General features: G+C 46.5%; 62 protein-coding genes and 1 pseudogene (2 of these 63 cut by a window edge). 40 read left to right on the forward strand and 23 right to left on the reverse strand.

Annotation, left to right across the window (positions count from 1 at the left end; all coding sequences use genetic code 11):
* Together QUA00_RS03435 and QUA00_RS03440 are read right to left on the reverse strand one after the other, a co-directional pair.
* On the reverse strand, positions 1 to 62 hold the 5' end (the start) of the coding sequence (locus QUA00_RS03435) for an NAD(P)H-quinone oxidoreductase subunit F (RefSeq protein WP_333408696.1). The gene continues 1,813 nt to the left of window position 1, outside the view; the window shows 62 of its 1,875 coding nt (coding positions 1-62); it begins with the start codon at positions 60 to 62; the stop codon falls past the left edge of the window.
* A gap of 58 nt (positions 63 to 120) precedes the next feature.
* On the reverse strand, positions 121 to 1,389 hold the full coding sequence (locus tag QUA00_RS03440) for a transposase (RefSeq protein ID WP_333408697.1): 1,269 nt from the start codon (positions 1,387 to 1,389) through the stop codon (positions 121 to 123).
* Positions 1,390 to 2,079: 690 nt separating this feature from the next.
* On the opposite strand from QUA00_RS03440, the gene QUA00_RS03445 reads away from it, so the two are divergent.
* From QUA00_RS03445 to QUA00_RS03470, 6 genes are all read left to right on the forward strand, one after another.
* Positions 2,080 to 2,391 (forward strand): carbon dioxide-concentrating mechanism protein CcmK, encoded by a 312-nt coding sequence (locus QUA00_RS03445; protein ID WP_006635059.1) that lies wholly within the window; start codon positions 2,080 to 2,082, stop codon positions 2,389 to 2,391.
* 96 nt (positions 2,392 to 2,487) lie between these two features.
* Positions 2,488 to 2,829 carry a carbon dioxide-concentrating mechanism protein CcmK gene (locus QUA00_RS03450; protein WP_006635058.1) on the forward strand — a complete coding sequence of 114 codons (342 nt, stop codon included), beginning with the start codon at positions 2,488 to 2,490 and terminating at the stop codon, positions 2,827 to 2,829.
* Between the two features lie 277 nt (positions 2,830 to 3,106).
* Positions 3,107 to 3,412 carry a EutN/CcmL family microcompartment protein gene (locus tag QUA00_RS03455; RefSeq protein WP_006635057.1) on the forward strand — a complete coding sequence of 102 codons (306 nt, stop codon included), beginning with the start codon at positions 3,107 to 3,109 and terminating at the stop codon, positions 3,410 to 3,412.
* A 156-nt stretch (positions 3,413 to 3,568) separates the two neighbouring features.
* Entirely contained in the window at positions 3,569 to 5,224 is a 1,656-nt protein-coding gene (locus QUA00_RS03460) for a ribulose bisphosphate carboxylase small subunit (RefSeq protein WP_333408698.1), read from the forward strand.
* 289 nt (positions 5,225 to 5,513) lie between these two features.
* Positions 5,514 to 6,206, forward strand: a complete 693-nt coding sequence (locus QUA00_RS03465; RefSeq protein WP_333408699.1) for a carbon dioxide concentrating mechanism protein — start codon at positions 5,514 to 5,516, stop codon at positions 6,204 to 6,206.
* Between the two features lie 205 nt (positions 6,207 to 6,411).
* Positions 6,412 to 7,185, forward strand: coding sequence for a BMC domain-containing protein (locus QUA00_RS03470; RefSeq protein ID WP_333101844.1), 774 nt, complete (start codon positions 6,412 to 6,414; stop codon positions 7,183 to 7,185).
* Positions 7,186 to 7,315: 130 nt separating this feature from the next.
* Here the strand turns inward: QUA00_RS03470 and QUA00_RS03475 are convergent, their stop codons facing one another.
* A complete protein-coding gene (locus tag QUA00_RS03475) occupies positions 7,316 to 7,441 on the reverse strand; it encodes a hypothetical protein (protein ID WP_333408700.1) in 126 nt (41 codons plus the stop codon).
* Positions 7,442 to 7,760: 319 nt separating this feature from the next.
* On the opposite strand from QUA00_RS03475, the gene QUA00_RS03480 reads away from it, so the two are divergent.
* Positions 7,761 to 8,801 (forward strand): tetratricopeptide repeat protein, encoded by a 1,041-nt coding sequence (locus QUA00_RS03480; protein ID WP_333408701.1) that lies wholly within the window; start codon positions 7,761 to 7,763, stop codon positions 8,799 to 8,801.
* Between the two features lie 395 nt (positions 8,802 to 9,196).
* On the opposite strand, the gene hemL is transcribed toward QUA00_RS03480, so the two are convergent.
* On the reverse strand, positions 9,197 to 10,495 hold the full coding sequence (hemL, locus tag QUA00_RS03485) for a glutamate-1-semialdehyde 2,1-aminomutase (RefSeq protein WP_333408702.1): 1,299 nt from the start codon (positions 10,493 to 10,495) through the stop codon (positions 9,197 to 9,199).
* A gap of 352 nt (positions 10,496 to 10,847) precedes the next feature.
* Between hemL and hisIE the strand changes: the two genes are divergently transcribed.
* A complete protein-coding gene (hisIE, locus tag QUA00_RS03490; protein WP_333142854.1) occupies positions 10,848 to 11,498 on the forward strand; it encodes a bifunctional phosphoribosyl-AMP cyclohydrolase/phosphoribosyl-ATP diphosphatase HisIE in 651 nt (216 codons plus the stop codon).
* 126 nt (positions 11,499 to 11,624) lie between these two features.
* On the opposite strand, the gene QUA00_RS03495 is transcribed toward hisIE, so the two are convergent.
* The 3 genes from QUA00_RS03495 to QUA00_RS03505 all read right to left on the reverse strand — a co-directional run bounded on the left by QUA00_RS03495 (position 11,625) and on the right by QUA00_RS03505 (position 13,848).
* Positions 11,625 to 12,887: an MFS transporter gene (locus tag QUA00_RS03495; protein ID WP_333408704.1), complete on the reverse strand. Its 1,263-nt coding sequence runs from the start codon at positions 12,885 to 12,887 to the stop codon at positions 11,625 to 11,627.
* A 135-nt stretch (positions 12,888 to 13,022) separates the two neighbouring features.
* A complete protein-coding gene (locus QUA00_RS03500; protein WP_333142852.1) occupies positions 13,023 to 13,352 on the reverse strand; it encodes a HEPN domain-containing protein in 330 nt (109 codons plus the stop codon).
* A gap of 175 nt (positions 13,353 to 13,527) precedes the next feature.
* Positions 13,528 to 13,848: a nucleotidyltransferase domain-containing protein gene (locus QUA00_RS03505; protein WP_333408705.1), complete on the reverse strand. Its 321-nt coding sequence runs from the start codon at positions 13,846 to 13,848 to the stop codon at positions 13,528 to 13,530.
* 320 nt (positions 13,849 to 14,168) lie between these two features.
* Between QUA00_RS03505 and QUA00_RS03510 the strand changes: the two genes are divergently transcribed.
* The gene (locus QUA00_RS03510; protein ID WP_333176087.1) at positions 14,169 to 14,675 is read left to right on the forward strand and encodes a hypothetical protein; all 507 of its coding nucleotides are present in this window, start codon (positions 14,169 to 14,171) and stop codon (positions 14,673 to 14,675) included.
* A gap of 433 nt (positions 14,676 to 15,108) precedes the next feature.
* On the opposite strand, the gene QUA00_RS03515 is transcribed toward QUA00_RS03510, so the two are convergent.
* The 3 genes from QUA00_RS03515 to upp form a co-directional block, all read right to left on the reverse strand.
* Positions 15,109 to 15,402, reverse strand: coding sequence for a TMEM165/GDT1 family protein (locus tag QUA00_RS03515; RefSeq protein ID WP_333142850.1), 294 nt, complete (start codon positions 15,400 to 15,402; stop codon positions 15,109 to 15,111).
* Positions 15,403 to 15,462: 60 nt separating this feature from the next.
* Positions 15,463 to 15,930, reverse strand: coding sequence for a TMEM165/GDT1 family protein (locus QUA00_RS03520; RefSeq protein ID WP_333142849.1), 468 nt, complete (start codon positions 15,928 to 15,930; stop codon positions 15,463 to 15,465).
* A 390-nt stretch (positions 15,931 to 16,320) separates the two neighbouring features.
* Positions 16,321 to 16,971, reverse strand: coding sequence for a uracil phosphoribosyltransferase (gene upp, locus QUA00_RS03525; protein WP_333408706.1), 651 nt, complete (start codon positions 16,969 to 16,971; stop codon positions 16,321 to 16,323).
* Positions 16,972 to 16,978: 7 nt separating this feature from the next.
* Here upp and QUA00_RS03530 point away from each other — a divergent pair, with 7 nt between their 5' ends.
* Complete coding sequence (locus QUA00_RS03530; RefSeq protein ID WP_333142847.1) at positions 16,979 to 17,206, forward strand: hypothetical protein; 228 nt, start codon at positions 16,979 to 16,981, stop codon at positions 17,204 to 17,206.
* A 488-nt stretch (positions 17,207 to 17,694) separates the two neighbouring features.
* Positions 17,695 to 19,239 (forward strand): carotenoid isomerase, encoded by a 1,545-nt coding sequence (crtH, locus tag QUA00_RS03535; RefSeq protein WP_333408707.1) that lies wholly within the window; start codon positions 17,695 to 17,697, stop codon positions 19,237 to 19,239.
* A 162-nt stretch (positions 19,240 to 19,401) separates the two neighbouring features.
* Here crtH and QUA00_RS03540 read toward each other — a convergent pair whose 3' ends face one another.
* Together QUA00_RS03540 and QUA00_RS03545 are read right to left on the reverse strand one after the other, a co-directional pair.
* On the reverse strand, positions 19,402 to 19,842 hold the full coding sequence (locus QUA00_RS03540; protein WP_333142844.1) for a pentapeptide repeat-containing protein: 441 nt from the start codon (positions 19,840 to 19,842) through the stop codon (positions 19,402 to 19,404).
* 191 nt (positions 19,843 to 20,033) lie between these two features.
* Entirely contained in the window at positions 20,034 to 20,333 is a 300-nt protein-coding gene (locus QUA00_RS03545; RefSeq protein WP_333142843.1) for a hypothetical protein, read from the reverse strand.
* A gap of 208 nt (positions 20,334 to 20,541) precedes the next feature.
* Between QUA00_RS03545 and QUA00_RS03550 the strand changes: the two genes are divergently transcribed.
* A complete protein-coding gene (locus tag QUA00_RS03550) occupies positions 20,542 to 23,907 on the forward strand; it encodes an EAL domain-containing protein (protein WP_333306565.1) in 3,366 nt (1,121 codons plus the stop codon).
* Between the two features lie 120 nt (positions 23,908 to 24,027).
* On the opposite strand, the gene sipA is transcribed toward QUA00_RS03550, so the two are convergent.
* Together sipA and QUA00_RS03560 are read right to left on the reverse strand one after the other, a co-directional pair.
* The gene (gene sipA / locus QUA00_RS03555; protein WP_333101820.1) at positions 24,028 to 24,267 is read right to left on the reverse strand and encodes a regulatory protein SipA; all 240 of its coding nucleotides are present in this window, start codon (positions 24,265 to 24,267) and stop codon (positions 24,028 to 24,030) included.
* Between the two features lie 129 nt (positions 24,268 to 24,396).
* Positions 24,397 to 24,600, reverse strand: a complete 204-nt coding sequence (locus tag QUA00_RS03560; protein WP_333142841.1) for a hypothetical protein — start codon at positions 24,598 to 24,600, stop codon at positions 24,397 to 24,399.
* Positions 24,601 to 24,796: 196 nt separating this feature from the next.
* Between QUA00_RS03560 and rbfA the strand changes: the two genes are divergently transcribed.
* Both rbfA and QUA00_RS03570 read left to right on the forward strand, forming a co-directional pair.
* A complete protein-coding gene (gene rbfA / locus QUA00_RS03565; protein WP_333142840.1) occupies positions 24,797 to 25,207 on the forward strand; it encodes a 30S ribosome-binding factor RbfA in 411 nt (136 codons plus the stop codon).
* Positions 25,208 to 25,360: 153 nt separating this feature from the next.
* A complete protein-coding gene (locus tag QUA00_RS03570; RefSeq protein WP_333306562.1) occupies positions 25,361 to 27,160 on the forward strand; it encodes a glycoside hydrolase family 3 N-terminal domain-containing protein in 1,800 nt (599 codons plus the stop codon).
* Between the two features lie 56 nt (positions 27,161 to 27,216).
* Here QUA00_RS03570 and QUA00_RS03575 read toward each other — a convergent pair whose 3' ends face one another.
* Complete coding sequence (locus QUA00_RS03575) at positions 27,217 to 27,378, reverse strand: hypothetical protein (RefSeq protein WP_333408708.1); 162 nt, start codon at positions 27,376 to 27,378, stop codon at positions 27,217 to 27,219.
* A gap of 147 nt (positions 27,379 to 27,525) precedes the next feature.
* On the opposite strand from QUA00_RS03575, the gene QUA00_RS03580 reads away from it, so the two are divergent.
* Positions 27,526 to 27,759, forward strand: a complete 234-nt coding sequence (locus tag QUA00_RS03580; protein WP_333255834.1) for a DUF4327 family protein — start codon at positions 27,526 to 27,528, stop codon at positions 27,757 to 27,759.
* A 69-nt stretch (positions 27,760 to 27,828) separates the two neighbouring features.
* On the opposite strand, the gene QUA00_RS03585 is transcribed toward QUA00_RS03580, so the two are convergent.
* The 5 genes and pseudogenes from QUA00_RS03585 to QUA00_RS03605 form a co-directional block, all read right to left on the reverse strand.
* Positions 27,829 to 28,227, reverse strand: coding sequence for a hypothetical protein (locus QUA00_RS03585; protein WP_333142837.1), 399 nt, complete (start codon positions 28,225 to 28,227; stop codon positions 27,829 to 27,831).
* A gap of 361 nt (positions 28,228 to 28,588) precedes the next feature.
* Positions 28,589 to 29,722, reverse strand: a complete 1,134-nt coding sequence (locus QUA00_RS03590; protein ID WP_333408709.1) for an ABC transporter ATP-binding protein — start codon at positions 29,720 to 29,722, stop codon at positions 28,589 to 28,591.
* 175 nt (positions 29,723 to 29,897) lie between these two features.
* Positions 29,898 to 31,169, reverse strand: a complete 1,272-nt coding sequence (locus tag QUA00_RS03595; protein WP_333408710.1) for a transposase — start codon at positions 31,167 to 31,169, stop codon at positions 29,898 to 29,900.
* Positions 31,170 to 31,248: 79 nt separating this feature from the next.
* A complete protein-coding gene (locus QUA00_RS03600) occupies positions 31,249 to 31,512 on the reverse strand; it encodes a hypothetical protein (protein WP_333408711.1) in 264 nt (87 codons plus the stop codon).
* Positions 31,513 to 31,645: 133 nt separating this feature from the next.
* Positions 31,646 to 31,886: pseudogene (locus tag QUA00_RS03605) on the reverse strand (HD domain-containing protein); the annotation flags it as partial.
* Between the two features lie 145 nt (positions 31,887 to 32,031).
* Between QUA00_RS03605 and QUA00_RS03610 the strand changes: the two are divergent.
* From QUA00_RS03610 to QUA00_RS03635, 6 genes are all read left to right on the forward strand, one after another.
* Positions 32,032 to 32,655 (forward strand): Uma2 family endonuclease, encoded by a 624-nt coding sequence (locus QUA00_RS03610; protein ID WP_333408713.1) that lies wholly within the window; start codon positions 32,032 to 32,034, stop codon positions 32,653 to 32,655.
* A 629-nt stretch (positions 32,656 to 33,284) separates the two neighbouring features.
* Entirely contained in the window at positions 33,285 to 36,062 is a 2,778-nt protein-coding gene (locus tag QUA00_RS03615) for an ATP-binding protein (RefSeq protein WP_333408714.1), read from the forward strand.
* A complete protein-coding gene (locus QUA00_RS03620; protein ID WP_333408715.1) occupies positions 36,055 to 37,386 on the forward strand; it encodes a response regulator in 1,332 nt (443 codons plus the stop codon). Before QUA00_RS03615 ends, QUA00_RS03620 begins: the two co-directional genes overlap by 8 nt.
* A 782-nt stretch (positions 37,387 to 38,168) precedes the next feature.
* The gene (gene ltrA, locus QUA00_RS03625) at positions 38,169 to 39,884 is read left to right on the forward strand and encodes a group II intron reverse transcriptase/maturase (protein ID WP_445252009.1); all 1,716 of its coding nucleotides are present in this window, start codon (positions 38,169 to 38,171) and stop codon (positions 39,882 to 39,884) included.
* A gap of 264 nt (positions 39,885 to 40,148) precedes the next feature.
* A complete protein-coding gene (locus QUA00_RS03630; RefSeq protein WP_333408716.1) occupies positions 40,149 to 41,474 on the forward strand; it encodes a thymidylate synthase in 1,326 nt (441 codons plus the stop codon).
* Entirely contained in the window at positions 41,471 to 42,010 is a 540-nt protein-coding gene (locus QUA00_RS03635) for a dCMP deaminase family protein (protein ID WP_333101809.1), read from the forward strand. The genes QUA00_RS03630 and QUA00_RS03635 overlap by 4 nt, the downstream gene beginning before the upstream one ends.
* A gap of 351 nt (positions 42,011 to 42,361) precedes the next feature.
* Here QUA00_RS03635 and QUA00_RS03640 read toward each other — a convergent pair whose 3' ends face one another.
* The 3 genes from QUA00_RS03640 to QUA00_RS03650 form a co-directional block, all read right to left on the reverse strand.
* Positions 42,362 to 42,865, reverse strand: a complete 504-nt coding sequence (locus tag QUA00_RS03640; RefSeq protein ID WP_333101808.1) for a salt stress protein, Slr1339 family — start codon at positions 42,863 to 42,865, stop codon at positions 42,362 to 42,364.
* A gap of 68 nt (positions 42,866 to 42,933) precedes the next feature.
* Positions 42,934 to 43,539, reverse strand: coding sequence for a VWA domain-containing protein (locus tag QUA00_RS03645; RefSeq protein ID WP_333408717.1), 606 nt, complete (start codon positions 43,537 to 43,539; stop codon positions 42,934 to 42,936).
* 118 nt (positions 43,540 to 43,657) lie between these two features.
* Positions 43,658 to 44,134, reverse strand: coding sequence for an NAD(P)H-quinone oxidoreductase subunit N (locus QUA00_RS03650; protein WP_333142829.1), 477 nt, complete (start codon positions 44,132 to 44,134; stop codon positions 43,658 to 43,660).
* A gap of 431 nt (positions 44,135 to 44,565) precedes the next feature.
* Here QUA00_RS03650 and rplC point away from each other — a divergent pair, with 431 nt between their 5' ends.
* From rplC to secY, 19 genes are all read left to right on the forward strand, one after another.
* On the forward strand, positions 44,566 to 45,201 hold the full coding sequence (gene rplC, locus QUA00_RS03655; RefSeq protein ID WP_333039608.1) for a 50S ribosomal protein L3: 636 nt from the start codon (positions 44,566 to 44,568) through the stop codon (positions 45,199 to 45,201).
* 190 nt (positions 45,202 to 45,391) lie between these two features.
* A complete protein-coding gene (rplD, locus tag QUA00_RS03660; RefSeq protein ID WP_190657994.1) occupies positions 45,392 to 46,024 on the forward strand; it encodes a 50S ribosomal protein L4 in 633 nt (210 codons plus the stop codon).
* A complete protein-coding gene (locus QUA00_RS03665; protein WP_006634999.1) occupies positions 46,017 to 46,325 on the forward strand; it encodes a 50S ribosomal protein L23 in 309 nt (102 codons plus the stop codon). Before rplD ends, QUA00_RS03665 begins: the two co-directional genes overlap by 8 nt.
* A gap of 175 nt (positions 46,326 to 46,500) precedes the next feature.
* Positions 46,501 to 47,364 carry a 50S ribosomal protein L2 gene (gene rplB / locus QUA00_RS03670; protein WP_333057787.1) on the forward strand — a complete coding sequence of 288 codons (864 nt, stop codon included), beginning with the start codon at positions 46,501 to 46,503 and terminating at the stop codon, positions 47,362 to 47,364.
* 113 nt (positions 47,365 to 47,477) lie between these two features.
* A complete protein-coding gene (gene rpsS / locus QUA00_RS03675) occupies positions 47,478 to 47,759 on the forward strand; it encodes a 30S ribosomal protein S19 (protein ID WP_006634997.1) in 282 nt (93 codons plus the stop codon).
* A 98-nt stretch (positions 47,760 to 47,857) separates the two neighbouring features.
* Positions 47,858 to 48,217, forward strand: coding sequence for a 50S ribosomal protein L22 (gene rplV / locus QUA00_RS03680; protein ID WP_015178707.1), 360 nt, complete (start codon positions 47,858 to 47,860; stop codon positions 48,215 to 48,217).
* Between the two features lie 114 nt (positions 48,218 to 48,331).
* Positions 48,332 to 49,060 carry a 30S ribosomal protein S3 gene (rpsC, locus tag QUA00_RS03685; protein WP_006634995.1) on the forward strand — a complete coding sequence of 243 codons (729 nt, stop codon included), beginning with the start codon at positions 48,332 to 48,334 and terminating at the stop codon, positions 49,058 to 49,060.
* Positions 49,061 to 49,175: 115 nt separating this feature from the next.
* On the forward strand, positions 49,176 to 49,595 hold the full coding sequence (gene rplP, locus QUA00_RS03690) for a 50S ribosomal protein L16 (protein WP_333408718.1): 420 nt from the start codon (positions 49,176 to 49,178) through the stop codon (positions 49,593 to 49,595).
* A gap of 160 nt (positions 49,596 to 49,755) precedes the next feature.
* Positions 49,756 to 50,067 (forward strand): 50S ribosomal protein L29, encoded by a 312-nt coding sequence (gene rpmC / locus QUA00_RS03695; protein WP_333101806.1) that lies wholly within the window; start codon positions 49,756 to 49,758, stop codon positions 50,065 to 50,067.
* A gap of 38 nt (positions 50,068 to 50,105) precedes the next feature.
* On the forward strand, positions 50,106 to 50,354 hold the full coding sequence (gene rpsQ, locus QUA00_RS03700) for a 30S ribosomal protein S17 (protein ID WP_006634992.1): 249 nt from the start codon (positions 50,106 to 50,108) through the stop codon (positions 50,352 to 50,354).
* A gap of 88 nt (positions 50,355 to 50,442) precedes the next feature.
* Positions 50,443 to 50,811, forward strand: coding sequence for a 50S ribosomal protein L14 (gene rplN / locus QUA00_RS03705; RefSeq protein WP_333101805.1), 369 nt, complete (start codon positions 50,443 to 50,445; stop codon positions 50,809 to 50,811).
* 1 nt (position 50,812) lies between these two features.
* A complete protein-coding gene (rplX, locus tag QUA00_RS03710; protein WP_333057790.1) occupies positions 50,813 to 51,175 on the forward strand; it encodes a 50S ribosomal protein L24 in 363 nt (120 codons plus the stop codon).
* Positions 51,176 to 51,349: 174 nt separating this feature from the next.
* Positions 51,350 to 51,895 (forward strand): 50S ribosomal protein L5, encoded by a 546-nt coding sequence (gene rplE / locus QUA00_RS03715; RefSeq protein ID WP_006634989.1) that lies wholly within the window; start codon positions 51,350 to 51,352, stop codon positions 51,893 to 51,895.
* 22 nt (positions 51,896 to 51,917) lie between these two features.
* Positions 51,918 to 52,322 (forward strand): 30S ribosomal protein S8, encoded by a 405-nt coding sequence (gene rpsH / locus QUA00_RS03720; protein ID WP_190657976.1) that lies wholly within the window; start codon positions 51,918 to 51,920, stop codon positions 52,320 to 52,322.
* A gap of 122 nt (positions 52,323 to 52,444) precedes the next feature.
* The gene (rplF, locus tag QUA00_RS03725; protein ID WP_333039622.1) at positions 52,445 to 52,993 is read left to right on the forward strand and encodes a 50S ribosomal protein L6; all 549 of its coding nucleotides are present in this window, start codon (positions 52,445 to 52,447) and stop codon (positions 52,991 to 52,993) included.
* Between the two features lie 316 nt (positions 52,994 to 53,309).
* Entirely contained in the window at positions 53,310 to 53,672 is a 363-nt protein-coding gene (gene rplR / locus QUA00_RS03730) for a 50S ribosomal protein L18 (RefSeq protein ID WP_333142828.1), read from the forward strand.
* Positions 53,673 to 53,834: 162 nt separating this feature from the next.
* Positions 53,835 to 54,383 carry a 30S ribosomal protein S5 gene (gene rpsE, locus QUA00_RS03735; protein ID WP_190745441.1) on the forward strand — a complete coding sequence of 183 codons (549 nt, stop codon included), beginning with the start codon at positions 53,835 to 53,837 and terminating at the stop codon, positions 54,381 to 54,383.
* Between the two features lie 146 nt (positions 54,384 to 54,529).
* On the forward strand, positions 54,530 to 54,976 hold the full coding sequence (gene rplO / locus QUA00_RS03740; protein WP_006634984.1) for a 50S ribosomal protein L15: 447 nt from the start codon (positions 54,530 to 54,532) through the stop codon (positions 54,974 to 54,976).
* Positions 54,977 to 55,079: 103 nt separating this feature from the next.
* Positions 55,080 to 55,883, forward strand: partial view of a preprotein translocase subunit SecY gene (gene secY, locus QUA00_RS03745; protein WP_333142827.1) — the 5' portion only. Its footprint extends 501 nt past the window's final position; the window shows 804 of its 1,305 coding nt (coding positions 1-804); the start codon lies at positions 55,080 to 55,082; its stop codon lies beyond the right edge, outside the window.

Here is a 55,883-nt window from a genome sequence, read left to right on the forward strand (position 1 = left end):
ATTGCGCCTATTAAGCCATATAAAGGTACCCACCAACAGGCTTGGAGGAGAAATTGAGTCATTTAATTTATCCCTTAAACTTCAAATTACTGGCTGCCTTTATAGCTGGTAAAAGTATAGTCATTTATAGGCATGGGAGGCTTCAAGCCCCTCCCCCTTCACTTTTACTTTGAGCGGATTAACCCGCATTGGCCCAACTACGCAGCTCCCTATCCCATCGCTGAACGCATTTGGGATTGCTTTTCTGAGGATGTTGTACGAAGCGTTGATATCAGAATTAATTAACTGACCAGTCGATGTTTTGTACAAACCTCGCTTAATACGCTTACCAGTAAACATTGGCTCTTTTTCTGTTTTCCCGTAGACAGGGATTGGGTCTAGACCCACGAAGTTGGCCCGCGATGTGTAGGATTCTTCCTGCACAATTACATTGATTCCCGCCAACCGAGCTTTGTACTCCAACATTTCAATTAATCGAGAGTGAGGAATACTAACAAAGTTTTGGTTGGTTTGCTTCCCTAGATCAATTTCAGTTTTCCACTGTGCATTCTTGCCAATTACTAGCGTCCCAATTTGTTTGGTATTTAAAATCGCAACAATCACACGACTAACATGATGCAAGTAATTATCAACTTTTTGATGGCGACAACGAGTTAAGCGCTGAATCCGGGGTGAAGTTTTGCGGTTCCCTTTTAACTGGGATTGTAATCGGGATTTGCGTTTGTTATAGAACTGGTTAATCGATTTTAATGGTCGCCCGTTAATCAACAAAGGGATAAATCCCGGTTGATTTGAAGTTAACGCCACTAAATTATCTAGTCCTAAATCAATACTAGCTACAGAGTTGGCATTGCTGATGGTGGACTCCGGTTCATCATAAATTATCTCAATTACATAGGAATCACATTTCGGAACCAGTCTAACTTGACAAATCTGGTTGGGATTGAGTAGGGTTTTAATTAAAAGTTCAGTCCCCGAAAGTTTAATGATTCCTTTCTTCAACTGTTTACTACTAATCGCTTGAATCGTGTAGACGAGAAGGTTTCGCCCTTTAGTCTTATCTTTGTACTTTGGCAATTTTGGGCGACCCGTGAATTTTGAAGAGTCAGCTTTGTAAGCTTTAACGGCTTCAAAAAACGATTTCCAATTCTTGTCTAACACCATTAAGATTTGCTGGCTTACTTTGGCAGGCAAAGCCTTGTAAACTTCATGAGACTTCATCAATCGGTTCATTTCGTTATAACTGACATAACCCCACCCATAAATAAAACTCTGACGAATGACGTAATGGGCGGCATTGTAGAGGTTTTTGGACTTGAAAGCTAGTTCGTCTATTTGGGCGAAACGGTGTGACGTTGATTTAATGATGTGCCTCTGTGTTAGTTGCATTTGAGAGTTGGGTTTTTTGGGCTATGCGTATTCCTTGTTCAACACTCACAACAATAGAATACCATTATTGTTTATAATTGCTTATAAACTCCATGAAGTTTTACAATACAAAAACTGTCGCGGGCGATCGCGCGATACCCTAAAACTTTCACTAAACCCGATCGTATAGCTGTGGCAAAATAATTTGCACCCAAGATTCACTATACATTAAATCATCAAAACTGAGAATTCTCTCAAGATAAAATTACCTCCTGAGCAGGCGAGGCACTCAAAGAAACAAATGCCTGCCGATGGGCAAAGACTGCCTTTTTTGCCGATTTCCCTGCGATCCCCCTTTGGGAATCCCCAAGTTTCCCGGCAGTGACTCAGCTCCGGCTTCACATACCGAACTCTACTTTATGAGTATTATTACTTACTTTAATCCCCCTTCGCCGTCGGCTTCTACCCCTCTCTATATTAAGATTATTAAATAAATATTAAATTAGTTTAAGTAACATAAAAAATTTTAATTTTTGTTATTAAACATTATGATGTTAGTTTATATTGTCAAGGTGGACAGCTTCCCCTATTCTTATAGGATAGGAAGCTTTACACTGCCTTACTAATAAATGTGGGCCTCCCCGTCCAAATTTTTAGATTTCTCAAAGATTTGTAACGGTAATTTCGCTCATCCTCAAAGGAGATTCAAAAATGTCAATTGCCGTGGGAATGATTGAGACAAAAGGTTTTCCCGCTGTTGTGGAAGCTGCCGATGCTATGGTCAAAGCTGCCCGCGTTACCCTCGTGGGCTATGAAAAAATCGGCAGCGCCCGCGTCACCGTAATTGTGCGCGGCAACGTGTCGGAAGTCCAAGCCTCAGTCGCAGCAGGAGTGGAATCCGTCAAGCGGGTGAACGGCGGAGAAGTCGTCTCTACCCACATCATCGCTCGCCCCCACGAAAACCTAGAATACGTTCTGCCGATTCGATATACAGAAGCAGTAGAACAGTTCCGAGGCTACTAAGTTCTTAGCGCACAAAAATTTCGTTAAAGGAAAATTTGTGCGATCGTCAAAAATTAACTGTTTAGTTCCCCAAATATTCAATCAGGAGTAAAACCAATGGCAATTGCAGTTGGCATGATCGAAACCCTAGGCTTCCCCGCAGTGGTAGAAGCCGCTGACGCGATGGTCAAAGCAGCCCGCGTCACCTTGGTAGGCTACGAAAAAATCGGTAGCGCTCGGGTTACGGTCATTGTAAGAGGAGATGTCTCGGAAGTGCAAGCTTCTGTCGCCGCCGGAGTAGAGTCAGTGAAGCGCGTTAACGGCGGACAAGTGATGTCCACCCACATTATCGCCCGCCCTCACGAAAACTTGGAGTACGTACTGCCGATTCGCTACACCGAAGCTGTAGAACAGTTCCGTGAAGGCGTGAGCGGCATTCGCCCCCTCAACAGATCATAAGATAGGCTCACGGCTGTTAGGGGCGTTTGGTAATTAAAAATTAAAAATCGCGCTGTTTTTGATTTAGCATTTTTAATTTTTAATTGAGGTGGGTATGGGATATTGGTTATTAGTCATGAGTCATTAGTCATGAGTCATTAGTCATTAGTCATGAGTCATTAGTTACTAGACGAATAACTCTAAACGGCGGACAGCGGACTGAGCAAAGCTAATAAAAAAAAGACAAGTGACCCTGTAAAAATGACAGTTACCAATTACCTATTACCTATTACCTAAAATGCAAATGGCCAAAGTTCTCGGCACAGTTGTCAGTACCCAAAAAGAGCCGACGCTGAGAGGATCGAAATTTCTACTGCTGCAATTCATCGATGAGGAAGGTTCGCCAGTTCCCGGCTATGAGGTAGCCGCTGACTGTGTGGGCGCAGGTATAGATGAATGGGTTTTAGTAACCCGAGGCAGCGCAGCCCGGATCGCGCCCGGAAGTGAAAACCGTCCGATCGATGCTCTAGTAGTAGGCATTATAGATACTGTCAATGTAGAAAACCGCCTCATTTACAGTAAAAAAGACGACCCGTACGGCTAGTTGGCAGTTGGCAGTTGACAGTTGGCAGTTGGCAGTTGGCAGTTGATAGTTGGCAGTTGACAGTGAACAGCTAACAGTGAACAGTTGACAGTGAACAGTGAACAGTTGACAACTAACAACTAACAAAAAATTTTTCAGATTAGGAGAACTTAATTTATGGCAGTCCGCAACGTTGCGGCTCCCCCGACGCCTTGGTCGAAAAACTTGGCTGAGCCCAAAATTCACGACACCGCCTTCGTACATTCCTTTTCTAACATTATTGGGGATGTGCATATCGGTTCTAATGTGATGATTGCCCCCGGGACATCTATCCGCGCCGATGAAGGCACTCCTTTTTATATCGGAGAAGGAAGCAACATTCAAGACGGAGTAGTGATTCACGGCCTAGAACAAGGCCGAGTCACAGGAGACGACGACAAATCCTATTCTGTGTGGGTGGGGAAAAATACTTCCCTCACCCACATGAGTTTAATTCACGGCCCTGCCTACGTGGGCGAGAACTGCTTTATCGGCTTTCGCTCTACGGTGTTCAATGCCAGAGTGGGCAACGGCTGCATTGTCATGATGCACGTACTAATTAAAGATGTGGAGATTCCCCCCGGTAAGTACGTACCTTCGGGAGCCATCATCACTAATCAGAAGCAAGCCGATCGCTTGCCTGACGTTCAAGATTCTGACATTCAATTTGCGACCCATGTCATCGGCATCAATGACGCTCTGAGAACGGGTTATCGCTGCGCTGAGAACATCGCCTGTCTAGCACCAATTCGCAACGAGCAAACTAAAAACCCAAATATGACTCAAACCAAATATTCTACCAATGCCGGCACCCAATTGAGTTCAACTCTTGCCGATAGCATCCGCAATTTACTAGCTCAAGGATACAGCGTGGGAGCCGAACACGCCGACGCACGCCGCTTCCGTACAGGTTCTTGGCGTACTTGCGGCCCGATTTCCTCAAAGCGCGACTCAGAAGTAATCGCGGCTTTGTCAGCTTGCATGGCCGAGCACCAAGGAGAATACGTCCGCTTGATCGGGATTGACACCAAAGCCAAGCGCCGCGTACTAGAAGAAATCGTCCAAAGACCGGGAGACAACGGCTCTAACGGTTCTAACGGTGCGAAAACTCACCAATCTAACGGTAAAGTTGCACAACAAGCTTCAAACCACAATAGCGGTTCCGTGTCAAGCGGAAAATTGAGTGCCGAAACAGTGGCTCAGGTTCGCGGCTTGCTAGCTCAAGGCTACAAGGTGGGGACGGAACACGCCGACGCGCGCCGCTTCCGCACCGGTTCTTGGCAAAGCGGGGCTTCGCTGCAAGTGAAAAACGAATCTGAGGCGATCGCCGCTTTGGAAGCTGTGATGAACGAGTACCAGGGCGAGTACGTGCGCTTGATCGGGATTGACCCGAAAGCTAAGCGACGCATAGTTGAAGAAATTATTCAGCGTCCTGACGGCCCGGTTGGTCAATCGGCTAAGCCGGCAGGAACATCTAAGTCGGCAGCAACATCGGGATACAAAGCAGCTTCGACTGGTTCGGCGAGCAGCGGAAGTTTGACCGGCAAGACGATCGACCAAATCCGCAACCTGCTTTCCCAAGGCTACAAAATTGGCACGGAACACGCCGACGCGCGCCGTTTCCGCACCGGTTCTTGGAGCAGTTGCGCCCCGATCTCATCCAACCGCGAATCGGAAGTGATTTCTGCCCTCGAAAGCTGTCTCAAAGAACACAGCGGCGAGTACGTCCGCTTGCTGGGCATCGACTCCAAGGCCAAGCGCCGGGTACTGGAAGAAATTATCCAGCGTCCTTAATTTGCTAGGTAATTAGCTTGTTTCTCCCGTTAAGCCCTCGCGCTGGGGCAAACGGGAGAAACCCCAGCGGATTGAAGTTGGATTTGAGATAGTTAAAAAGCTCGATTGACAAATGTTGGTCAAAATCTAGAATCTTCTGAAAGTTTCTATAAAACGTTAAAGCATCAAGCTTCTCAGTATTAGTAAATTATCGTTTCTTAGATTGACATGGTTAAATTTATCAGTCGAGAAAACCCATAATTTAAAGTCGTTTTATCGAAAAAAATAGCTCCTTTCATGGTGAAGTCGAATGTATTTATCGCCACTGCAATTAAGTAGCAACTCTCAGATTTTGATGAGTGGCGATGTAGTTGTGAATGAGGGTGCGGCGATCGCCCCTGGAGCAATCCTGCAAGCAGAGCCCGGAAGCCGGATCTCGATCGCCGCCGGTGCCTGTATCGGTATGGGAGTTATCCTTCACGCCCGTGAAGGTACTCTGGAAATCGCGGCGGGCGTTATTCTGGGTGCAGGAGTGCTGGTGGTAGGTGCGGGAACGATCGGGGAAAATGCCTGTATTGGCGCCGCGACGACGCTAATCAATCCTTGTATCGACAAAATGCAAATTATGCCAGCAGGTTCTCTAATGGGAGATACCAGCCGCCAAGTCGCCGCAGAAGCAACCGCAACAGAAGCAACCGCAGCAGCGCCAACAGCAGCGCCAACATCACCAGAAACCCCCGAAGCCACTACGCCACCAGTCGATCGACCGATCGAGCCGATCGAGCCGCCACAACCCGCCCAAACACCGCCTCAAACTGCGCCGGAGACTGCCCCAGACCCGCCGGAATCCACCGCCGCAGAGCCGCCCCAACCAGGGGAAACGCCAACTATTCTGTACGGTCAAGCTCACATCAATCGGCTGTTGGGGACGCTGTTTCCGCACCGGCAAGCTTTTAATCGATCGGAGGAAAACGGCCAAACTCTATCGGGCGGTACCGGGTAGCCGTCATTTCGGCAAAAGCCAGCTATGCTAAAGGCAGAAAGATCAAATATCAATAGGTAATCTCATATTATTGGTAGCTCAGCAATTTGTCAGGCCTTGCAGCAGCAATCAGTGTTTTGTAGCTCGTGCAGTCTGTCTTCTCATCTGAGAAACTATAAACTATCAACAAATTTTTATTTTGGGAAGTTTCTAAGGGTAATAGAAGATGGACGGACAAACAGATCGTAACAGTCACGAAGAGCGATCGCAGCGCCAGGAATACTTCAAAGACACTGCTTTGGGTTTGGTATCCACCAAGAGTTTTCCGGCAATTGTGGGGACTGCTGACATGATGCTCAAGTCGGCAGGAGTGATTTTAGTAGGATACGAAAAAATTGGTTCCGGTCACTGTACCGCGATCGTCCGGGGCAGAATTTCGGATGTGCGTTTGGCTGTGGAAGCGGGAGCTCAAACTGCCGAACAGTTCGGGCAGTTTGTTTCTAAGTTGGTGATTGCTAGACCTTTGGCTAATTTGGAAGTGGTTTTGCCGATCGGCTTTCGGCTGACTGAACTTTCGGAAAAAGGCAGTTATTCTCGGCTTAGCAATCAGGCGATCGGTTTGCTCGAAACCCGGGGATTCCCGGCAATGGTCGGCGCTTGCGATGCTATGCTCAAATCCGCAGACGTACACTTGGCAGCTTACGAGAAAATTGGCGCCGGTTTGTGCACGGCAATTATTCGCGGTGCCGTTGCAGATGTAGCAGTGGCCGTAGAGGCAGGGATGTACGAAGCTGAGAGAATTGGCGAGTTGAACGCGGTGATGGTAATTCCGAGACCTTTGGAAGATTTGGAACAAACTTTACCTCTGGCGAGTTGCTGGATCGAGCAGCGTAAACCTGTGATGATGCCCGTGTCGGTTAAGGAAAAGGAACAAGAATTGATCGAACTTCCAGATTTGGAGAAATTGAGAGTTTATGTGGAAGAGGAAATCAATCGGTAATTGGTAATTAGGCAACAAAAGTTTGTAGAGACGTACTGCCGCAAATACTGAGACGAAGTTTGTCAAAAAAATATAGAGTTTACTCGGTAGGACTGCTGGCAACAATTTATACTGAGTAGCGGCCTCAAACTTAATTGGGCGATCGAGCCGATCGCCGCCGCATCAAGAAACCCAGAGCACCAAGTAAAACTAGACTTTTGAGATTAAGTCGATCGGGTAAACAATCGAACTGACTAATAAGTAAGCTGTTGTGCATTTAAATTGTATATTTCGAGTCCCGATCAAAAATCGCCAAATCCTCTCCCCCTCTCCCCCTCTCCCCTTCTCCCTCTCTAATACCATAGGCAATCTAGATGCAACACAGCTTAACTCCAGCCGAGGCGCAGAGCCTTTCAACAGGATTTAACTACTGTTAAAATAAACCCAAAATCCTGTATACGGTAGATTGCCGGGAATCATTCAAGAGTTACTCTGACCCCAGGTGGATGCTCTTCCAACAGATGAACGGCCCTCTAACTCAAAACTGACTGCACAGGAATCAACCCCCAGAATCAAGCAATCCTGAAAGTTGACCTATGAACCTCAAACAATTTTACAAGCGCGGTTTGCACAGCGCCAAGAAAGGAAACTATGAAGCGGCACTTGAGGACTTCGATCAGATACTGCAAGTCAATCCCGCCGATGCCAAAGCCTATAACAATCGCGGCTTGGTTTACTATTACATGAAAGACTACCAAAAAGCGATCGCAGACCTCAGCCAAGCCCTAGATATCAATCCTAACTTCTTCGAGGCTTACTTGAATCGAGGCAATGCTTGGCGTCATCTCGGAGAACACGACAAAGCCATTGAAGATTTAAACTGTGCTTTAGCAAATAAGCCTAACAGCCACGCTATCTACAACAACCGGGGACTTGTACTTGCTAATTTAGGAAATTACGAAGAAGCAATAGAAGACTACAATCGAGCTCTATCTATCAATTCCAACAATTATAAAACCTATTACAACCGGGGGCGCGCTTACTACCTTTTGGGAGAAAAAGAGGCAGCAACGGAAAACTTTAACGAAACGCTGCGGTTGAATCCTAGATATATCAAAGCTTACATAAATCGAGGTCTCTGTTACCACCAACTAGGAGACAATACGCAGGCGATGGCCGATTACAACATTGCACTCGCCATCGATCCACAAAATATTTATGCCTATTATAACAGAGGTTGCGTTCGCTATAAATTAAAACAAATGCAGTTGGCAATTGAAGACTTTGACAAAGCAGTGGAACTCGATCCGAACTATGTTAAAGCTTATCTCAACCGGGGTTTAGCGCTGTATAAACTTGGAGATGTGGCGGCAGCAAATAAGGATTTTTACCACGTAATGTGCATTAATGCTGAAGCTTATGTATACTACCAAGCCCAGCGGTGCACGCCGGATATTAATTCGTACTTCAAAGAAGCGCCGCAGGTGGAACTTAATAATGCTGTAGAATACTACAACACAACCTTAAATACGATGTCAACTTCCTTAAGTTCCGCAGCATTAAACGCGGTTTGGAATCAAGAAGATTTAGAGAACAGAGACTCGATTATCTGTGAAAGTGAATTTATTAATGATTGATTTAGTCAGTAGTCATTAGTCCTTAGTTATTAGACTTATTGCATAAATCTTTGAGCGACTGGGAAACTGCTGATGCAACGCAGAGGCATTTAAATATACTTTGTGAATGTATGCAATTCCAGTCTAATGAGTCAGCAGTCATTACTCATTCGTCATTAAGTAGGTCATCCCAAAAAAACAATACCTCAGAAACCCGGTTTCTGCGTATATTTATCGTGAGTCGTCGCAAAATCTTCTAGAAACCGGGTTTCTCGCCCCCTGCGTAAGCCCTGATCAAGAGGTTTTTAACGCAGATTGGGTAGGAGTTAAAAATTAAAGTCCTTACTGCCAACAAACAGTAAGGACTTTAATGATTTATTCCTGAGTGTTAAGGACGAACATCCTTACTAAACAGGTTAAATACTTGCCATCACTTCACGCGCTGCCGCCAAAGTTCGATCGATATCTTCGTCAGTATGAGCCAAAGAAGTAAATCCCGCCTCAAACTGCGAAGGAGCAAGATAAATTCCGTGCTCCAACATTCCCCGGTGAAAGCGGCTGAACTTCGTCAAATCCGACTTCTTCGCATCCTCGTAATTGTGAACCGGGCCAGCCGCAAAAAACAAGCCAAACATCCCGCTAATTTGCCCGCCCCAAACCGCGTGTCCCGCTTCCTTAGCAATTTTTAGCAATCCGTCAGACAGTTTTTTAGTAATCTTATCCAACTGTTCGTAAGTGCCGGGTTTTTGCAGCAATTCCAAAGTCTTAATCCCAGCAGTCATCGCCAAAGGATTTCCCGAAAGCGTACCCGCTTGATACATCGGCCCAGCAGGAGCCACCATCCCCATAATATCCCGCCTTCCCCCGTAAGCTCCCACCGGCAAACCGCCGCCGATAACTTTACCCAAAGTAGTCAAATCCGGCGTGACACCGAATCTTTCCTGAGCTCCGCCGTAGGCGATGCGGAAACCGGTCATTACTTCATCAAAAACTAACAAAGCACCGTTATCTTTAGTAATTTCCCGCAAACCTTCGAGAAAACCTGCATCCGGGGTAATAAAACCGGCATTCCCCACCACTGGTTCCAGAATTACGCCTGCTATCTCGCCGGGATTTTCGGCAAATAAAGCTTTGACTGCTTCTAAGTCATTGTAGGGAGCGTTGAGGGTATTGGCAGTAACGGATTTCGGGACGCCTGGAGAGTCGGGAAGGCCCAGAGTTGCCACGCCGGAACCGGCTTTTACCAAGAACATATCGGCGTGCCCGTGATAGCAGCCTTCAAATTTAATCAGTTTATCGCGTCCGGTGAAAGCTCGCATCAGCCGCAAAACGGCCATACAGGCTTCGGTGCCGGAGTTGACAAATCGCACCATTTCAATGCTGGGAACCGCATCAATGACCATTTCGGCGAGTACGTTTTCCAACACCGATGGTGCGCCGAAACTCGTACCTTTTTCTAAAGATTCGTGCAAGGCTTTGATGACTTCCGGGTGGGCGTGGCCACAGATGGCTGGGCCCCAAGTGCCTACATAGTCAATGTATTGGTTTTCGTCAACATCCCAAATGTAGGCTCCTTTTACCCTGTCAAAGACGATGGGCTGTCCGCCTACGGATTTGAAAGCGCGGACGGGGGAACTGACGCCACCTGGCATCAACTTCTGGGCTGCGGCGAAAATTTCTTCTGATTTGGTCGTTTTCAAGGTTGTGGAAACCAATGTTTTCTCCTTAGTGAACGTCTGTTGTTGGTAGAATAATTTTATAGCCAGTTCAACATAAAGGTTAGGTCGATTCAAGGAAACTATTCTAGTAGATTTTAGGGTACAAACCAATGAGTAGCAATACTAGGTGGGGTTTTTTAGGCTTTGTCGCACTAGCACCGTGAAGCGAAGCTATCCCGTAGGGAATCGCCCTAAAATGTAATTTTTTGTAAAATAGTTCTTGACAATTTAGCCATCACTTGCTCAATCTTCTCTCTTCCTCTGCGTCCTCTGCGTTCTCTGCGGTTAATAAAAAAAACAATCTCCGACAGGAAAGCGTTAATCTATATTACCAAGTTGAAATAAAATTATGTCTACTACTGATTTATCGAGTTTGAGCCGATCGATCCCAATTGAAAAGATCCGTTACGACGATCGCGGTTTAGTGCCTGCGATCGTCCAAGATTATTTGGACGGTACGGTGTTAATGATGGCCTGGATGAATCGGGAGTCGCTGCAAAAAACGCTCTCTACCGGGCAAACTTGGTTCTGGAGTCGTTCTCGCGCTGAATTGTGGCCCAAAGGCGCGACTTCGGGACACGTTCAAAATGTCAAAGGGCTGCGTTACGACTGCGATAGCGATGCTTTGCTGGTGACAGTCGAACAAGTCGGAGATATTGCTTGTCACACCGGAGAAAGAAGTTGTTTTCACCAAGTTGATGGGGAAATTTCACCGCCGCCAGGGGATATGTTATCTCAATTATTTGCGGTAATTTGCGATCGGCGCGACAATCCTAACGAAAGTTCTTATACTTGCAAGTTGTTCGAGGGCGGCGACAACAAGATTCTCAAAAAGATTGGCGAAGAGTCGGCGGAAGTTGTGATGGCTTGCAAAGATGACGACAAAGAGGGGATTGCTGGGGAAGTTGCGGATTTATTTTATCACGCTTTGGTTGCTTTGGCTCACCATCAAGTTGATTTAAGAGCAGTTTACCGCAAATTGGGCGATCGACGAAAATAAATTAGTTATTGGTTATTGGGCATTGGGCATGGGGCATTGGGCATGGGGCATTGGGCATTGGTAGCAGCAACAAATGACTAATGACTAATAACTAATGACTAATAACTAATGACTAATGACTAATAACTAATGACTGCTATTTTTCAACATTCGATCGAGCTTTTGCAAAATAAAAATAGCCGCGCCCACACTCAAAGCCAAACCCAACCAAAAATTATCTGCCGCCCATTTACCTCTATCCAAAGCCAAACCCCCCAGCGGCGGCCCGATTAAATAGCCGATCGCCCAACACTGAGAACTAACCGCCAGATACACGCCCCGCAAAGACTCTGGCGCTAAATCCACCACCAAAGCAGAAGCAAAAGGCGTATAAGCAACAGTCGCAACCGACAAAAAGCTCAAGCCTAAAACAGCTAACAATAGATTGCCAGTTGCAGCCATTCCCGTCAAGCCGATCGCGATAAATCCCATTCCCCATAGCAGCGCAGAAATCATCAAAGCTTTTGGATGGGAAAACCGCTTCAAAGCTTTAACAACCGGCAGTTGCAAAGCCACAGTTAAAAACGTGCTAAAAGCAAACAAAACCGTAATTGTACCTGTTGAAAAGCCTTTTCCCGATGTCCCCACCGCGACAAACTTGCTAAAGTACAGCGGCATGGTGGTTTGGATTTGGGAAATATATAATGTGAACAGGGTATTTACTAAAGCATAAACTAGAAGACTGCGATCGCTCAGCGCCACCATCCAGCCATTTTCCCGATTGTTTTTGCCTCTATCCGCTGAATTAGCTGGTTTGTAGGTTTCGGCGATCGCGATCGCAACTACCGCAAACAGCACTAAAAACGAGATACCATCAATAATAAAGAGCGATCGATAATTACCAGTTACCTCAATCAACAAACCGCCCAAAATAATCCCAACTTGCAAACCCAAATTATCAGCAAGCCGCGTCAAAGCAAAAGCTTCCTGTCGCTGTTCGCCCTCGGTTAAATCGGCCACCATCGTCTCCGTTGGAGGCCAATACAAACCCACGCCAAAACCCATCAGTAAATTGCCCGCAATTAAGCCTGGGAAATCATTAGTCCCCGCCAGTATAAAAGAAGCGGCCGCCGAAATAATTGTCGCCAGCAATAAAGTTCGCCGCCTTCCCCAAAATTTGGAATCGCAAAAAGAACCGCCCAAAATTCTGCCGAATATTCCTGAAACTGAACCGCTACCCAAACCAATCCCAACAGCAGTAGCAGATAAACCGACGCGATCGACAAAAAATATCGGCGCGTAAAATAAAGTAAAACCCGTGCCGCTTTGGGAGAGGAATCTGCCGGCGGCAAGAATCCAGACTTGAGGGGGGAGACGGGGCAACCAAGAGGATAATTGAAATTTAGGCATATATTATTTATAATAGTCGGCGGTTGAAACCGCGTCTAAACTAATGAACAGTCGGCGGTTGAAACCGCCTCTACACAAACGAAGTCCGCCTTCGCGGACTCAAGAATTAAGCAGGTATTAAAGCAGGATTTGGTATTATGGAGTCAAACCCAAACTTAACCTTACTTGTTCGCGAACTTCGCGACAAAAATTTAATGCTTCGCGCGCTGTATCTTTATCAGCCGAAGCCCCCGGATAGCGATAGGCAACGGAGAAAGCAGTTAACGCTAAAAGTTTTGTGCGAAGCTTATCCCACCCAGGCTCAACGGGCAACAGCAAATCTAACAAAACAGTCAAATTATGCGTTCTGCTGAAAGAAATTACTGCTTCCTGCAAACGCGCTTTTAGATATTTCTCGGCACACTGTTGAGCGTGAAAACACGCCGCATCATAATTTGGAGATTTTCGCGCTCGCAATTCCCGCAAAGCTGTATAGCAATCCTAAATCATTTGTAAAAATATGTAGGGGTAGTGCTACCCCTACTCCCCGTGCCTACCCCAGCCAAGGCGGGGCAACCGGGCGTGGGTTTTGCCCCTACAAGAATTACACGAATCATTTAGGATTGCTGTAGTAAAATCGCCCTCAGCTTTATCAACCCATTCAAGTGTGAGCGGATTCATAAATCACCTTTCCTTTCTCGATGATTTCCCGCAAAAATAAATCATTCCAAGCTAGACGTTGTTCAATTTCCGAAGGAGTTCGCACTAACAAATCTACAGCAAAGTTTGGCTGAGTTTGATTTAATATTTCCCAAGTTTTACGAAGATTATTACCATCCGAAGATAAAACTACCAACATATCAACGTCCGAATCTTCTGTGGGATTTCCATAGGCGTAAGAGCCGAACAAAATTATTTTTTGCGGTTTGAATTTATTGGCTATTGCCCGACTCAATTCCATGATTGTGTTCATTTCAATCATTTGCTAACATTTTTAATATTTTTCAAATCCACTGTAATAATAACACATGAAATTTCTGGAGTCTCTCCCTCCAATGAGTAATTATCAAGAGATTTTTGACGATCGCCATAAATTTTAAACTGTTGCTGTTGGCTCGCCCGTTGGCGTTAGCGAAGCGATCCGAAAAAAAGCCATCGAAGACGAACACCCGCCAGCTTAACAATTCTTCTCAGTTAGTTACACAAAAGTTACCATTAATTTAAAAATACTTAACACGATTTTAGAAAAAAGTTAGTTAAACTCTAGAAAAGGCAGAAGAAAATTTTAGAGGGTCTAATTATATGACAGCTATTACAACATCAAGAGTAGAATCAATCAAACCGCGCTGGCAAGCAATTGTCATGGTGGCTCTAATTTTCTGGCTCAGCGTTAGCCTGATTTTGGATCTAGTAATTATGCCGAGTCTCTACGTATCGGGCATGACGACATCACCGGAGTTTGCAACAGCCGGGAATTTAATGTTCTGGGGATTCAACCGCGTTGAGTTAATCTGTTCGGGCCTGGTGGCAACGGGTTTGATGGTTTTGAGCAATTTAGTCGGTGACTTCGGCAAGCGCAGCCGCACAGCAATCTTATTATCATTGGTACTTCTGGCGATCGCCCTGATTGACACCTACGCCCTGACACCCCAAATGAGCGCCTTGGGAATGCAGCTAAATCTGTTCGATTCCGCAGCAGAAGTGCCCGCCGGCATGAATCTACTGCACCAAGGCTATTTTGCCTTGGAAGCGCTGAAGTTGGCTGTCGCCGGTACGCTGCTGGGCTGGTGCTACCAAAACCAAGTTTAATCGACAGAAGGCTAAGAGGTTGAGTTGAGAAAAAAAACTCAACCTGCAGCGGGGGGCGTGAATTCACGCCCCCCGCTAATTTTTTAAATTTTAACGATCGTAAACACCGGATTTGATATTCATCGGCGTTAATCTGTGTTTATCTGCCCTCATCTGCGGTTAAAAAAAGAGAATTTCTTGGGCCGCAGATGACAAGGGATTGACGCTGATTCACGCAGATGAAGAGAAGAGTGATAGGAATAATCTCCGATGCTAACAGATTTGATATAACAATACTGTCAAGTTTCCTGAACCCGCGCAAAAACGGATACTTGCGAACGACTCCTCCCGTGGAGAAAGAAAAATTTTAGACTCTTGTTCAAACTCCCAGATTCATCTGTAGAGTAAATCTAAAATCTAAAATCTAAAATCTAAAATCGACTAACGGCACGCCCTACTCGGAGGTTTCCGGTAAATCTGCTTTTGGCCACAGCAAGCGCAAGCCCATCACCGCAAATCCGATCGCTGCGAGCCCCTTTACCAGTCGTTCCGGCAACACCTCTGCCGTGCTGAAGCCAATGCCCACGCCGATTAAACTCGCCAGAAGCAGCGCCGACGCCGTACCAAAAAATACAGCCCGCGGCGAGTTACAACTACTGCCCAGGGCGATCGCAGCTAATTGACTTTTGTCTCCCAATTCTGACAAAAACACTGTAATAAAACTGATTCCCAAAAGTTGCCAGTCCATATTTTTTTCAGTTCTTAATTAGCTCTTGTAGAAATCTACGACTTACCGACAGGCAGACAATTAACCCAGCACTTCCCACAGCAGAACCGCCGAAATCCCCAGTAAAATCACTCCGGCTGCTCTCTCCAAAGTTCTCGGAGCAATCCGACTAGCCAGCCACCTTCCTAGCAACACCCCCAGCAAACTGGTTGCTATCAAAGCCGAACCCGCACCCGCAAAAACGATCCAAGGATTTCGAGATTCAGCCGTCATCAGCAAAATCGCGAGCTGAGTTTTGTCTCCAATTTCAGCTAAAAAAATAGTTGCAAAAGTCGAAGCAAAAATTGCCCAGTGCTTGGGCTTCAGTTTCTTTTGTTCCTGACAAATATCGGGATTTACAGTCACTGAGAGTTCAGCGGGCTCCGGGGTTAAAGCAGCACAAATCTCAGTAACCTCTTTTATTTGTAGTTGTACCTGTTGTGGCAAATCATAATTGAGGTTTACTGAGTCAGAAGCAGACAAGCTTGGCGGAACAGAATCAAGTTTCACGGGCAATGAGTGCTAAACGCTATTTATTTTTGACTTGTACTTTTGATTCTAACTCTCTCGGTGCCTGCTTTTACCAAACCAGGGTCAATCGATTTTAGATTTTAGATTTTAGATTTGAGATTTTAGAATTGAAGCATTAACCCCACGGATAAATTCGGGGGGCAAGTTTTATCGGATACAGGTTTTTTATTCCTCCAGGGATGAATCACGTGGCGGGTATCCTAGATGCTTTCGGTCATCTTTTTCGCCGAAGATTTCAGCAACTCATTCCTGGAACCACTCACCGCGCCCAAAAAGGGAGACAACCCCCCAGATTTATCTGTCGAGTCAATCTAAAATCTAAAATCTAAAATCTAAAATCTAAAATCTAAAATTGACTGACTGGCTGGTTCATGTGCCGTAAGTTCGATCGCCCGCATCTCCCAAACCAGGTACAATAAAGCCCTGTTCGTTGACTATTTCGTCGATCGTTGCCGTGTAAATCATCAAACTCGGGTACTCTGCACTCAGCCTCTTCAAAGCCGGAGGAGCAGCCACCACAGAGATAATCCGAATCAAGCTCGGATCAATTCCCCGTGCAGTCAATTCCTGCATAGTCGCTATAATCGTCCCGCCAGTCGCCAGCATCGGCTCGCTAATTATCACCCGCGTTTGCGGGATAAACTGCGCCGGCAATTTGTTCAAATAACAAGTCGGTTGTAGCGTCTCCTCATTTCTTGCCATGCCGAGGTGGTAAACCGACGCCAGCGGCACAACCGTCTGAATTCCTTCCAGCAGTGCCAAACCCGCCCGCAAAATCGGTACCACAACTAACGGAGCTTCCGGGTTGATAAAAGTCGCCGGACATTCCGCCAAAGGGGTCTGCACCGTTGTTTCCACTGTCGGCAGCCATTCTCGAATCGCCTCGTAAGCCAGCCACCTTCCCAATTCTGTCATCGCAGAACGAAAAAGTACCGAGGGGGTGGCGCCGTCGCGGGCAACAGCCAGCCAGTGTTTAATTAATGGATGCGGAGGAACGTAAACGCGCAGTTGCAGGGACATTAGGAAATTGGGGAGATTGCTAGGTTTGAGGGATTTTATGCGGTGCGATCGATCTTCTTTGAGGGCTTCGCCAACGGGCGATCGATCGCTCTGTGCAACTTATCACATCCTTGAGGGCGCATACAAGCCAGAGATTGAGAATCGACCGAAGAGCACTATTTTTAAGATTGCCCTCACAGGCTCAAACCTCCGCCGGAGTGCCGGACTATTGCGACAACCACCAGCCGTCGGTTAGAACTGACATCTTGCACCATTATTAATAAGCCTTTCACGGGCGGGCTCTATGCCCACCCCACAAGAAAACTCACTCTTTGTGGAACAGGCATCTTGCCTGTTCTTGAGAATTGTGCAACATATGAGTTAGAACCCATTCGCCGATCGACCTCCATCAGCTTATTGAAATATTTTTCCAATAGTATTGACATTAATTAGCAACAAGGCTATAGTAATTTTTAGTGTTCTCCTCTCAAAGGATCGGCAGACGGGGGCAGTCGGCAATGGTAGACTGTTCCCGCATTTTTTTGGGAAGCAGGGGCATTGGGCGTTGGGCATCGGGCAAACAGGGCATCGGGCAAACAGGGCATCGGGCAAACAGGGCATCGGGCATTGCCGAACTTCGGTCTTGTTGACATCCGTTACATCCGCTACATAATCCGTTGCCGAACTTCTTGCTTCTGGAGCGATCGACTGTAAAATCATAGAAATATTAAGATTTTTAACCCAATGTCAGCTCCTACCCAATCCCAGTTATTTTCTCCCAACTCCCGCCCTACAGAGCAAGAGTTTGATGTAATTGTCATCGGTTCCGGCATTGGTGGACTCGTGACAGCCACCCAGCTAGCGGCTAAGAAAGCCAAAGTTTTAGTGCTCGAAAGCTATACAATTCCGGGGGGTAGCGCTGGATATTTCGATCGAGAAGGCTACAGATTCGATGTCGGCGCCTCCATGATTTTTGGCTTCGGACAGCGTGGCACCACCAACCTCCTCACCCGCGCCCTGAAAGCAGTCAACGTCACCTTAGAAACCATTCCCGACCCCGTACAGCTTCACTATCACTTACCCAGCGGCTTGGAACTTGAAGTTCCCCAGGCTTATGAGAAATACTTGCAAGAATTAACAGACAGGTTCCCTCACGAACGCGAAGGAATCCACAAATTTTACGGCGAATGCTGGAGCGTCTTCAACTGCCTCAACGGCATGGAATTGCTATCCCTAGAAGAACCCGGATATCTGGTTCGAGTCTTTTTTCAGAATCCTTTAGCCTGTTTGGGATTAGTAAAATATCTACCTCAAAATACTGGCGACATTGCGCGACGCTACATAAAAGACCCTACTTTGCTGAAATTTATTGACATGGAATGCTACTACTGGTCTGTAGTACCCGCAGACTTGACGCCGATGATTAATGCCGGAATGGTATTTTCCGACAGACATTACGGCGGCATCAATTATCCCAAAGGCGGAGTCGGTCAAATTGCCCAAAAATTAGTAGAAGGATTAGAAAAATGCGGCGGCAAAATTCAATACAAAGCTAAGGCGAAAAAAATTATAACAGAAAACGGCCGCGCTGTCGGAGTCGAGCTAGCAACCGGCGAAGTTTACCGCGCCAAGCGGATAGTTTCTAACGCCACGCGGTGGGATACTTTTGAGAAATTGCTGCCCGCAGAAGAGATGCCCGCTAGCGAAAAGAAATGGCAGCAGCGCTATCAAAAAGCCCCCAGTTTCTTGAGTTTGCATTTGGGAGTGGAAGCAGCCGTAATCCCTGCGGGTAGTGCCTGCCACCACATTTTGTTAGAAGATTGGGACAAAATGGAAGCGCCGGAGGGAACTGTTTTGGTGTCCATTCCGACCGTGCTCGACCCGGATTTAGCTCCCGCAGGATATCACATCGTTCACGCTTTTACTTCGAGTTGGATGGAACAGTGGGAAGGACTTTCGCAGCAGGAATATGAGGATAAAAAGGAAGAGGCTGGAGGGAGAATAATTGAAAGATTAGAAAATATTTTTCCCGGTTTAGATGCCGGTTTGGATTATATGGAAGTTGGGACAGCGCGTTCTCACCGCCGCTTTTTGGGGCGCGAAGATGGAACTTACGGGCCGATTCCGCGACAGAAGTTAATGGGTTTGCTGGGAATGCCGTTTAATCGAACTTCTATGCCTGGTTTGTATTGTGTGGGTGACAGTACGTTTCCCGGACAGGGTTTAAATGCGGTGGCGTTTTCTGGGTTTGCTTGCGCGCACCGAATTGCGGTTGATTTGGGTTTTTAGTGGTCGTGGTAGGGTAGGGTACGTCAGATTGTTCGCTTGAAATACGAGAGAAAATGTAAGACAAGGCTTCGAGGGTTCCTACAAAAAGACTAAAAACCCGGTTTCTGGATAGAAACCGGGTTTTTAAACTGAAAATTGGCGTTTTCCATTCTTTTAAGAAGTTTACTGGTCGTAGCTGCCGCCGACGCCGATTTGGGTATTGTAGATTTTGGCATTAGTGATGGTCATATCTTCCATTGATGCGCCGGATACGTCAGTGGTGTTAATGATGGCCGCGGTCAGATTTGCCCGATCGAGGTCTGCGTCATTTAAACTGGCATTAGTCAGAAAAACTTGGGTTAAGTTAGCACCCGTCAAGTTAGCACCCGTCAAGTCCGCGCCTTCGAGGTTGGCACTAGATAGGTTTGCGCCTCGTAAATTTGCTTCTCTCAAATCAGCACCAATTAAATGGGCTCCCATTAAATCTGCTCCTGACAAGTCGCACTTAAAACATTGCCCGGTTGACAATAACTGTTGGACGTGAGCGGGATTTTCAGCGCGAGCCGGGCCAGCCAACAGTAGGGGAGTAATTAAAAAAGTAGCGGCTAATAGATTGCGTTTCATAATCCCTTTTCCTCACAGACTCTGTATTCAAGTTCTTGTCTTGATATCTACAATCTTACCACGGTTGTTTTCGGAAGTTGCGATCTAATTCACACATTGGCTGTGATATCAATTGCACTCAACAACGCATACATGGTCTCGACCAGCTTGCAAAACATAATTTCGCAAAACTTAACACTGCCTAACTTAATTCAGTGCCTTTTTGTAGTAACATTTTCTAGGTTAACCCGGATAGCCAACCGATGCGTCTTTCTGAAGATGGAGATGATTCGCAATGCTATGGATGATTTTAGCTGCGATCTTATCGCAAAAAGTGGGAGCATCTCATATTTGTAAAAATACTTCTTCTGGCTCCTTCCTTCTTCTGGCTCCTTCCTTCTTCCTCTTTCCTTCTTCCTCTTTCCTTCTGCCTCCTGCCTTCTGCCTCCTGCCTCAAAACTCCAATTTCTAGCTTGGCTGCAAAGGTGAGATGCTCCCCAAAAAGTTGACAAAAAATACCTGGTTTTTAATAAAAGTGTCACGAGACAGAAAATTTAATTTAAAATAAAGATAAGCTTATAACTTTATAGGTAGAGGAAAAGCAGTCACAGCCCCGATCCCCGGCCCAAGCTCGGCTGCATTTTTAACAATAAATTTTAATTAGGTCTCAGCAGCGCCGTAAAAATCCACCTAGTGCTTGGAAATCAGCACTTTTTTGGAATGTCGCAGAGTCTACGCGATCGCAAAACTCAATTAAATATGCTCAAAAACGATTCCTCCAAGTATCTGCCAACCTTAGCTCAAGTAATAGACCGCTACCCCTTGACAGTTGCGCCCGATACCCCACTAGCAGAAGTAATTACCCTGATGGGCCAACGGCGCGGAATTTGCTCTCTAAACGCAGACATTCCACCAACCGATATCTATCAGCCACTAACAGAAATCGCAAATCCCCCCACCTCAAGCGCGTGCAGAGACGCGACAGGTATCTGCGTCTTTGTCGTGGAAAAATCACTCTTAAAATTATCCTCGCACTCGGCTCCACATTCTCACTTGCAAGGAATCTTTACAGAAAGGGATCTTGTCGATTTGATTGCCTCGGGCAAAAACTTAAAAGGTGTCACCATCGCAGAAGTAATGAGGCAGCCGGCAGCAACTCTGACAAAATCCGAGACTCAAGACATTTTCAGTGCCCTAATTCTCCTGGGGCAACGAAGAATTAAGCACTTGCCAATAGTGGATAGTGAAGGTCAACTCTTAGGAGTAATTACCCCGGAAAGCATTCGCCAAGCCATGCTGAAACCGGCAAATATCTTAAAAATGCGCCGCGTGAAAGAAGTAATGACCGCACAAGTCATTCAAGCACCTCGCTCCGCGTCAGTTATGAGTTTAGCCGAGTTGATGGCCGAGCACCGCGTTAGCTGCGTGGTAATTACCGAATCAACAGAATTATCGAGGGATTTACCGTTCCCGATTCCAGTAGGTATCGTCACAGAACGGGATATTGTGGAATTTCAAGCTTTAGATATAGATTTGTCGCAAACGATCGCCCAAACTGTGATGAGTACCCCCTTATTTAGCCTCAAGCAAGAAGACTCGCTGTGGGTAGCTCATCAGGAAATGCACCAGCGTTTAGTCCGCAGGTTGGTAGTAACGGGGGAACAGGGAGAACTCCTGGGAATAGTTACTCAAACCAACATACTGCGCGTACTTGACCCGATGGAAATGTCCGGGGCGATAGATATTCTGCACGATTCAGTGGCAGAAAGGACTAGGGAATTGCAAAAAGCGATCGCATCCCTCAGCTTGACTAACGCCAGATTAGAAAGCGAAATTGCTACCCGCGTTAGGGCCGAGGCCAGACTCCACCTTTTAGAATCTGCTGTAGTGAACGCTAACGACGCAATCGTGATTATGGATGCCGGAGACAGCGATATCTCCGACCCCACCATCATCTATGCCAACGAAGCTTTTACCCAAATGACGGGCTACCTACCCGAAGAAATCATCGGACAAACCCCCAGTTGCTTGCGCGGCCCAGAAAGCGACCCCACCCAAGTCGATAAAATTCGCCGTGCTTTCTCTCGCCGAGAACCCCTACGCCTAGAATTGATTAACTACCGCAAAGACGGTTCAACTTATTGGGTGGAACTCAACAGCGTACCTATTGCCGACACCTCCGGGAACGTTACCCACTGGGTGTCGGTGCAGCGGGATATTAGCGATCGCAAGCGCATGGAACAAGCATTTTTTGAAGAAAAAGAACTCGCTCATGTTACTCTACAATCGATCGGCGATGCCGTAATCGCGACAGACGCCGACGGCTGCATTTCCACCCTTAATCCAGTTGCCGAAACACTTACTGGTTGGTCTACATTGGAAGCTAAAGGTTTGCCCCTCGCCAGCGTGCTGAGAATAGTTGACGAAACTACCCGGCTGCCGATCGAAAATATCGCCGAAATCGCTTTGTGCGAAGGTCGGATTGTTGACCAAGGACACAACAGCTTGCTGATTGCCCGCAACCACACCGAATTTGCGATCGACCACTGCGTCGCCCCCATCCACGCCAGCAGCGGCAAAATTGTCGGGGCCGTCGTTGTGTTCCGAGATGTCACCCAAGTGCGAACTCAAGCGCGGCAACTCACCTGGCAGGCAACTCATGACCCTCTGACGCAATTAGTCAACCGCCGGGAATTTGAGTACCAGCTAGAGCACGCCCTACACGGCGCTCAAGGTTACGGGCAAGAACACGTGATGCTTTACCTGGATCTCGATCGCTTCAAAATAGTTAACGACACCTCCGGTCATGCTGCAGGGGACGAACTGCTGCGCCAAGTCAGCCAGCTATTTAAAAGCAATATCCACAAAACCGATATTTTGGCGCGTCTCGGCGGCGATGAATTTGCTGTACTCCTGTACAATCGTCCCGTCGAACGAGGATTGAACGTTGCTGAAACGCTGCTGCGAAGCATTCAGGGATTCCGCTTTGCGTGGCAGGACAAAACTTTTTCGATCGGCGTCAGTATCGGTTTGGTCGCAATCAATCCCAAAACAGCATCGACATCTGCGATTTTGAGCGCGGCCGATATGGCCTGCTACGCTGCTAAAAATAAAGGTCGCAACCGGGTACAGGTTTATCAAGCAGGCGATCGAGAATTAATCAAACAGCACGGCGAAACCGAGTGGGTGGTGCAAATTAATCAAGCATTAGAAGAGAATCGCTTTTGCTTGTACTCTCAGCCGATCGTACCTTTGCTCAATTCTCCAACCACCGGAACCCACTGCGAAATCCTCCTGCGCCTCCGGTTGGAAACTGGTGAGTTGGTGTCGCCGATGGCGTTTATTCCGGCGGCAGAACGCTACAACTTGATGCACGCGATCGACCGCTGGGTAATTCGTACTTTATTTAGCAATTTATCTAAAATTTTCACGGCCAATTTATTAGTCCAAGACCCTGGAGTAGGCAGCGATAAAATAGTTACCTTCCCTGCTTGCTCTCTTTTGTCTAATCCGCAATCCTTATTTGGCAAATATCCCAGCATTTATTCAATCAACCTTTCTGGGGACAGCCTCAACGAAGAAAAGTTTATCGAGTTTATTCAGGAACAGTTTTCCATCCATCAAATACCGCCGCAAATAATTTGTTTTGAAATTACCGAAACCGTGGCGATCGGTAATCTCAGCAAGGCAGCAAGCTTGATTTGGCAACTCAAGGAACTAGGCTGCCAGTTTGCCTTGGACGACTTCGGCAGCGGGATGTCTTCCTTTGCTTACCTGAAAAGCTTGCCGGTTGATTATCTCAAAATAGACGGCAATTTTATTAAGAATATTGTCGAGAATCCTATTGATGTTGCAATGGTGGAAGCTATTACCAAAATCGCTCACGTCATGGGAATTAAAACTATTGCGGAGTATGTTGAGAATCAAAAAATTATGGATAAACTCAATGAACTTGGGGTAGATTACGCTCAAGGTTATCATTTGGGCAAGCCTCAACCTTGTAACTTCACATCTCCGATTTTAGAGGAAGTTTTGGGGGAGTTTCCTGTTAATTCTTTGGCTTTTGAGGCGAAGCTGGCTTGTTGAAGAAGGAAGTTCGGCAACGAGCAAGCAATGGGATTTAACGGATTTAAGGGAGGGATGTTGAGGGAACAAGGAAAAGGAGATGTTAAGTTGTGATCTCAATTCCCCATTCCCCATTTTCCATTAGCCATTACCTTCTACAGTAGTTTCCGCCGCTTCAATGTACTGACTGTCTAACAGAAAAGCACCTTTTTCAAAGCGAATGCCCCAATAATTGCCGGGACGCCGATCGATCACAACGCCTTCAGCGCCGATCGCAATTAAATTCGCAGGCCGCAGCATCGGCATCGGTTCGGCAGTTTTGACGTAAGGTGGCATAGCCACAACTCGGACTTTTTGACCGATTGTAAATTCTTTTTCCATGAATTTTATTCCCTAAAAAACACGCTAATCAATGAATTTTAACAATAAATGTTTCTGTTTGATGGATTGATGAGGGATGATAATAAAATGGAGAAGTATGAAGCGTAATTAAGGGAATAATCGGCCCAATTATTGATATTTTAGGCTGCCATCTTCGTTATATTCAAGTTCATAATATTTTCCCCCTAACTCTAAGTCATAAACACATCGTTGGTAGTTTTTGGCTCCCATATCGAAAGGGTTAGTCCTGTTCAATCTTGCCCATTCAGCTATCTTTAGCTGGTTAGTTACCCCTGAAGCATCGGCTACTGTTTTGACAATCCAATCAAACATTTTTTTCCTCTAAGCTGTATCTCACTCTACCTCTCTATATTAGCTATATATTCACCTATAGGCAATCAAACATTTTTTTCCTCTAAGCTGTATCTCACCCCTAACTTGGACGATCGCCCGTAACACCCCTGACCGATCGCGCTACAATTGTCTATTGGGATGAAAACGGCCGATCTAAAAGTAGGGGATAGTTGTTATGGCTACAAGTCGTCGCATTGAGCGCGTAGCTTCAATGATTAAGCGGGAAGTCAGCCTGATGTTGCTCAACGGCATTAAGGACGATCGGGTAGGTGCCGGTATGGTTAGCGTTACCGATGTAATTGTTTCGGGAGACCTTCAGCATACAAAAATCTTTGTCAGCATTTACGGTACTGATGAGGCAAAGGCCGAAACTATGGAAGGTTTGAAATCGGCAACTAGCTATGTCCGCAACCAGTTAGGCCAACGGGTGCAACTGCGCCGGACACCGGAAGTAGTATTTCTCGAAGACCGTTCCCTGGAACGCGGCGATAAAATGTTGATACTGCTGAATCAGCTTTCTGCCGATCGCAAACCGGATATTTTAGATCCCGATGAAGAATTCGCTGAGGATGAAAGTCCCGATTGAAGCGAGAAGGAAGAAGGAAGAGGGGAAGAGAAGGAGATAGGGAAAATTCCCAATTCCCTGTTTTGCCGATTCCCGATTCCCTGTTTGCCCGATGCCCGATGCCCGATGCCCGATGCCCAAATCTAAAATCTAAAATCTAAAATCTAAAATCGAATGATTGACAATCTTTCCTTACCAGAACTGGTGGCCCAGATGTTCGTGGTGCGCGCTTCTGGCTGCTTGTTCGACCACCAAATTCGCTATCGGGAATGGGAACCAACTGCTAGCAAACTCCGCTATTATCTGGAAAATTTGGGCGTCGGTGGGGTGATTTTGGTCGGGGGAAGTGCTGCAGAGTTGGCAGTTCGATCGCACCAATTGCAGTCTTGGGCTAAGTTTCCGCTGTTGCTGGCGGCTGATATTGAGGAAGGTGTCGGCCAGCGGTTCGCAGGGGCAACTTGGTTCGGGCCGCCGATGGCAATTGCCGAAGTGGCGCGGCACGATGCAGGTAAAGCCGATCGATATGCTGAACAAATGGGCGCTGTCACTGCGATCGAAGCTAGGGCGATCGGTCTAAATTGGATTCTCGCACCGGTGGTTGATGTTAACAACAATCCCGACAATCCTGTGATTAACGTCCGCGCTTTTGGCGAGACACCGGAAATTGTGGGGAAATTAGCCGCTGCTTTTATTCGCGGCGCAGGCCAACACCCGCTTTTGACTACAGCTAAGCATTTTCCCGGTCACGGGGACACGGCGGTTGATTCTCACTTGGAATTGCCGGTTTTGCCGCATTCGCCAGCGAGATTAGCCCTGGTTGAGTTGCCTCCTTTTGTTGAGGCGATGGCTGCTGGGGTCGATGCTGTGATGAGTGCTCACTTGCTGATTCCGGCTTGGGATGCGGAGTTTCCTGCTACTCTTTCTCGCAAAATTTTGATCGGGAAGCTGCGAGAAGAGTTGGGATTTGAAGGTTTGATCGTGACGGATGCTTTGGTGATGGGTGCGATCGCCAATAAGTACGGCGCTAATGAAGCTGCTGTTTTGGCGGCCCAGGCTGGTGCTGATGTTTTGCTGATGCCGCTTGACCCGGAAGGGGCGATTCTGGCTGTCTGCGAAGCTGTCACTCAAGGGCGAATTCCACTATCACAAATCAAGGAATCTGTCAAGCGAATTTGGAAAGCGAAAATAAAGGTGGGTTTGCCGATTTCTGACCCCCCCCAACCCCCAGGGCTGTTTCATTCTCACCAAAAACATGAATTTTGTAGGGGTAGTGCCCCCGTGCCTACCCCCGACCTAGAGGATTCGATCGGCAGATCAGACCAAGAGGACCGGCACGGGGGCACGGCCCCTACCGAGAATGAAAAAGCCCTGCCCCAACCCCCCCTTGCTAAGGGGGGGAGCAAGAATTTAGAATCGATCGAGTCGATCGACTTAGGTTTGCTGGCAACTCCCCAGGCAAGGGCCACTGCTGCCGATATTTTGCGAGATTCTTTGAAATTTGGCGGCAATCTACCTTTGCAGGTGGCAAAACCAGCAGAAAACCAGCTTTTGCGGAATTTGATTGTTGTAGATGATGTTTTGGGGTGCGAGTTTTTGGGAAACCACACTCCGGCGATCGCCCTTCCCGAACAGTTTGGTTACGAATTGCAACTGATTGACGATCGCACAGGGGCGATCGCTGATAATACAGGTGCAGAGCATTTTTCTCCGACACTGCTGCAAATTTTCATTCGCGGCAATTGCTTCCGAGGCAGTGCTGGTTTGACCGAAGCAGCTCAAGATTGGTTTAAGAAATTATTAAAAACGGGAGAACTGCAAGCCGTGTTAATTTACGGCAGTCCCTACGTTTTAGAGCAATTTTTGCCACACTTGCCTCCGAGTATTCCCTATGTATTTTGTTTTGGGCAGATGCCGGCAGCGCAATCTATCGTTCTAGAAGTGCTATTCGGCATTGACGCAAAGGGCAATGCTTGAGTTGCCCGACTTCGGAATCTTTCCTTTGTTGCTTGCTGCGTTAGGAGTGAAATTCATCAACCCGGTTTCTCGCGAGAAATTCTGCCTTTGGTGGCGAAGTATCCAGAAACCGGGAATTGGACGCGGGTTCCTAAGTTCTCAATAGAGCTTTCCAGCAGATCCGCCTGCTTGTGGGGAAAATGTGCTGCTTCTCCACATCCTAAGACAGATCCCATCACTTACTGATCGTTCCTATAATTTTTTTAAATTGACGGCAGTGAATTGTATAGCTGTATACGGACAAAATTTAACTTCCATATTCGTAAGTTTGGACTATATTATTACCAGGGCCATAAATTTTTTTAGTAAAACATTGAGGGCGCATTATGATTCACTCCACTATTCCCCAAATCCAATACTCTTTAGATGTGATCCAAGATGAAGCGCGTCACCTCGTCCACGAGGGCGTGCTGAGCCGCCAACAGCCTATCTACACGCTGTGCCAATTCATTCCCCCCCGGGAATGGGCTTGTGTAGAGTGCGAATTAGAAAAATGCGACTTCTTGCTGCGCGATCGCATCGCCGACCTGATCGGTTCTGAAAAATGGGAAAATGACTAAAGTTTGGTTCTCTTAAATTAAGTTGGCAAGTAAACTCCGGCTGTGTTAAAGACTCTTGATTCTTTAATACTAGGAATTTTCGGCGCGCAAATTTTCCAACTCGGCTCTGAGCGCTGCCATGTGTGCTGTTAATTCTTGAATCTCTAGCTTTACGTTAGGCTGTACAACCGACTCGGGAGGAGCATCAGTCGCTGCATCTGATTGCTTGGACGAGACAGATTCGCTGTCTGCATTCTCCCGATCGCCCGGTTGAGAGAAAATAGTATCTACAAAATTCCGGGCTTCTCGCTCAGTCATTTCTCCTTTTTCCAGCAGATCATCGGCTAGCTGGCCAAAATCTGACTTCAGTTTGTCAAGATTTTCTTCTCGCTTCAGGGGATCTTGCAATGTCTCAATTAAAAAGGAAGTTGCACCTAAAGTTAGGTGAAATCCTGTTTGCAGCATTTGAGGCAGGTTGTCGGGATTCATCTAAAAATGCCGCTAGAACGTTTTTCTGAGTTTTGGGTTCGCCAGTTGCTCCCAAGTGAGGGCGTAAAGCCGCTTCTTAGCGCGAAGATGCTGGCGTTGTGGGTCGCGATCGCCCCGATTCAGGAAATATCAGCTTTTGGGGGGACGTTTTGTCGTTGTGCCAATACTAATCGTATCATTACTTGGTAAATTAATAAATGTCAAGTGTAAATTTTTGTAACTACGAATCGAGACTTTCCCACTGGAAGGCTCAGTCTATTTGAGATTTGAGATTTGAGATTTTAGATTGAACAGGACTTAGGCACTGGGACTAAAAAAACCCGGTGGCTGATTACCCGTGCGTAAGTCCTGTTCAAGCCCGTTAAGGATACAGCGCTTCACCGGTGGAAGGGTCAAATATAAATAGTCGATCGAAGTCAAGCTGTACCGTCAGCCGATCGCCCGATCGCAAGCGAACACTCGCAGGTACTTGCACCTGTACAGTAGTTTCAGCGCTCCCCGAAGGCAAACTCGCCCGAATTAAAGTTTCTCGCCCCAGAGGTTCCACTACTTTTACCTCTAGATCGAGGGGGACTTTTTCTAATGCCCAAACATCGGTTTTCAAATCATCTTCTTCTACTGTTTGTGGCGTAAAGATTTCTATATTTTCTGGACGGATGCCCAAATCAAATCCTTGTCCTTCTCTCGCCTGCAATTTTTTCTGAATCGAGGGCGGACAGGCTAAAGCTTGATCTCCTACTTGAAAGGATTCGTTAGTATAAATTGCCGGCAAAATGTTCATGGCGGGATTGCCTAAAAATGTGGCAACCATGCGGTTAGCTGGTTTCGCATAAATGCTTTGCGGGTCTCCAATTTGTTGAATTTTTCCCCCATTTAAGACTACAATCTTATCAGCTAAAGTCATCGCTTCCACTTGATCGTGGGTGACGTAAATGGTGGTAATTCCCAGCCGTTGATGCAGTTGTTTGAGTTCTGCTCTAGTGTCATCTCGCAGTTGAGCATCGAGGTTAGAAAGCGGTTCATCTAACAGAAATACTTTCGGTTCGCGGGCGATCGCCCTTCCCAGTGCTACCCGCTGCTGCTGTCCGCCTGATAGCTGTTTGGGCTTACGTTTGAGGAGGTGGTCGATCGAGAGCGATCGGGCTACTGTTTCGACTCGTTCTTGAATTTTAGTCGGGTCAACATTCCGCATCCGCAATCCAAATGCCAAGTTTTCTGCGACAGTCATGTGCGGATAAAGCGCGTAATTTTGAAACACCATTGCTACATCCCGCTGTCTCGCCGGAATGTTGTTAACTAAATTATCTCCGATGTAAAGATTGCCGGAAGTGGCGGTTTCTAAACCTGCAATTGTCCGCATAATTGTCGATTTTCCGCAGCCGGAGGGCCCGACTAATACCCAAAATTCCCCGTCCGGGATTTTGAAGCTGATGTTTTCGATCGCGGTGACGTTTTGGTAGCGTCGGGTAATATTTTCTAAGCGAACATTTGCCATTTTTTAATTGTAATTGGTAATTGATAATTAGTGCTTTTTACCTTCAGCCTTCAGCCTTCAGAAAACTGTTCCAATTCTAAAACTGTGCGGTCTAATTCTTCAACTATAGGCGTTAACTCAGCTTTGCGGAATGCTTCTACTAAAGAACGATAATAGCTGGTAAAAGTATAGTCATTTATTGCATGACATGGGAGGCGCTAAGCCCCTCCCCTTTCACTTTTACTTTGAGCGGATTAACCCGCCTTGGCTGAACTACGCAGCTCTCTATCCCATCGCTGAAAGCATTTGGGATTGCTTTTCTGAGGATATTGTAAGACCCGTTGACATCAGAGTTAATTAATTGACCCACTGCTGTCTTGTACAAACCTCTCTTGATTCGCTTACCGCTAAATGCGACATCATCAGCGCCAGTATACCCGTACACAGGAATCGGATCTAGATTCAAGAAACTTGACTTAGATGTGTAAGATTCTTCTTGCACAATTACCTTGATTCCAACCAATCGAGCTTTGTATTCCAACATCTCAATTAATCGAGCGTGAGGAATACTGACAAAGTTTTGATTGGTTTGCTTGCCTAAGTTAATCTCATTTTTCCATTGTGCATTATTGCCAATTACTAGCGTTCCAACTTGCTGGTCAACCAAAATATCGACTATTAACCGACTGGTATGATGTAAGTAATTATCGATTTTTTGGTGGCGACAGCGAGTTAAGCGTTGAATACGGGGTGAAGTTTTACGAACTCTTTTTAACTGAGATTTCAACTCGGCTTTGCGCTTGTTGTAGAACTGGTTAATCGATTTTAACGGTCGCCCGTTAATCAGGAGAGGGACAAAACCCGGCTGATTTGAAGTTAACGCCACTAAATTATTCAGTCCTAAATCTATACTAGCTACGAATTTGTCGTCGCTGACGGTGGACTCCGGTTCATCATAAATTACCTCAATTACATAAGAATCGCATTTGGGAACCAGTCTAACTTGGCAAATTTGAGCGGGATTTACTTTGGTCTTTATCAAGATTTTCGTACCCGACAGCTTGATAATTCCTTTCTTCAATTGCTTGCTGCTAATCGCCTGAATCGTATAGATAAGAATATTACGACCCTTGGTCTTATCCTTATATTTCGGTAGCTTGGGACGACCATTGAATGTAGAGGAATCAAATTTGTAAGCTTTGACTGCTTCAAAAAACGATTTCCAATTCTTGTCCAATACCATCAAGATTTGTTGACTAACCTTGGCGGGCAAAGCCTTGTATGTTTGATGAGATTTCATCAAACGGTTTATCTCGTTGTAGTTGATGTAACCCCATCCATAAGTGAAGCTCTGACGAATGACGTAGTTGGCGGCATTGTAGAGATTCTTGGATTTAAAAGCTAATTCATCAATTTGGGCGAAACGATGCTCTGTAGATTTAATGATGTGCCTCTCTGCTAGTTGCATTTAAGCTTTCCATCCTTTAATTTACCTGTCTTTTACTCGACAACCGTGATAATATAATATTACTATTGTTTATAGTTGCTTACGAACTTAATGAAGTTTTACAATACCAGAGAGAACCCTCTTTGCCGCCTTTGAAGCGTTCCCAAACAGTATCTCCTAATTGACGGGAATCTTTCAGGATCGATCGAACATTATAAAGTTTATCAGCAGCCGAGACTAATCTGACCGAGGCAGAAGCCGTAGAAATGCGATCGATATAAGCTTGTTTTCGCTGTCCCCAAGGGGGTTTCGGCGTCTCGTCACTGTCGGTACAGCCGTCTACAATCGCTGTTACCGAAAGCATCCAGGATACCCGCCACGTGATTCATCCGTCCAGAAATAAAAAACCTGTATCTGATGAAACTTGCCGAACGTATTTATCTCGCGCAAGTCAATTCTTCAATCTAAAATCTAAAATCTAAAATCTAAAATCGATTGACGGTATCCCCAAAGCGGCGGCGGATGGCTTCGCGGGTGGTGGCGCCGCCTTGATCTTCGATCGCCGGAGTGAAGCAAAGCTGCGATCGCCTCATCTTCATTTGCCCCATATTCTAAAGCTATACTAGCAGTGCCCAACAAATGGGCAATGTAGGGAACGCCGGAACCTTTGCGAACTTGGGTAGCGTGCAATTCGGCCCCATAGGTGAGGGCTTCTGAAAAACGGTTTGAGAGAATCATGAAAGTCACCTTTCTGAATTGCTATGATATATAAATTGTCCGGCTAAGTTGAAAAGACAAAATCTACCAAGTTCAATAAGATCGTAAAGATGCGATCGAGAGCGATCGCTTGTACAATTATAATCGTTAAACCGAGGTTGCTAGCATGACAGCTACTATAATTATACCCAAAAATGCCGACCAAAAATCAGAGCCAGAATTACCGCAAAAATCAGAAAATATAGCCGAAATTCCGCCAGAATCTGAGCCTAAAAAAGTCATATCTCTGGAAGATTTTTTAGTCAGACCTGCTGATAGAATGGAATGGGTTGACGGCAACTTAGTGGAGAAAACAGGAATGACATTCAAGCACAGTCTAGCTCAATCTAAATTAGCCCGTTACTGGGGAAATTACAAAGACTCCAGCGGACAGGGAGGAGAAGTTCTCACCGAAATACTTTGCCGCACTAACAAACAGGGTCGCCGTCCCGATGTTGCTTACATTACTCCTGAACTGCTGCCACAATCAGGCAATTTTACAGCATTTTCCCAAAGTTTTCCTTTGATAGCGGAAGTTGCTTCCCCCGAAGATAGCGGCGAAGAGTTATTTGCAAAAGCTCAAGAATATTTGGAATCGGGATGTTTAGAGGTTTGGTTGCTATTTCCTGAAGCTAGATTAATATTTGTCAATGCAGGGGAACGCTGGCTGTTGTTTAATGCGGATGAAGTTGTTAATACTCAAAGTGTGCTTGCAGGTTTTAGCGTAGCTGTGAGTGAATTGTTGGCTTGAGGTATTTGTTAAACTAATTTATTAAAATCCTAAAAAGAGAAACTCACGGTGAGAAATTTTAGCTTAAGACTGGGTTTAATTAGAATGTGGGAACGATCAAATCGAGTTTAAGATCGACCTACAGGTAACTTTGAAGTATTGATACAATTAACATCTGATTAGGGGACTGCGGCATAGACTGAAAAGGGCTGGACCTAAAGGGTAAGCAGATTCATCCCACGACTAAAAGCCCTGGGCTTTCTTTGGGATTTTCTGTAAACGGTAGTCTTCGATGGGAATTGGGTTGAGAGATTGTTGGTGGAATGCGTGCGATCGCCTTTAAATTTGAGCCCGAACGATCGCCCGATCTACTAAAAATCACACTCGGCTAACATATCCGAGCTGAGCACAGTCTCCCAGCCACTCCACCACTCAACGGAACATCAACCAACGAGGGCGATTGTTGCACTTCCGTGAACAATAGAAAACCACTGGCAACTTGCTAATACGACTGTTTGTTGGAGGTACAAAATTAATTGTTAGCGTCGGTGTCTAGCCAGGAATTTAAGCACCTTGAAAGACCCTACCAAGGTGGATTGAACATCAAGCTAGCAATTCCTCAAAGTCTATTTTCTAGAGAAGCTACTACCATGTCTCTGCCAAACTCATCCCTGAATCTATTTAAACTTAAGCGCAAACTTTCCCTGCGATCGCTCTTGATTGTCCCGTTTGTACTACAAATCTTCGTAGCAGTTGGATTAACGGGATATATTTCTCTGAGAAATGGACAGAAGGCAGTCAATGAAGTTGCCAGTCAGTTACGACAAGAGATGAGCTATCGCCTCAACCTGCAAGTTCTAAACTATTTGGAAAAACCTTATATTGCCGGACAAGTGATCGTAGCTGCCGCCCAAGAGAGTCAGCTTGATTTAACAGATTTCACCAAACTGGAACGAACTTTGTGGCGGTTAGTCAGCCAAAATACCCTCGAAGACGTGCAAATTGGTTTAGAGGATGGCACGAGTATTGCCCTAGATACAACAATCAATGACGGCATCGTTTCTCGCCTCAGTGGTGACAAAGCGCGTCTACCTCAACGCCAATTCTACAAACTTGATAATCGAGGTCAACGGGTCGCACTGCTCAAAACTCAGGCAGAGTTTGACCCTCGGACTCGACCTTGGTATCAAGTTGTACAGAAAGCTGGAAAATCAGCCTGGACATCTGTGCCCTACGTCAGCAGTTCGTATCAATCGGCTACGCTGGCTCTATCCCAGCCGATTTACAATCGCGATGGAACTTTACTAGGGGTGCAAAAAAGCACCTTTCGGCTGGACAAGATTCATCGTTTTCTGAGCGAGTTGAAGGTGGGTCAAACGGGACAAACGTTTATCGTAGATCGATCGGGCAATCTGATTGCTAGTTCAACGATCAGTCAGCCTTACATTATGGATCTTAAAAATGAAGAGTTGCAACAAATTCCTGCCGTCAAGTCTGAAAGTTCTGTAATTCGTGCCACAGCGCAAGCTATCCTCGATCGATTTGGCAACTTCAACGCTATGGCACAGAATCAACAGCTTGATTTTATGCTGGCCAACCAACGGCAGTTCGTGCAGGTTTCCGCCATTCGAGACGAACGAGGTATCGATTGGTTCAGCGTTGTTGTAGTGCCTGAATCAGATTTCATGGCACAAATCAATGCCAATACTCGCACCACAATTTTGCTGTGTATAGGGGCTTTGGTGGTGACGACTATACTGGGTCTTTTTACTTCGAGTTGGATTACCAAACCGATTTTGCAGCTACAAAAAGCCAGTCAGGCGATTAGTTCGGGACAGTTGGATCAAACACTTCAGGTGCAAGGCATTAGTGAATTAGAATCGCTGGCAGATTCATTTAATCAGATGGCGAGTCAACTCAAAGCCTCCTTTATCGAACTGGAAAGCCGTGTCGAGGAACGCACCGCAGAACTGAAAGAAGCAAAACTGGTAGCCGATGGCGCAAACCAAGCAAAAAGCGAATTTCTTGCCAACATGAGCCACGAACTCCGCACTCCCCTCAACGGTATTTTGGGCTATGCTCAAATCCTCAACCGCAGCAGCGCATTGCCAGGGAAAGAACGTCATGGGGTAGAAATCATTCACCAGTGTGGTTCTCATTTGCTGACGCTGATTAACGATGTGTTGGACTTGTCCAAAATTGAAGCCGGTAAATTAGAACTCGCACCTCAAGCGATTCACTTTCCCTCATTCCTCCAAGGTGTCGCTGAAATCTGCCGCATTCGTGCCGACCAAAAAAACATTGGCTTCGTTTACGATCCCGATCCACATTTGCCAGAAGGGATTTTTGCCGATGAAAAACGGCTGCGTCAGGTGTTACTCAACTTGGTGGGAAATGCGATTAAATTCACCGACAAAGGTTGTGTCACGCTCAAGGTTGGCGTAGTTGAGAATCCTCCCAATCCATCCACTCGCTCTTTCAAATTTCAAGTTGAGGATACGGGCGTAGGAATTGCGCCCAATCATTTGGAGAAAATTTTTCAGGCTTTTGAACAAGTCGGCGATCGCCAGCGCCAAGCCGAGGGCACGGGTTTAGGATTGGCGATCAGCCAAAGAATTGTCCAACTTATGAACGGACAAATCCAAGTTAAGAGCCAACCCGGAGTCGGTAGTGAGTTCTTTTTTGAGGTGGAATTGGCGATCGCCACCGATTGGGTACAGCAAAACTCCTTCACAACAGGAAAACAAATTATTGGTTACGAAGGACAACGACGCAGCATACTTGTGGTGGACGATCGTTGGGAAAACCGAGCCGTTCTGGTCAACTTGTTAGAGCCACTAGGATTCCAAGTTAGTGAGGCAGAAAATGGACAAGCAGGATTGGAAAAAATACGACAGTCTCAACCTGACTTAGTGATTACAGACTTGGCAATGCCAGTCATGGACGGCTTTGAACTGCTCAAACAAATTCGCAGTGCAAAGGATTTGCAACACCAGAAGATCATTGTCTCTTCTGCATCAGTATCACAAGCCTATCGACAGATGAGTTTAGAGGCAGGGGGAAATGATTTCCTGGCAAAGCCAGTGGAAGTCAGTGAATTATTTAACCTCTTAGCCACTCATTTGGAATTAAAATGGAAATATGAAATGACAGGCTCCAACGAGTCTGAACCATCCACTCCAACCACTGCATTAGAGAACCCAGCAGGGATGATTATTCCTTCTGCGGTAGACTTAAAAAAGTTACTAGAATTGGCACAACAAGGCAACTTAAAACGGCTACGATCGCACACAGAGCATATTGCTCACTCTAACCCTCGCTACGCTAATTTTGCCTCAGAAATTCTTCAGTTGGCCAAGCAATTTAAAGCCGAAGAGATTGAAGAGTTGCTACAACAACATCTCACAGAGAAGAAAGCCGATGTCTAGTCCTGAATTAATTCTGGTGGTGGATGATACCCCTGCAAACTTAGAAGTAGTTTGTGAAACTTTAAGTGATGCGGGGTACGAAGTAGCAACCGCAATCAATGGCGATCGCGCTCTTAAGCGAGTCCAAGCTTATCCTCCCGATCTGATCTTACTCGATGTTCAAATGCCAGGAATTGACGGCTTTGAAACCTGCAAGCGTCTGAAGGCAGATCCGAAAACCGCAAGTATTCCCATCATTTTTATGACCGCTCTCTCCGATGCCGATAGTAAGGTGAAAGGATTTGTCCTGGGTGCTGTGGACTACATCACCAAACCCTTTCAAGAACAGGAGGTGCTAGCACGGGTAAAAACTCATTTGCAGCTACGGCAGTTAACTAAAAATCTCGAACAGCGTGTAGCTGAGAAAACCGCTGATTTAGAAGCAGCACTCACACAACTGCAACAGTCTCAGCTTCAGTTAGTCCACACCGAAAAAATGTCTGCTTTGGGCAATTTAGTGGCGGGTGTCGCGCACGAAATTAATAACCCGCTTGGCTTTATTGCTGGCAATCTGAAACCCGCTCAGGACTGTATAAAAGACCTCTTTCAAGTTATCGATCTCTACCAAAAAGAACTCCCTTATCCAAGTGCCACGCTACAGGAATTCCTGGAGGAAATAGACTTGGAATACTTACAAGAGGATTTACCCAAGTTAATTGATTCGATGCAAGAAGGAGTCGATCGCATTCACACAATCAGCACCAGTTTAAGAACCTTCTCGCGTTCGGATTGCGATCGCCCCATTCCTTACAATATCCACGACGGGCTTGACAGCACAATCTTGATTCTCAAGCATCGCCTCAAAGCCAACGAATGTCGCCCGGAAATTGCAGTCATCACAGACTATGGCGATCTGCCATCGGTAGAATGCTTTGCGGGACAGTTGAATCAGGTATTTATGAATGTGCTGGCAAATGCGATCGATGCCCTTGAGGAATCAAATAAAGGACGCAGTTTTGCTCAGATCAAAGCCAACCCCAACCAGATTACTGTCAAAACCCACTTGTCGGAATCTCAGGCAGTGATCCGAATTCAGGATAATGGGATTGGCATGACGGATGCGGTGAAGCCAAAAATCTTTGAGCATCTGTTTACCACCAAAGGCGTGGGGCAAGGAACAGGGCTGGGATTGGCGATCGCTCATCAAATCGTAGTCCAGAAACACTCTGGAACTCTAGAAGTCAACTCAACTTTAGGTGAAGGTACAGAGTTTGTGATTTCAATTCCGGTGAGGGCGATCGCTGTAAAAGACATTCAGGCAAGGATCTGCGTTGACGCAGTATAACAAATCGTTGCAGCGGCAGCAGAAACCTGATTAATCGCCTCTTCAAACCCTCCAAACTATTGATATAGTAGTACGCGGTGCAAAAAACGGTAAACCATGACAGCCACAAATCTCATCAATAAATTTGAGTACAAACCCCTATACAAACCAAATCAGTTAATTTGTGTGCGATTCGTTTAACCTAAAATAAGCTAAAAAGCTTATGGGAAGGTTAGCCCAGTTGATGAGACTGGTGATAACTGGTTACATTTGTAGGTGAGACTCTGTGAGTCAAGTCCTATCCCGCAAGTGCAGCGGTGAAAGCATATCCCCTAGTTTATTGGGTAGCAACCATTAGACTAAAGCGGGGATAAAAGGCAGAACTACTAGGAGCCGAACCCGGTAACTGTCGAGCAAGAGTCCATGCGTAGCGAAAGCAAAGATGCGTTTGAACCATCGTTAATTGAAATGGTGTAATGGCTAAATCATGGATAAAACCGTTGAAAAACGCGGTAAAGACTGATTAACACCAAGCCAAAAGGCAAGGATAGGGCATAAGTAGCTGCAAATCTGACTTATAAGCACTGCCCGTAATCCCGGTGGACAGTATCACGCTAAAGACTCAATCAATGTGTAATCGGAACGAAGTAACCCCTAATTATCTCTGGGAAAGGTCGATAACCAGTAAGTAGCTAACGAATGATAGTTGGGGGCGGGATTGTATCAGAAGCGAATGCCTTGCTGTAATGGTAAGGATATGCTGACGGATACACGGTAATTCCAAAGGAATAAAACAATTAGCAATGAATAAATCTAATACGCTGAACAATCAGACGGTGGAGTGGAAAGACCTGAATTGGCGCAAGCTAGAAAGGGTAACTTTTAAGTTGCAAAAGAGAATATTCCAAGCGAGTGAACGTGGTGATGTTAAAGCAGTTCGCAAACTTCAGAAGACCCTGATTAGGTCTTGGTCTGCAAAATGTATCGCAGTTCGTAGGGTAACACAAGACAACCAGGGCAAAAATACGGCTGGCGTGGATGGCGTTAAATCGTTGACCCCAAAGCAACGTAGTAACCTGGCAGGAAAGTTGAAGCTAACAGGTAAGGCAAAACCCACTCGTAGGGTAAACATTCCCAAGCTTGGAACGACTGAAACTAGACCATTAGGAATACCCACAATCAACGACCGCGCTTTGCAAGCCCTAGTTAAGCTAGCGTTAGAACCTGAATGGGAGGCAAAATTTGAGCCTAACAGTTATGGTTTTAGACCAGGGCGTTCCTGTCACGATGCGATTGGAGCAATATACAACTGTATCAACCAAAAAGCCAAATATGTGCTAGATGCTGATATAGCTAAATGCTTTGACCGTATAAACCATGAAGCATTGATCTCAAAAATAAATACATACCCTACCTTAAACCGACAACTGAAAGCTTGGCTCAAGGCAGGGTACTGTGACCAGGGTTCTTTATTCCCTACCAATGATGGTACACCACAAGGCGGGGTGATCTCACCTTTACTTGCAAATATTGCCTTACATGGTATGGAAGAAAGAGTGAAACAGTACGCAGAGACATGGAAAGGGGATAAAACGAGAAATCGCTTCGCCCTTAGCCTAATCCGTTACGCTGATGATTTTGTGATAATCCATGAGGATTTAAACGTAATCAAGAAATGTCAAGAGATCATAGCAGAGTGGTTGAATGATATGGGATTGGAATTAAAACCAACCAAAACAAAATTAACCCACACCCTTATTGAAATTAACGGTAATGTTGGGTTTGAGTTTCTAGGATTCCATGTACAGCAGCACAAAGTAGGAAACTACCGTAGCGCCAATAGTTCAAACGGAATCCCGTTAGGTTTTAAAACACTAATCACCCCTTCAAAAGCCAAGGTAAAGCTACATCTAACCAAGATTGCCGAAGTAATAGACACCCATAAAACTGCCCCCCAAGCAGCCCTGATTAGCAAGCTGAATCCAATCGTCGGGGGATGGTCAAACTATTACTCCACAGTCGTTAGTAAGGATACCTTCTCAAAAGTTGACCATCTAACATGGGAAAAATTAAGAGCTTGGGCAAAAACCAGGGGAAAAGGGAACATCAATATCGAGAAATATTGGCGAAAGTCAGGCGACCGTAATTGGTGTTTCAGTACCGAGAATGGATTGGAATTACTCACCCATGCAAATACGCCAATCGTCAGGCATACAAAAGTCAAGGGTGTTGCTAGTCCGTTTGATGGAGACTGGATTTACTGGAGTAAGCGACGTGGCGAAAGCCCAGATACACCTAAAAGAGTTGCATCTTTAATCAAGAAACAAAAGGGTATCTGTTCACACTGTGGTTCGTACTTTACCAGTACGGATATTGTAGAAGTTGATCATGTTAATCCGATTTCGAGTGGTGGAAAAAACACCTATGATAATCTTCAACTTTTACATAGACATTGCCACGACACAAAGACGGCGAACGATAGTTGCCTCCAAAAGAACTATGACAGTAACCCGTTTTGAATCGTATCCATAACAAGGATGGAATTATCAAGGAGCCGGATGAGGTGAAAGTCTCACGTCCGGCTCTGAAGGAGAGGTAGGAGTGGTAACGCTCCTATCGACTCTAACGGAACGGGGCAAACAGCCATTGTCAGCGGCTGGACAGTAAAAAGTGCGATCCTTTCCAAGGGCTGCGCTAACGGCAAAAAATTACAACCCAACGAGTTTGCTGTCATCGGACAACTATACTCTCCTACTCGCGGCATCAACTTCTTAATTAGAAACTTGCTGTGCAATCCCCACGTCCGCTTTTTAGTAATTCTCAACGCTACCAAAGAAGACAGCAACTCCGGTGCTGCCGCGTGCTTACTCGACTTTTTTCGCAACGGCTTTGAAGCGGGAAAAAGCGATACTGGTAGAGATTGCTGGCTAATTAAATCTTCAATATTTGGCTACATTGATATTGAAATAGCGGCAGAAGCCTTAGAACTATTGCGTCATTCAATAGAATGGAAAGAAGCCCAAAATATAGCCGACACAGTGACCTTTGTCAAGTCTTTTTCCGAAAAAGAATCTGTGGAACCTTGGGGAGAACCCGTAACTTTTCCGTTAGTCGAAATCGTCCCGACTGTACTCCCCGGCCAGAAATACGGACACAGAATCGAAGGCAAAACTATCGCCGAAACTTGGGTAAAAATCATCCACCGAATTAAGACCACCGGCACCTTGCGGCCGACTGGTTACGACGGACAGTGGCAAGAATTAATCGACTTAATGGCAGTGATTACAGATGAACCTGCAGAGTTCTATTTTCCTGAACCGAATTACTTACCAATAGACCGTGATTTCCTCGAACAGTACAAACCGCAAATGCTCGAAGATGCCCCGTATAACGAAGGCATTAAATATACCTACGCACAGCGGATGCGGTCGTGGTTTGGACGCGATCAAATAGAAGAAGTTATTGCCAAACTAATTAAGGAAATTGATGCAGCAAGTGCTGTAATTAGTTTGTGGGATGCGGGCGGAAATATTAACAGAAGACCTGACGGTTCCTCCGACCACCAGCACAGCGGCAGTCCTTGTTTAAATCATATTTGGGTGCGAGTTGTAGACGGTGAAATATCGCTAACTGCAACTCTCCGCAGTAACGATATGTTTGCGGCGTGGCCGGCCAATGCAATGGGTTTGCGGGCTTTGCAGCAGCACATTCGAGATGAAATTGCGAGGCGTTCCGATTATAATTTGACGATGGGCCCGTTGGTAACGCTGAGTCAATCGGCTCACTTGTATGACGATACCTTTGAAAATGCCGATCGACTAATTCAAACCCAATATGCTAAAATCTGCGAAGATCGAGACTTTTTCGATGCAGCAGGCAATTTTTTAGTTGAAGTAGCCGACAATCAAATAGTTGTCACGCAAACCACTCCCGGCAGCGGCGAAGTTGTCACCTGTTATTCTGGAACAAACCCTCTCAAGTTAGTGCGAGAAATTTGTGCGGCTTCCCCTGCCATCAAAGGCGAGCATATTGGTTATTTGGGAATAGAATTGCAAAAGGCTGCCGAGTGTCTGAAAACGAGCAAGCAATACATCCAGGATAGACGATGAATTTAGAAGAAGAAAGACCGACTTGGGACGAATACTTCTTAATGTTGGCAAAATTGGCCGCTACTCGATCGACTTGTCTGGCTTTTCCTGTAGGCGCGGTGATAACTAAAAACAGGCAAGTTTTAGCAACCGGTTACAACGGTTCGCCGTCAGGTTCGGCACACTGTACAACTCAAGGCTTCTGCTATCCTGGTTTGAGTAGTTGCGACGCCAGCAAAACTTTGCCCTCAAGGGCGGTTCATGCGGAAGCAAATGCGATCGCCAAAGCTGCTAAACACGGTATATCTACTGCTGGGGCTAGTATTTACGTCACCTTAGAACCCTGCATCTATTGTTTGAAATTAGTCATTGCGGCTGGAATTCGAGAAGTGTTTTACGAAACGAGTTTTAACAGCGGAGAAAAAGCTGCTTTGAGAGATACTTTTATCAGTGAAGGTATTGTTGAGTTAAAACAAATTCTGCTATCTGAAGATACAGCCAAAAAAGCCGCTTTGTTTTTGTTGCATCCTACATCTGTGGCCAAAAATTTAGTATAGGATCAATCCTCCACGTGGTTGTCGCAGCCACAGGAAATAAATGTGCTGTGTTCCTATAAATGATATTTATTTGCTGACAATTTGGAGGGATACGGCAGTGCCGTATCCTAAATCCCGCGTGATACACAGGATATTATGTCCGGTCCCTAATACGGTAGGGGCGGGTTCACCAAAAATATCTGCCAATAATTGACAATCTCAAAAACCCGCCCTTTTAATCGCTCGATCAGACATGATATGATATTTATTTTACCCTTTGCAAAGACACAGCACTGCCGTGTCCTTACAAAAAATAGAGATGGCAATTAACCAAAAAACGGCATTAGAAATTGTGAATACCGTGTAGTTGAATCAATCAAACTCATTCACAGCTTGCAAATAGTCGATCGCCGCATCTATCCTCGAAGAATACTTAAAAGCAAACTGATCGAACCAATATCCCTCATCGGAATTCTTATCCAACTTTTTCAGCCAAACCTGAGCTTGCCTAACTTTCTGTCTGTGCGTTTGTACCTCCAACTGCCCCGCGACTTTTTCTGCTGGCTGCGGTTGCTGTGAAGCGACTGCCTGAGCTTGATTTTGCGCTTCGTGCTCAGCCTTAAGCGGTTGCTGTGAAGCCACTTCCTGAGCTTGATTTTGCGCTTCGTACTCAGCCTTAATTTGAGCTAAATCCTTATCCAAAGAACCAGCATACAAATTTATATCTGATGTTTTAAATGTTTGATTTGACGGCACTGCAGCTTGTGGCACAGGCGCTTGTGCTGGCACCGGCGCCTGAGTTTTCAACTCAGCATTTTTTTGAGATGCTTGATACTCTGCCTTAAGTTCACCTAACAGGCGATCGATAGATTCCATAACTTAAACCCCTTAAAAAATGCTGCTGGGCTAATTGGCACAAATATAATCGCGTGACGCGCGCCTCCTCAATCAGTTATTGCATTCAGCAATACCTCTGTCAGGGTCATTCCTTCAATATCATCCATCGTCACAGTATCAACGATATCGAATTTAGCCCCGGCGCTTTGCAGTTCGTCATCCAATATCTTGAGAAACTTAGTAGCTTCCGGCGCATTCCCTACTTGAATGAAAGAAATCGCCAACTCTTCATCTCGATCGAGCTTCCGAGAAGCCTCTATAATCGTTTTCATCACTTCTTTTCGATCGTCCGGTTCCCCGTCCGTCACCACTAATATTGTTTCCCCATTTAGCTTGGTCTTACCGGATGCTTTGCGCTGAAAATAACTGTTCAGGGCGTCTTGCAGAACAGCAGCTAAATTCGTAGTTCCCGAAGGTTCGTTTTCTTGGAAAATTTGCACGACTTTAGCTGCTGTTACGTTATCATAGCGCTTGAAGCGACCGGAAAACACATAAACTGTTATGCCATCAGGATCGAGTTCTTCGCATTTATTCGCCAATGCGATCGTCGATTCTTGCATGAGCGCCCACCGACTTTTACCGCCCATCTGGTCTTTGGTGTACATACTGCCGCTTTTGTCAATGATGATGGTATAATCGCGGTTCTGAAGCATAAGATTTTTCCTGTTAATTAAGTTTTTCCCAAAAATAGCAAAACCAGCGAGCAGAAGCTGTTGAGCTTTAGTTGCTCGCTGCGTTTTTTAGTTGATTTGCGATCGCAAATACCGGAATTTAAGCTGCAACTAAAGCATCTTTAAGTGGCTTCCAGCTAAAAGCTCGATCGCCCCCCATCTCAACTGCTATTTTAACTCGCGGTTCTAACGTCGGCAAAACAGTCAAATACTCAATCTCCTGACTCGACAAAATCTGCCCTTCAATAATCCACAGCACCAGTCCTTTTGCTTTAGGTGGCAAATTGTCTAATTGAGTTTGCAAAATCGGCGGCACGTAGTACGTATAACCCACAGCCCCTTCATTGCCAGTAGTTTTCTTGCCCAAATGCGGCGGCCGCACCCCGTGAACCCCGGTCAAATACATCGCCAAATCACCCAAACCCCGCGCCGAAATCGTGTACCCACCGTAGCCCGCAGCCCTCAGCCTGCGGAGGTAGCGCCCCTCAAATCCTCCCTCTAAAGGAACGTACAGGGCCAGCGACCCCGACTTTTCCAAATCCCGAATCAGATCAGATCCCGTCGTAATCAGTCCCATAAATTTGTGTTTCCTGCTGTATCAAAATTGGGTCGATCGCTGCTTGCGAGCTGGAAATATTATAAATCCTAAAGTTGAGCCGAAAAATTCTCATCCCGGCCTTGACAAACGGCAAACACTTCATGTACTATTGTGAATTGTCGCCGTAAAGGATACTGAGTAGTTTGCTGCTCAAGTCCTGGCGCAAACAAGCAAGACCGAGACAAAACTCGGAGATAGAGTCGGTAAAAAGCCGCGAATCTCAACCCTTGCAAGACTTCCACAAGCTCGCTCCCAAATTTAAAACTCAAATTTTAAACACCGAGGAAGGCTGTTGGTTGATAACAGTTAATTGCAGGAACACTGAAATAAATGTTTCTGCACAAGAGCAAGCGGATTGACGTAAATTTCGCAATCCGAAACCTCTTGCGTAAATAAAAGGAAGAAAATCCGTGTCTGTAGGCATTCTTGGCACTAAACTAGGCATGACTCAAGTGTTTGACGCCGAAGGGAGAGCCATCCCCGTCACCGTCATACAAGCAGGGCCTTGTACAGTAACTCAAATCAAAACAAAACAAACTGACGGCTACGGTGCCGTTCAAGTTGGATACAACGAAGTCAAACCAAAGGCTCTCAACAAGCCAGAACTAGGACACCTTGCCAAGTCGGGGGCGAATCCACTGCGCCACTTGCAGGAATACCGATTGGAAGACACCAGTTCATTTGAATTAGGTCAACAACTAAAAGCAGATACCTTTACACCGGGACAAATAGTAGATGTCATCGGTACAAGCATCGGTAAAGGTTTTGCAGGTTTTCAAAAGCGCCACAACTTTAAACGAGGCCCCATGTCTCACGGTTCCAAGAACCACCGCGAGCCTGGATCGATCGGGCCTGGAACTACTCCTGGTCGCGTTTATCCCGGTAAAAGAATGGCAGGACGTATGGGCAACGTTCAAGTCACCGTCCGCAAACTAACAATTGTCCGGGTGGATACAGAGCAGAATTTGCTGCTAATTAAGGGAGCAGTTCCCGGCAAAGCTGGCGCCTTAGTCAATGTTGTGCCTGAGAAAAAAGTAGGACGTTAGTCAGTAGTCATTAGTCAGTAGTCAGCAGTCAGTAGATAGTGGTTGGCCGTTAGTAGCAAGCAATAACTAAGAACTAAAAGCTGAAAACTAAGAGCTGAAAACTAAGACCTGAGAACAGACAACAGACAACAGACAACAGACAACAGACAACTAACAACAGACAACTAACAACAGACAAAGGACAAAAGATATGGTTAATTGTGTAGTCCGAAATTGGCAAGGCGAAGAAGTTGGGGAAACAACTTTAGAACTGCGCGTAGCCAAAGAAGAAAATGCGTCTCACATCGTTCACAGAGCATTGACGCGGCAACTGAATAACGCTCGTCAAGGAAATGCTTGCACCAAAACTCGATCGGAAGTCAGAGGCGGTGGCCGCAAACCCTGGCGTCAAAAAGGCACGGGTCGAGCCAGAGCAGGTTCTATCCGTTCTCCGCTGTGGCGGGGCGGCGGTGTCATCTTCGGGCCAAAACCGAGAGACTTTGAAGTCAAAATGAACAAAAAGGAACGCCGTCTCGCTTTGCGGACAGCATTCCAAAGTCGCACCGAAGACATCATTGTGGTTGAAGAATTTGCAGAGCAATTTCCGAGACCCAAAAGCAAAGAATTGCTGAGTGCGATCGCCCGCTGGGGCATCGAACCCGATACAAAAGTTCTGTTAATCTTGCCAGAACCGCAACCAAACGTCTACTTATCAGGACGCAACATCGAATTAGTAAACGTCATCTTGGCAACCTCCCTGAATGTTTACGACGTTCTCGCGGCTGACAAAATTATCGTCACATCTACAGCCATAGCTAAAATTCAGGAGATTTACGGTGAGTAAAATCGACCCCCGCGACTACGCAGATTTGATCCAGCGTCCGATTCTCACCGAGAAAGCTACCCGAATGATGGAATTAAATCAATTCACATTCGACGTAGCCCCCAAAGCGACCAAGCCTCAAATCAAAGCTGCAATCGAAGAACTATTTAAGGTCAAAGTCATCGGCGTCAACACCCAAAACCCGCCGCGCAAAAAGCGTCGAGTTGGCAAATTCGTCGGCTTTAAACCTTGTTACAAGCGAGCAACCGTAACTCTGACCGACGGAGACTCGATCCGCAAACTCCTATTCCCAGAAGTCTAGACGATTTTGGATTTTAGATTTTAGATTTTAGATTTTAAATTGCGGTTAACTGGTGAAAATTCTCGAACCAGAAGACTCGTAAGTTAACCAAAGATCGCCAATCTTCAACCTAAAATCTAAAATCGATAAACGTCAAATCCAAAATCCAAAATCCAAAATCTAAAATAGATCGATTATGGGCATCCGTTCTTACCGACCTTATACCTCCAGCACCCGAGAACAAACCGTCTCGGACTTCGCTGAAATTACCAGATCAGAGCCAGAAAAGTCTCTAACCAGCAACAAGCACACCAAACAAGGCCGCAACAACCGAGGCGTCATCACCTGTCGCCACCGGGGAGGCGGTCACAAACGGCTTTATAGAGACATTGACTTCCGCCGCGACAAACACAGCATTCCCGCTACCGTCAAGGCGATCGAATATGACCCCAATCGCAACGCCCGCATCGCCCTCCTGTTCTACAAAGACGGCGAAAAACGGTACATCCTGCACCCGCTCAACTTAAACGTCGGTACAGTAATTGTCTCAGGCCCAGACGCGCCGATCGAAATCGGTAACGCCCTCCCCCTGAAGAACATTCCCCTCGGTACCAGCATCCACAACGTCGAGCTAGTACCCGGAAAAGGCGGACAAATCGTTCGCTCCGCCGGCTCCAGCGCTCAGCTAATGGCAAAAGAAGGTAGCTACGTCACCCTCAAACTGCCATCCGGCGAACAGCGCAAAGTCCGCGCCGACTGCTACGCCACCATCGGTCAAGTCGGCAACACCGACGCCAGAAACATCAGCCTCGGCAAAGCAGGTCGTACCCGCTGGAAAGGTCGCAGACCCACCGTTCGCGGTAGCGTCATGAACCCGGTAGACCACCCGCACGGCGGTGGCGAAGGCAGAGCTCCCATCGGACGTCCGGGGCCTGTCACTCCTTGGGGTAAACCAGCATTGGGTGCAAAAACTCGACGCAAAAACAAGCGCAGCGACGCTTTAATCGTCCGGCGTCGCCGCAAAGCTTCCAAGCGCGGCAAGGGCGGCAGACAAAGCTAGTCATCAGTCAGCAGTCTTCAGTGCTTAGTTATTAACTGCTAACTAATGACTGAGGACTGATGACAAATGACTGGTGAAAGCTGACTAATGACTCCTGAATTACTAAAAAAATCATGTCTCGATCGCTAAAAAAAGGCCCTTTTGTCGCAGATGCTCTGATGACAAAAATCGAAAAACTCAACGCCGCCGGCCAAAAACAAGTAATTAAAACTTGGTCGCGTTCTTCCACAATCCTGCCCCAAATGGTAGGTCACACGATCGCCGTTCACAACGGCAGACAGCACGTACCCGTCTACCTCACAGACCAAATGGTAGGTCACAAACTCGGAGAATTTTCCCCCACTCGCACCTTTAGAGGTCACGCGAAAAGTGGTGATAAAAAGGCGAAAAGATAGCCGAATTAGGTGACAGGTAATAGGTAGTCGGAAAAAAAAAATTACCAATTACCAATTACCTTTTGCCCAATTACCAATTACCAATTACCGAAATCGAAATGGCTATAGATACCACATCCGAAATTAAGGCGATCGCCCGTTACATCAGAACATCCCCCTTCAAAGTGCGCCGAGTCCTCGACCAAATTCGTGGCAAAAGCTATCAAGAAGCGCTGATTTTACTCGAATTCATGCCCTACCGCGCCTGCGAACCAATCGTCAAAGTTTTGCGATCGGCAGTAGCCAACGCCGAACACAACGCAGGATTGGATAAATCCAAGCTAGTAGTGTCTCAAGCTTACGCAGACCAAGGCCCAGTCCTCAAACGCTTTAGACCCCGCGCTCAAGGTCGCGCCTACCAAATTCGGAAGCCAACCTGTCACATTACCGTAGTAGTAGCTCCGCTCCTAGAAAACTAAACCAGGGAAAAACGTAATAGGTAATAAACAGCTTAAAGTTGAAAAAAATGGGTAATCACCAATTACCAATTACCAATTACCAATTACCAATTACCAATTAACTCATCAACTATTATGGGCCAAAAAATACATCCAATTGGTTTTCGCCTCGGCATTACCCAAGAGCACCGCTCTCGCTGGTTTGCCGATCCCAAAAACTATCCAGAACTCTTGCAAGAAGACTATAAAATTCGCAAGTACGTTCGTAAAACCCTCAGCAATGCTGGCATTTCATCGGTCAAAATTGAGCGGAAAGCCGATCAAATCGACCTAGAAGTGTTCACCGCCAGACCAGGCGTTGTCGTAGGCCGCGGCGGAGCAGGCATCGAAACCTTGCGCGTCGGTTTGCAGCAGCAACTCGGTAGCAACCGCCAAATCCGCATCAACGTCGTCGAAGTTCAGCGAGTAGACGCCGATGCCACACTGATCGCGGAATACATCGCTCAGCAACTAGAACGGCGCGTATCCTTCCGCCGAGTAGTCCGCCAAGCAATCACCCGCGCCCAAAAAGTCGGCATCCAAGGCATCAAAATTCAAGTCAGCGGACGCCTCAACGGCGCAGAAATCGCCCGTACCGAATGGACGCGCGAAGGAAGAGTCCCCTTGCACACGCTGCGGGCTGACATCGACTACTCCTACTGCACTGCTCAAACCATCTACGGTATTCTGGGCATTAAAGTTTGGGTTTTCAAAGGCGAAATTATTCCCGGACAGGAACAAGAGGCTGCACCAAATGCAGCAGTGCCCCGCACCAAACAAAAGCGCCGTCGCCAGAACTTTGAAGATCGATCGAACGAAGGCTAGCTAATTGTTAACTGTTAGTTGTCACTTGTTAATTGTCAGTTGTTCCAAACCAATTAGCAATTAGCAATCACCAATTACCAATTACCAATTACCAATTACCCAACTCCCTTTCGCCATGTTAAGCCCTAAAAGAACCAAATTCCGCAAACAACAGCGCGGGCGAATGAGCGGTGTTGCCACCCGCGGCAACACAGTTAGCTTTGGCGACTTCGCGCTCCAAGCAGTCGAACCCGCCTGGATTACTTCCCGCCAAATAGAAGCCGGACGGCGCGCCATGACCCGTTATATCCGCCGGGGCGGCAAAATCTGGATTCGCATTTTTCCCGACAAACCAGTCACCGAGCGCGCAGCAGAAACCCGGATGGGATCTGGTAAAGGCTCACCCGAGTTTTGGGTTGCCGTGGTCAAACCGGGCCGGGTAATGTTTGAAATTGGCGGCGTAACTGAAGAAACTGCCCGCGAAGCAATGCGTTTGGCATCTTTCAAATTACCAATTAAAACCAAGTTCATCACTCGCGAAGAAGGCCAGTCATAGCGAAGAGCGAAGGTAGAATTAGGTCTGTATTAATCAGCATTTTAAACGGCTACAGCAATTTAAAATCTGGCTTTCATAACTTTTCTTTCCTTCGACCTTCAGCCAAGCGAGACAATTCTGTCTTCTGTCATACCGCTCGCTAACGAGAAAGCACACAATTATGTCTTTGACCAAGATTAAAGAAGCTAGAGAATTAAGCGATGCCGCAGTAGCAGAGCAAATTTTAGCCGTCAAGCGCCAACTAATGGAATTGCGGCTCCAGCAAGCTACCGGCCGCATGGAAAAGCCTCACCTGTTCAAGCACGCCAAACACCGCCTAGCTCAATTGATGACAGTTGAACGCGAGCGCCAAATCGTTGCTGAGAAAGAAGCAGCAGCAAAATCAGCCGCAGCTAAACAGGTAGCACAGCCTGCTGCAACCGCAGCAGTCAGCCAAGAGTCAGAAGCAGCCGAGCCGACGATCGCACAGTAGCTAAAAAAAAGTCAATTGCACAACAAAAATAGGTAGCTATGGCAATTAAAGAACGAGTTGGCGTAGTAGTCAGCGACAAGATGGATAAAACCGTCGTGGTAGCAATCGAAAACCGCTCCTCCCACACCAAATACGGCAAAATCGTAGTCCGCACCAAGCGCTACAAAGCTCATGACGAAGAAAATCAGTGCAAATCGGGCGATCGCGTTCGCATCACTGAAACTAGACCACTGAGCAAAACCAAACGTTGGACGGTTGCTGAGATTTTCGGGACAAAAAACGGCTAACAGTTAATTGCGATCTCGCGATCGCCCGATCGGTACTTGATTAATCAATTAGCCGTCAACAGTCAACAGTTAACAGTCAACAATCACCATGATTCAACCCCAGACATACCTCAATGTCGCCGACAATAGCGGAGCCCGCAAACTGATGTGCATCCGCGTATTGGGAGGCGGCAACCGTCGCTACGGCGGAGTCGGCGATGTCATCATTGCCGTCGTCAAAGACGCCATCCCCAATATGGCCGTCAAAAAATCAGATGTCGTTCGGGCCGTCGTTGTCAGAACCCGCAAAGGTTTGCGCCGCGACAGTGGCATGAGCATTCGTTTTGACGATAACGCCGCCGTTATTATCAACGTAGACGGCAACCCCAAAGGCACGCGCGTCTTCGGTCCCGTCGCCCGCGAACTGCGCGACAAAAACTTTACTAAAATCGTTTCCTTAGCCCCGGAGGTACTTTAAAATGTACGGAAAAAAGGGTAAACCAACTAGCGAGCCGCAGCGCTACAGAATGCACGTCAAAGCAGGCGACACCGTGCAAATAATTACTGGCAAAGAGAAAGGAAAAGTCGGAGAAATCTTAAAGACATATCCTAAAGTCAGCAAAGTAATTGTTAAAGGTGTAAACATCAGAACCAAGCACGTCAAGCCCCAGCAAGAGGGAGAGTCCGGGAAAATACTCACGTTTGAGGCTCCCATTCACAGCTCCAATGTCATGCACTATTCCGAAAAAGAAAAAATAGCTAGCCGCGTTTGCTATACATTTAGCGAAGATGGCCGGAAACTGCGACAGCTCAAAAAAACTGGAGAAATCATCGATAATTAGTCATTAGTCATTAGTCATTAGTCATTAGTCATTAGTCATTAGACAAATGCTTTCCTGACAACAGTCAACGGACAACAGTCAACGGACAACTGACAACGGACAACTGACAACAGTCAACTGACAACTAATAATTCCCTGACCAAGCCCAGGGACAGTTAACGAAACACAAAAACTATGCCGGACAAACTCAAGGTTCTTTATCAAGGAAAAATCGTTCCCACACTGATGGATCAGTTTAAATATACTAATATCCATCAGGTCCCCAAACTCGTCAAAGTCACAGTGAACCGCGGTTTGGGAGAAGCATCTCAAAACGCTAAGGCACTGGATTCGTCGATCAACGAAATTGGCATCATCACCGGTCAAAAACCAGTGGTGACGCGGGCGAAAAAAGCGATCGCAGGCTTCAAAATCCGCAAAGGAGTACCCGTCGGCGTTATGGTGACGCTGCGCGGCGATCGGATGTACGATTTTCTCGATCGGCTGATCAACCTCGCACTCCCCCGAATCCGTGACTTCCGCGGCATCAGCCCCAAAAGCTTCGACGGGCGCGGCAACTACAGCTTGGGTCTGAGAGAACAGCTAATTTTTCCAGAAATAGAATATGACCGCATCGATCAAATTCGAGGCATGGACATTTCAATTATCACCACAGCAAACACCGACGAAGAAGGACGCGCCTTGCTTAAAGAAATGGGAATGCCGTTCCGGGACAACTAAGCACTAGAGTAAGAAGCAAAAGATGGCAGCTAACGATACCATAGCAGATATGTTGACGCGCATTCGCAATTCTTGCATGGCGCGCCACCAAACAACGCAAATTCCAGCTACAAAAATGACCCGCAGCATCGCCCAAGTCCTCAAAAGTGAAGGCTTCATCGGCGAATTTGAAGAAGCAGAAGCAGAAGGGGTCAAGCGACATTTAGTGCTTTCTCTAAAGTACAAAGGTAAAACTCGCAAGCCCATTATCACGGCACTTAAGCGAGTCAGCAAACCAGGACTGCGCGTTTACTCGAACCGTAAAGAATTGCCCAGAGTGTTAGGCGGAATTGGCATAGCCATTATTTCTACCTCCAGCGGCATTATGACGGATAGAGAAGCTCGACGCCAAGGTTTGGGCGGTGAAGTGCTTTGTTATGTTTGGTAGTCATTAGTCATTAGTCATTAGTCACTGGTCGTTGGCAACAGACTCAAAAATCAATCACTAAGGACTAATAACTAAGCACTAATAATCAAGGACTAATAACTAAAAACAAAGGACAAAAAACTATGTCGCGAATTGGCAAGCGTCCGATTAGCATCCCCACGAAAGTCACCGTCACCCTAGACGGTCAAAAAGTAGCCGTCAAAGGCCCTAAAGGTGAACTTTCCCGAGTTATCCCAGCCGAAATCCTCATGGGAATTGAAGGCGAGACTTTACTCGTTACCCGTCGAGACGAATCTCGCGTCGCCAGACAACTGCACGGCTTGTGCCGCACCCTAGTCGCCAACATGGTCGAAGGTGTATCTCAAGGTTTTCAGCGGCGGCTCGAAATTATCGGCACAGGTTATCGGGCACAGGTTCAAGGACGGAACCTGATTTTAAACGTCGGTTACAGCAAACCCGTTGAAATGCCCCCTCCAGAAGGCATCACAATGGCAGTTGAAGGCAACACCAACGTCATTGTCTCCGGCATTGACAAAGAACTCGTAGGCAATACAGCAGCCCGCATCCGTGCGGTGCGTCCGCCCGAAGTCTACAAGGGAAAAGGCATTCGCTACAGCGGCGAAGTTGTCCGTCGCAAAGCTGGTAAAACAGGCAAAACAGGTAAGAAGTAACAGTCAGTAACCCAGGTCTAAAGACACGCTCGCTTGTAGGGGCAATTCCCGCAAGCCATACTGACCAGCCTAAGACTTTCGAGGTCTACGTTTTTGGAGTCACGACACCGGGAGAATGCGTAGCTAGTTCCCTGCTCTGTCATTTGCAACTAAACAGTCTTAAGGTCACTGAGATAGTGTTGCAAGTCTAAAAAGCTCTTAAAACATTGGCGAAGCTAACATCACCCCGCAAGGGAGGCTCCGAGGAGCAAATCCGAAGTGTCATTTCTCTCTCAGGTCTAAAGACTCGCTCGTTTCCCATTTACCGAGTATTTATATGAAGCTTACTCGCAAAGAATCAGTCCAGCGCAGACACCGCCGTGTTCGGCGCAAGGTGTTCGGCACCTCCGAACGTCCCAGACTAGCGGTATTTCGATCGGATCAGCACATCTACGCCCAAGTAATCGACGACACCGCCCAGCACACTTTGGCTGCTGCGTCAACCCTCGATCCCGAATTGAAGTCAGCTCTCAGTTCTGGCGGCAACTGCTCCGCGAGCGTGCAAGTCGGTCAGTTGATTGCCAAACGCTGTTCCAGCGCTGGCATAGTCAAAGTCGTATTCGATCGGGGGGGCAACCTCTATCACGGTCGTGTCAAAGCCCTCGCAGAAGCAGCTCGCGAAGCCGGGTTAGACTTTTAGAGGGGGTAATGGGTAGCGGGTAATGAGTAATTAAAAAGTAAAAAGTCAAAAGTTGAAAGTTAAAAGGCAAAATCCAGATTTCTTCTATTTTTACTTTTTACTCAAACAATTACCACTTGCCGATCGCCTTTCACCAATTACTAATTCCCACAGGACAAAACTATGGCAGAACAAAAAGAACAGCGCAACAAGAAAAAAAGCAGCAGCAACAACAAAGGGCGCGAAAAAGAATCCGAATGGCAAGAACGGGTTGTTCAGATTCGGCGCGTTACCAAAGTAGTCAAAGGTGGTAAAAAACTCAGCTTCCGCGCCATAGTCATTATCGGCAACGAACGCGGTCAAGTTGGAGTAGGAGTCGGCAAAGCTAGCGACGTAATCGGTGCCGTTAAAAAAGGCGTCGCTGACGGCAAAAAGCACCTAATTGAAGTCCCCCTCACCAAATCTAACTCCATCCCTCACCCCATCAACGGTGACGGTGGCGGAGCTAAAGTGATGATGCGACCGGCCGCTCCGGGAACCGGGGTAATTGCAGGGGGAGCAGTGCGAACTGTTCTCGAACTCGCAGGAGTCCGCAATATCTTAGCCAAACAGCTAGGTTCTGGAAATCCCTTAAACAACGCCCGAGCCGCAGTCAATGCCCTCTCCACCCTCCGCACCTTGTCCGAAGTTGCTCAAGAGCGCGGAATTCCAGTAGAAAATCTCTACGGTTAGGGCACGCGAGAACGGGAAACTGTAAGTTTTGAGTGTTAAGTGCTTGCGGTGAAAATAAAAAAATCCGCAACTCAAAACTCACGCACTCAAAACTACTGCGTACCCCCTCTCTAAATACCAATTACCAATTACCAATTACTAAAACTATGAGATTGCAAGACGCCCGACCCAAAGCAGGCTCCCAAAAGCGCCCCCGACGCTTGGGCAGAGGTATTTCTGCCGGTCAAGGCGCGAGCTCCGGCAAAGGGATGCGCGGTCAAAAATCTAGAGCCGGTAGCGGCACTAGACCCGGTTTTGAAGGAGGTCAAAATCCTCTCTACCGCCGTCTCCCCAAGTTGAAAAGCTTCCCTCTAGTGAACCGGAAAGAGTACACTACCATTAATGTAAGTAAATTAGCATCGCTGCCAGCAAACACCGAAGTTACTCTCACCTCTTTGATCCAAGCCAAAATTGTCACCACAGACGATGGGCCGCTGAAAATCTTAGGAGATGGTGAACTGAATGTACCTTTGCAAGTGCGCGCCTCGGCTTTTACCGCAGGTGCTCGCACAAAAATTGAAGCTGCAGGCGGAAGTTGCGAATTAGTTGCGTGAAGATTTGAGGTTTGAGAGTATGTCCAAATCTCAAATCCTCTCTTCTTGCTATCAGAAAATGATTTAGTCGAAAATCCCAAATCTAAAATCCCAAATCGTAACTATGGACGTTAGTAGAGAGAAAGCGCCAACTGCACAAGAGACGTTCATGCAGATGGCTCAAGCTGCTGGTTTACGAGGCCGCATCCTCGTAACCATTGGCTTACTGATTTTAGTACGCCTGGGTGTCCACTTGCCAGTCCCCGGCATCGATCGAGTCGCCTTTGCCCAAAACGTCGAAAATAGCCCTTTAATTGGCTTTTTGGATTTGTTCTCAGGAGGTGGCTTGTCAGCTTTGGGGATTTTCGCGCTGGGGATTTTGCCCTACATTAATGCTTCAATTATTGTGCAACTTCTAACGGCGGCTCTGCCAAGCTTAGAAGAGTTGCAGAAAAATGAAGGAGAAGCAGGGCGGCGCAAGATTTCTCAAATTACTCGCTACGTTTCTTTGGGCTGGGCAATTTTGCAAAGTATTGGCATTGCGATTTGGGTCAGCCCTTTTGCTCAATCTCCATCGCCTTTATTCATAGCACAAACTGCTTTGGCTCTGACAGCCGGCTCCATGTTTGTGATGTGGATATCGGAAGTGGTGACGGAGCGAGGTATCGGGAACGGAGCCTCGCTGCTGATTTTTATCAATATTGTCTCGGTATTGCCGCGCTCTTTGGGACAAACTTTTGAATTGGCTCAAAGTGGGGACACGCAAGTTGTCGGCCGTGTAGTCGTTCTGCTGCTGGTCTTTTTGGTGACGATTGTCGGGATTGTTTTTGTTCAGGAAGGTACTCGCCGCATTCCGATTATTTCGGCCCGCCGCCAAGTCGGCCGCAAAGTTTATCGGGAGAGCCGGAGTTATCTGCCCCTGCGCTTG

It is taken from the genome of Microcoleus sp. T2B6 (assembly GCF_036700475.1).
Lineage (GTDB): Bacteria > Cyanobacteriota > Cyanobacteriia > Cyanobacteriales > Microcoleaceae > Microcoleus.

Excerpts from the sequence above, each read along its gene's own strand:
- hisIE (WP_333142854.1), top strand. The coding sequence starts at position 10,848 with ATGTCTACTACTGATTTATCGAGTTTGAGCCGATCGATCCCAATTGAA.
- QUA00_RS03585 (WP_333142837.1), bottom strand. The coding sequence starts at position 28,227 with ATGAATCCCGACAACCTGCCTCAAATGCTGCAAACAGGATTTCACCTA.
- rpsQ (WP_006634992.1), top strand. The coding sequence starts at position 50,106 with ATGGCAATTAAAGAACGAGTTGGCGTAGTAGTCAGCGACAAGATGGAT.
- QUA00_RS03495 (WP_333408704.1), bottom strand. The coding sequence starts at position 12,887 with ATGCCTAAATTTCAATTATCCTCTTGGTTGCCCCGTCTCCCCCCTCAA.
- rbfA (WP_333142840.1), top strand. The coding sequence starts at position 24,797 with ATGGCTACAAGTCGTCGCATTGAGCGCGTAGCTTCAATGATTAAGCGG.
- rplO (WP_006634984.1), top strand. The coding sequence starts at position 54,530 with ATGAGATTGCAAGACGCCCGACCCAAAGCAGGCTCCCAAAAGCGCCCC.
- upp (WP_333408706.1), bottom strand. The coding sequence starts at position 16,971 with ATGTCCCTGCAACTGCGCGTTTACGTTCCTCCGCATCCATTAATTAAA.
- QUA00_RS03505 (WP_333408705.1), bottom strand. The coding sequence starts at position 13,848 with ATGATTGAAATGAACACAATCATGGAATTGAGTCGGGCAATAGCCAAT.
- QUA00_RS03540 (WP_333142844.1), bottom strand. The coding sequence starts at position 19,842 with ATGAAACGCAATCTATTAGCCGCTACTTTTTTAATTACTCCCCTACTG.
- QUA00_RS03440 (WP_333408697.1), bottom strand. The coding sequence starts at position 1,389 with ATGCAACTAACACAGAGGCACATCATTAAATCAACGTCACACCGTTTC.
- QUA00_RS03640 (WP_333101808.1), bottom strand. The coding sequence starts at position 42,865 with ATGGAATCTATCGATCGCCTGTTAGGTGAACTTAAGGCAGAGTATCAA.
- QUA00_RS03635 (WP_333101809.1), top strand. The coding sequence starts at position 41,471 with ATGAATTTAGAAGAAGAAAGACCGACTTGGGACGAATACTTCTTAATG.
- QUA00_RS03475 (WP_333408700.1), bottom strand. The coding sequence starts at position 7,441 with ATGCACAACAGCTTACTTATTAGTCAGTTCGATTGTTTACCCGATCGA.
- rplF (WP_333039622.1), top strand. The coding sequence starts at position 52,445 with ATGTCGCGAATTGGCAAGCGTCCGATTAGCATCCCCACGAAAGTCACC.
- QUA00_RS03470 (WP_333101844.1), top strand. The coding sequence starts at position 6,412 with ATGGACGGACAAACAGATCGTAACAGTCACGAAGAGCGATCGCAGCGC.
- rpsS (WP_006634997.1), top strand. The coding sequence starts at position 47,478 with ATGTCTCGATCGCTAAAAAAAGGCCCTTTTGTCGCAGATGCTCTGATG.
- QUA00_RS03510 (WP_333176087.1), top strand. The coding sequence starts at position 14,169 with ATGACAGCTATTACAACATCAAGAGTAGAATCAATCAAACCGCGCTGG.
- QUA00_RS03460 (WP_333408698.1), top strand. The coding sequence starts at position 3,569 with ATGGCAGTCCGCAACGTTGCGGCTCCCCCGACGCCTTGGTCGAAAAAC.
- QUA00_RS03650 (WP_333142829.1), bottom strand. The coding sequence starts at position 44,134 with ATGGGACTGATTACGACGGGATCTGATCTGATTCGGGATTTGGAAAAG.
- QUA00_RS03560 (WP_333142841.1), bottom strand. The coding sequence starts at position 24,600 with ATGTTTGATTGGATTGTCAAAACAGTAGCCGATGCTTCAGGGGTAACT.
- QUA00_RS03620 (WP_333408715.1), top strand. The coding sequence starts at position 36,055 with ATGTCTAGTCCTGAATTAATTCTGGTGGTGGATGATACCCCTGCAAAC.
- rplX (WP_333057790.1), top strand. The coding sequence starts at position 50,813 with ATGTACGGAAAAAAGGGTAAACCAACTAGCGAGCCGCAGCGCTACAGA.
- QUA00_RS03450 (WP_006635058.1), top strand. The coding sequence starts at position 2,488 with ATGGCAATTGCAGTTGGCATGATCGAAACCCTAGGCTTCCCCGCAGTG.
- rplP (WP_333408718.1), top strand. The coding sequence starts at position 49,176 with ATGTTAAGCCCTAAAAGAACCAAATTCCGCAAACAACAGCGCGGGCGA.
- QUA00_RS03600 (WP_333408711.1), bottom strand. The coding sequence starts at position 31,512 with ATGCTTTCGGTAACAGCGATTGTAGACGGCTGTACCGACAGTGACGAG.
- QUA00_RS03455 (WP_006635057.1), top strand. The coding sequence starts at position 3,107 with ATGCAAATGGCCAAAGTTCTCGGCACAGTTGTCAGTACCCAAAAAGAG.
- rpsC (WP_006634995.1), top strand. The coding sequence starts at position 48,332 with ATGGGCCAAAAAATACATCCAATTGGTTTTCGCCTCGGCATTACCCAA.
- rplB (WP_333057787.1), top strand. The coding sequence starts at position 46,501 with ATGGGCATCCGTTCTTACCGACCTTATACCTCCAGCACCCGAGAACAA.
- QUA00_RS03610 (WP_333408713.1), top strand. The coding sequence starts at position 32,032 with ATGACAGCTACTATAATTATACCCAAAAATGCCGACCAAAAATCAGAG.
- rpmC (WP_333101806.1), top strand. The coding sequence starts at position 49,756 with ATGTCTTTGACCAAGATTAAAGAAGCTAGAGAATTAAGCGATGCCGCA.
- QUA00_RS03465 (WP_333408699.1), top strand. The coding sequence starts at position 5,514 with ATGTATTTATCGCCACTGCAATTAAGTAGCAACTCTCAGATTTTGATG.
- QUA00_RS03480 (WP_333408701.1), top strand. The coding sequence starts at position 7,761 with ATGAACCTCAAACAATTTTACAAGCGCGGTTTGCACAGCGCCAAGAAA.
- QUA00_RS03580 (WP_333255834.1), top strand. The coding sequence starts at position 27,526 with ATGATTCACTCCACTATTCCCCAAATCCAATACTCTTTAGATGTGATC.
- QUA00_RS03590 (WP_333408709.1), bottom strand. The coding sequence starts at position 29,722 with ATGGCAAATGTTCGCTTAGAAAATATTACCCGACGCTACCAAAACGTC.
- rplN (WP_333101805.1), top strand. The coding sequence starts at position 50,443 with ATGATTCAACCCCAGACATACCTCAATGTCGCCGACAATAGCGGAGCC.
- rplD (WP_190657994.1), top strand. The coding sequence starts at position 45,392 with ATGGTTAATTGTGTAGTCCGAAATTGGCAAGGCGAAGAAGTTGGGGAA.
- QUA00_RS03570 (WP_333306562.1), top strand. The coding sequence starts at position 25,361 with ATGATTGACAATCTTTCCTTACCAGAACTGGTGGCCCAGATGTTCGTG.
- rplV (WP_015178707.1), top strand. The coding sequence starts at position 47,858 with ATGGCTATAGATACCACATCCGAAATTAAGGCGATCGCCCGTTACATC.
- ltrA (WP_445252009.1), top strand. The coding sequence starts at position 38,169 with ATGAATAAATCTAATACGCTGAACAATCAGACGGTGGAGTGGAAAGAC.
- sipA (WP_333101820.1), bottom strand. The coding sequence starts at position 24,267 with ATGGAAAAAGAATTTACAATCGGTCAAAAAGTCCGAGTTGTGGCTATG.
- crtH (WP_333408707.1), top strand. The coding sequence starts at position 17,695 with ATGTCAGCTCCTACCCAATCCCAGTTATTTTCTCCCAACTCCCGCCCT.
- rpsE (WP_190745441.1), top strand. The coding sequence starts at position 53,835 with ATGGCAGAACAAAAAGAACAGCGCAACAAGAAAAAAAGCAGCAGCAAC.
- QUA00_RS03515 (WP_333142850.1), bottom strand. The coding sequence starts at position 15,402 with ATGGACTGGCAACTTTTGGGAATCAGTTTTATTACAGTGTTTTTGTCA.
- rplR (WP_333142828.1), top strand. The coding sequence starts at position 53,310 with ATGAAGCTTACTCGCAAAGAATCAGTCCAGCGCAGACACCGCCGTGTT.
- QUA00_RS03445 (WP_006635059.1), top strand. The coding sequence starts at position 2,080 with ATGTCAATTGCCGTGGGAATGATTGAGACAAAAGGTTTTCCCGCTGTT.
- QUA00_RS03550 (WP_333306565.1), top strand. The coding sequence starts at position 20,542 with ATGTCGCAGAGTCTACGCGATCGCAAAACTCAATTAAATATGCTCAAA.
- rpsH (WP_190657976.1), top strand. The coding sequence starts at position 51,918 with ATGGCAGCTAACGATACCATAGCAGATATGTTGACGCGCATTCGCAAT.
- QUA00_RS03645 (WP_333408717.1), bottom strand. The coding sequence starts at position 43,539 with ATGCTTCAGAACCGCGATTATACCATCATCATTGACAAAAGCGGCAGT.
- QUA00_RS03615 (WP_333408714.1), top strand. The coding sequence starts at position 33,285 with ATGTCTCTGCCAAACTCATCCCTGAATCTATTTAAACTTAAGCGCAAA.
- rplE (WP_006634989.1), top strand. The coding sequence starts at position 51,350 with ATGCCGGACAAACTCAAGGTTCTTTATCAAGGAAAAATCGTTCCCACA.
- QUA00_RS03595 (WP_333408710.1), bottom strand. The coding sequence starts at position 31,169 with ATGCAACTAGCAGAGAGGCACATCATTAAATCTACAGAGCATCGTTTC.